Annotated in this window: 55 protein-coding genes and 3 pseudogenes (1 of these 58 cut by a window edge); 28 read left to right on the top strand and 30 right to left on the bottom strand. The window is 70.6% G+C overall.

The window, feature by feature from the left end:
• Together ACFC1R_RS21175 and ACFC1R_RS21170 are read right to left on the bottom strand one after the other, a co-directional pair.
• Positions 1–122, bottom strand: partial view of a zinc-binding dehydrogenase gene (locus ACFC1R_RS21175; protein ID WP_375940752.1) — the start only. The gene continues 862 nt to the left of window position 1, outside the view; 122 of the gene's 984 nt are visible here — the first part of the coding sequence; the start codon lies at positions 120–122; its stop codon lies beyond the left edge, outside the window.
• A gap of 24 nt (positions 123–146) precedes the next feature.
• Positions 147–1604, bottom strand: coding sequence for an MFS transporter (locus tag ACFC1R_RS21170; RefSeq protein ID WP_375940750.1), 1458 nt, complete (start codon positions 1602–1604; stop codon positions 147–149).
• A 144-nt stretch (positions 1605–1748) separates the two neighbouring features.
• Between ACFC1R_RS21170 and ACFC1R_RS21165 the strand changes: the two genes are divergently transcribed.
• From ACFC1R_RS21165 to ACFC1R_RS21150, 4 genes are all read left to right on the top strand, one after another.
• Positions 1749–4610, top strand: a complete 2862-nt coding sequence (locus ACFC1R_RS21165) for an AAA family ATPase (RefSeq protein ID WP_375940748.1) — start codon at positions 1749–1751, stop codon at positions 4608–4610.
• Between the two features lie 840 nt (positions 4611–5450).
• Positions 5451–5840, top strand: a complete 390-nt coding sequence (locus ACFC1R_RS21160) for a fucose-binding lectin II (RefSeq protein WP_375940746.1) — start codon at positions 5451–5453, stop codon at positions 5838–5840.
• 460 nt (positions 5841–6300) lie between these two features.
• Positions 6301–6792, top strand: coding sequence for a hypothetical protein (locus tag ACFC1R_RS21155; protein ID WP_375940744.1), 492 nt, complete (start codon positions 6301–6303; stop codon positions 6790–6792).
• A 51-nt stretch (positions 6793–6843) separates the two neighbouring features.
• On the top strand, positions 6844–7176 hold the full coding sequence (locus ACFC1R_RS21150; protein WP_375940742.1) for a hypothetical protein: 333 nt from the start codon (positions 6844–6846) through the stop codon (positions 7174–7176).
• Between the two features lie 190 nt (positions 7177–7366).
• Here the strand turns inward: ACFC1R_RS21150 and ACFC1R_RS21145 are convergent, their stop codons facing one another.
• Both ACFC1R_RS21145 and ACFC1R_RS21140 read right to left on the bottom strand, forming a co-directional pair.
• On the bottom strand, positions 7367–7579 hold the full coding sequence (locus tag ACFC1R_RS21145) for a DUF4287 domain-containing protein (RefSeq protein ID WP_375940740.1): 213 nt from the start codon (positions 7577–7579) through the stop codon (positions 7367–7369).
• A 69-nt stretch (positions 7580–7648) separates the two neighbouring features.
• Positions 7649–8320 carry a DUF998 domain-containing protein gene (locus tag ACFC1R_RS21140; protein WP_375940738.1) on the bottom strand — a complete coding sequence of 224 codons (672 nt, stop codon included), beginning with the start codon at positions 8318–8320 and terminating at the stop codon, positions 7649–7651.
• A 121-nt stretch (positions 8321–8441) separates the two neighbouring features.
• Here ACFC1R_RS21140 and ACFC1R_RS21135 point away from each other — a divergent pair, with 121 nt between their 5' ends.
• Positions 8442–9065 carry a TetR/AcrR family transcriptional regulator gene (locus ACFC1R_RS21135; protein WP_375940736.1) on the top strand — a complete coding sequence of 208 codons (624 nt, stop codon included), beginning with the start codon at positions 8442–8444 and terminating at the stop codon, positions 9063–9065.
• Between the two features lie 295 nt (positions 9066–9360).
• Here the strand turns inward: ACFC1R_RS21135 and ACFC1R_RS21130 are convergent, their stop codons facing one another.
• The 3 genes from ACFC1R_RS21130 to ACFC1R_RS21120 form a co-directional block, all read right to left on the bottom strand.
• Entirely contained in the window at positions 9361–9930 is a 570-nt protein-coding gene (locus ACFC1R_RS21130) for a Uma2 family endonuclease (RefSeq protein WP_375940734.1), read from the bottom strand.
• A 599-nt stretch (positions 9931–10529) separates the two neighbouring features.
• A complete protein-coding gene (locus tag ACFC1R_RS21125) occupies positions 10530–13193 on the bottom strand; it encodes an Ig-like domain repeat protein (protein WP_375940732.1) in 2664 nt (887 codons plus the stop codon).
• Positions 13194–13855: 662 nt separating this feature from the next.
• A complete protein-coding gene (locus ACFC1R_RS21120) occupies positions 13856–14422 on the bottom strand; it encodes a TIGR03086 family metal-binding protein (protein ID WP_375940730.1) in 567 nt (188 codons plus the stop codon).
• Between the two features lie 684 nt (positions 14423–15106).
• On the opposite strand from ACFC1R_RS21120, the gene ACFC1R_RS21115 reads away from it, so the two are divergent.
• Both ACFC1R_RS21115 and ACFC1R_RS21110 read left to right on the top strand, forming a co-directional pair.
• Positions 15107–16393, top strand: a complete 1287-nt coding sequence (locus ACFC1R_RS21115; RefSeq protein WP_375940826.1) for a glycosyltransferase — start codon at positions 15107–15109, stop codon at positions 16391–16393.
• Positions 16394–16457: 64 nt separating this feature from the next.
• Positions 16458–16952 (top strand): hypothetical protein, encoded by a 495-nt coding sequence (locus ACFC1R_RS21110; RefSeq protein WP_375940728.1) that lies wholly within the window; start codon positions 16458–16460, stop codon positions 16950–16952.
• A gap of 184 nt (positions 16953–17136) precedes the next feature.
• Here ACFC1R_RS21110 and ACFC1R_RS21105 read toward each other — a convergent pair whose 3' ends face one another.
• Entirely contained in the window at positions 17137–17601 is a 465-nt protein-coding gene (locus ACFC1R_RS21105; protein ID WP_375940726.1) for a hypothetical protein, read from the bottom strand.
• A 521-nt stretch (positions 17602–18122) separates the two neighbouring features.
• Here ACFC1R_RS21105 and ACFC1R_RS21100 point away from each other — a divergent pair.
• On the top strand, positions 18123–21479 hold the full coding sequence (locus ACFC1R_RS21100; RefSeq protein WP_375940724.1) for a hypothetical protein: 3357 nt from the start codon (positions 18123–18125) through the stop codon (positions 21477–21479).
• A gap of 68 nt (positions 21480–21547) precedes the next feature.
• On the opposite strand, the gene ACFC1R_RS21095 is transcribed toward ACFC1R_RS21100, so the two are convergent.
• Complete coding sequence (locus ACFC1R_RS21095; RefSeq protein WP_375940722.1) at positions 21548–21679, bottom strand: hypothetical protein; 132 nt, start codon at positions 21677–21679, stop codon at positions 21548–21550.
• 24 nt (positions 21680–21703) lie between these two features.
• Positions 21704–21853 carry a hypothetical protein gene (locus ACFC1R_RS21090; protein ID WP_375940720.1) on the bottom strand — a complete coding sequence of 50 codons (150 nt, stop codon included), beginning with the start codon at positions 21851–21853 and terminating at the stop codon, positions 21704–21706.
• Between the two features lie 420 nt (positions 21854–22273).
• On the opposite strand from ACFC1R_RS21090, the gene ACFC1R_RS21085 reads away from it, so the two are divergent.
• Positions 22274–22519 (top strand): hypothetical protein, encoded by a 246-nt coding sequence (locus ACFC1R_RS21085; protein ID WP_375940718.1) that lies wholly within the window; start codon positions 22274–22276, stop codon positions 22517–22519.
• A gap of 163 nt (positions 22520–22682) precedes the next feature.
• Here the strand turns inward: ACFC1R_RS21085 and ACFC1R_RS21080 are convergent, their stop codons facing one another.
• Entirely contained in the window at positions 22683–23672 is a 990-nt protein-coding gene (locus ACFC1R_RS21080) for an alpha/beta fold hydrolase (protein WP_375940716.1), read from the bottom strand.
• A gap of 141 nt (positions 23673–23813) precedes the next feature.
• Between ACFC1R_RS21080 and ACFC1R_RS21075 the strand changes: the two genes are divergently transcribed.
• Positions 23814–24464 carry a helix-turn-helix domain-containing protein gene (locus ACFC1R_RS21075; RefSeq protein ID WP_375940714.1) on the top strand — a complete coding sequence of 217 codons (651 nt, stop codon included), beginning with the start codon at positions 23814–23816 and terminating at the stop codon, positions 24462–24464.
• A gap of 314 nt (positions 24465–24778) precedes the next feature.
• On the opposite strand, the gene ACFC1R_RS21070 is transcribed toward ACFC1R_RS21075, so the two are convergent.
• From ACFC1R_RS21070 to ACFC1R_RS21055, 4 genes and pseudogenes are all read right to left on the bottom strand, one after another.
• Positions 24779–24982 carry a hypothetical protein gene (locus ACFC1R_RS21070; RefSeq protein WP_375940712.1) on the bottom strand — a complete coding sequence of 68 codons (204 nt, stop codon included), beginning with the start codon at positions 24980–24982 and terminating at the stop codon, positions 24779–24781.
• Between the two features lie 275 nt (positions 24983–25257).
• Entirely contained in the window at positions 25258–26520 is a 1263-nt protein-coding gene (locus ACFC1R_RS21065; protein ID WP_375940710.1) for a hypothetical protein, read from the bottom strand.
• 492 nt (positions 26521–27012) lie between these two features.
• Positions 27013–27339 (bottom strand): annotated as a pseudogene (locus ACFC1R_RS21060) (transposase); the annotation flags it as partial.
• Between the two features lie 137 nt (positions 27340–27476).
• Entirely contained in the window at positions 27477–28796 is a 1320-nt protein-coding gene (locus ACFC1R_RS21055; protein WP_375940708.1) for a serpin family protein, read from the bottom strand.
• Between the two features lie 235 nt (positions 28797–29031).
• Here ACFC1R_RS21055 and ACFC1R_RS21050 point away from each other — a divergent pair.
• Together ACFC1R_RS21050 and ACFC1R_RS21045 are read left to right on the top strand one after the other, a co-directional pair.
• Positions 29032–29556, top strand: a pseudogene (locus tag ACFC1R_RS21050) (site-specific integrase); the annotation flags it as partial.
• A gap of 119 nt (positions 29557–29675) precedes the next feature.
• Positions 29676–30581, top strand: a complete 906-nt coding sequence (locus ACFC1R_RS21045; RefSeq protein ID WP_375940706.1) for an alpha/beta fold hydrolase — start codon at positions 29676–29678, stop codon at positions 30579–30581.
• A 57-nt stretch (positions 30582–30638) separates the two neighbouring features.
• On the opposite strand, the gene ACFC1R_RS21040 is transcribed toward ACFC1R_RS21045, so the two are convergent.
• Complete coding sequence (locus tag ACFC1R_RS21040) at positions 30639–30938, bottom strand: hypothetical protein (protein ID WP_375940704.1); 300 nt, start codon at positions 30936–30938, stop codon at positions 30639–30641.
• A 256-nt stretch (positions 30939–31194) separates the two neighbouring features.
• On the bottom strand, positions 31195–31479 hold the full coding sequence (locus tag ACFC1R_RS21035) for a hypothetical protein (RefSeq protein ID WP_375940702.1): 285 nt from the start codon (positions 31477–31479) through the stop codon (positions 31195–31197).
• 562 nt (positions 31480–32041) lie between these two features.
• On the opposite strand from ACFC1R_RS21035, the gene ACFC1R_RS21030 reads away from it, so the two are divergent.
• Positions 32042–32683, top strand: a complete 642-nt coding sequence (locus ACFC1R_RS21030) for a hypothetical protein (RefSeq protein WP_375940700.1) — start codon at positions 32042–32044, stop codon at positions 32681–32683.
• Positions 32684–33092: 409 nt separating this feature from the next.
• Here the strand turns inward: ACFC1R_RS21030 and ACFC1R_RS21025 are convergent, their stop codons facing one another.
• Both ACFC1R_RS21025 and ACFC1R_RS21020 read right to left on the bottom strand, forming a co-directional pair.
• Positions 33093–33953, bottom strand: a complete 861-nt coding sequence (locus tag ACFC1R_RS21025; protein ID WP_375940698.1) for an oxidoreductase — start codon at positions 33951–33953, stop codon at positions 33093–33095.
• Entirely contained in the window at positions 33940–34797 is an 858-nt protein-coding gene (locus ACFC1R_RS21020) for a helix-turn-helix domain-containing protein (protein ID WP_375940696.1), read from the bottom strand. The genes ACFC1R_RS21025 and ACFC1R_RS21020 overlap by 14 nt, the downstream gene beginning before the upstream one ends.
• Before the next feature lie 238 nt (positions 34798–35035).
• On the opposite strand from ACFC1R_RS21020, the gene ACFC1R_RS21015 reads away from it, so the two are divergent.
• Entirely contained in the window at positions 35036–35179 is a 144-nt protein-coding gene (locus tag ACFC1R_RS21015) for a hypothetical protein (protein ID WP_375940694.1), read from the top strand.
• Here ACFC1R_RS21015 and ACFC1R_RS21010 read toward each other — a convergent pair.
• Together ACFC1R_RS21010 and ACFC1R_RS21005 are read right to left on the bottom strand one after the other, a co-directional pair.
• A complete protein-coding gene (locus ACFC1R_RS21010) occupies positions 35176–35826 on the bottom strand; it encodes a DUF1707 domain-containing protein (RefSeq protein ID WP_375940692.1) in 651 nt (216 codons plus the stop codon). The genes ACFC1R_RS21015 and ACFC1R_RS21010 overlap by 4 nt on opposite strands.
• 115 nt (positions 35827–35941) lie before the next feature.
• On the bottom strand, positions 35942–36769 hold the full coding sequence (locus tag ACFC1R_RS21005; RefSeq protein WP_375940690.1) for an alpha/beta fold hydrolase: 828 nt from the start codon (positions 36767–36769) through the stop codon (positions 35942–35944).
• A 93-nt stretch (positions 36770–36862) separates the two neighbouring features.
• Here ACFC1R_RS21005 and ACFC1R_RS21000 point away from each other — a divergent pair, with 93 nt between their 5' ends.
• Together ACFC1R_RS21000 and ACFC1R_RS20995 are read left to right on the top strand one after the other, a co-directional pair.
• Complete coding sequence (locus ACFC1R_RS21000; RefSeq protein WP_375940688.1) at positions 36863–37414, top strand: helix-turn-helix domain-containing protein; 552 nt, start codon at positions 36863–36865, stop codon at positions 37412–37414.
• Between the two features lie 337 nt (positions 37415–37751).
• The gene (locus tag ACFC1R_RS20995) at positions 37752–38822 is read left to right on the top strand and encodes a polyprenyl synthetase family protein (RefSeq protein ID WP_375940686.1); all 1071 of its coding nucleotides are present in this window, start codon (positions 37752–37754) and stop codon (positions 38820–38822) included.
• A gap of 342 nt (positions 38823–39164) precedes the next feature.
• On the opposite strand, the gene ACFC1R_RS20990 is transcribed toward ACFC1R_RS20995, so the two are convergent.
• A complete protein-coding gene (locus ACFC1R_RS20990; protein WP_375940684.1) occupies positions 39165–39506 on the bottom strand; it encodes a VOC family protein in 342 nt (113 codons plus the stop codon).
• A gap of 492 nt (positions 39507–39998) precedes the next feature.
• Here ACFC1R_RS20990 and ACFC1R_RS20985 point away from each other — a divergent pair, with 492 nt between their 5' ends.
• The 4 genes and pseudogenes from ACFC1R_RS20985 (at position 39999) to ACFC1R_RS20970 (ending at position 42194) form a co-directional block, all read left to right on the top strand.
• A complete protein-coding gene (locus ACFC1R_RS20985; protein WP_375940682.1) occupies positions 39999–40313 on the top strand; it encodes a hypothetical protein in 315 nt (104 codons plus the stop codon).
• A 52-nt stretch (positions 40314–40365) separates the two neighbouring features.
• Positions 40366–40461 (top strand): annotated as a pseudogene (locus tag ACFC1R_RS20980) (MerR family transcriptional regulator); the annotation flags it as partial.
• Positions 40462–40625: 164 nt separating this feature from the next.
• Entirely contained in the window at positions 40626–41474 is an 849-nt protein-coding gene (locus tag ACFC1R_RS20975; RefSeq protein WP_375940680.1) for a GNAT family N-acetyltransferase, read from the top strand.
• A 267-nt stretch (positions 41475–41741) separates the two neighbouring features.
• Positions 41742–42194: a hypothetical protein gene (locus ACFC1R_RS20970; protein ID WP_375940678.1), complete on the top strand. Its 453-nt coding sequence runs from the start codon at positions 41742–41744 to the stop codon at positions 42192–42194.
• Positions 42195–42370: 176 nt separating this feature from the next.
• Here ACFC1R_RS20970 and ACFC1R_RS20965 read toward each other — a convergent pair whose 3' ends face one another.
• On the bottom strand, positions 42371–43186 hold the full coding sequence (locus ACFC1R_RS20965) for an SCP2 sterol-binding domain-containing protein (protein WP_375940676.1): 816 nt from the start codon (positions 43184–43186) through the stop codon (positions 42371–42373).
• A gap of 376 nt (positions 43187–43562) precedes the next feature.
• Entirely contained in the window at positions 43563–43955 is a 393-nt protein-coding gene (locus tag ACFC1R_RS20960; RefSeq protein WP_375940674.1) for a peptidoglycan-binding protein, read from the bottom strand.
• Positions 43956–44135: 180 nt separating this feature from the next.
• On the opposite strand from ACFC1R_RS20960, the gene ACFC1R_RS20955 reads away from it, so the two are divergent.
• Positions 44136–44360, top strand: a complete 225-nt coding sequence (locus ACFC1R_RS20955) for a hypothetical protein (protein ID WP_375940672.1) — start codon at positions 44136–44138, stop codon at positions 44358–44360.
• 75 nt (positions 44361–44435) lie between these two features.
• On the opposite strand, the gene ACFC1R_RS20950 is transcribed toward ACFC1R_RS20955, so the two are convergent.
• Entirely contained in the window at positions 44436–44636 is a 201-nt protein-coding gene (locus ACFC1R_RS20950) for a hypothetical protein (RefSeq protein WP_375940670.1), read from the bottom strand.
• A gap of 226 nt (positions 44637–44862) precedes the next feature.
• Here ACFC1R_RS20950 and ACFC1R_RS20945 point away from each other — a divergent pair, with 226 nt between their 5' ends.
• Positions 44863–45504, top strand: a complete 642-nt coding sequence (locus tag ACFC1R_RS20945) for a restriction endonuclease (protein WP_375940668.1) — start codon at positions 44863–44865, stop codon at positions 45502–45504.
• 494 nt (positions 45505–45998) lie between these two features.
• On the opposite strand, the gene ACFC1R_RS20940 is transcribed toward ACFC1R_RS20945, so the two are convergent.
• The 3 genes from ACFC1R_RS20940 to ACFC1R_RS20930 all read right to left on the bottom strand — a co-directional run bounded on the left by ACFC1R_RS20940 (position 45999) and on the right by ACFC1R_RS20930 (position 48753).
• Positions 45999–46415, bottom strand: coding sequence for a spore-associated protein A (locus tag ACFC1R_RS20940; protein WP_375940666.1), 417 nt, complete (start codon positions 46413–46415; stop codon positions 45999–46001).
• Between the two features lie 237 nt (positions 46416–46652).
• Positions 46653–47717, bottom strand: a complete 1065-nt coding sequence (locus tag ACFC1R_RS20935; protein ID WP_375940824.1) for a sensor histidine kinase — start codon at positions 47715–47717, stop codon at positions 46653–46655.
• A 358-nt stretch (positions 47718–48075) separates the two neighbouring features.
• Positions 48076–48753: a response regulator transcription factor gene (locus ACFC1R_RS20930; RefSeq protein ID WP_375940664.1), complete on the bottom strand. Its 678-nt coding sequence runs from the start codon at positions 48751–48753 to the stop codon at positions 48076–48078.
• Positions 48754–48877: 124 nt separating this feature from the next.
• On the opposite strand from ACFC1R_RS20930, the gene ACFC1R_RS20925 reads away from it, so the two are divergent.
• On the top strand, positions 48878–50305 hold the full coding sequence (locus ACFC1R_RS20925; RefSeq protein ID WP_375940662.1) for a DUF2079 domain-containing protein: 1428 nt from the start codon (positions 48878–48880) through the stop codon (positions 50303–50305).
• Between the two features lie 271 nt (positions 50306–50576).
• Here the strand turns inward: ACFC1R_RS20925 and ACFC1R_RS20920 are convergent, their stop codons facing one another.
• Positions 50577–50969, bottom strand: coding sequence for a nuclear transport factor 2 family protein (locus ACFC1R_RS20920; RefSeq protein WP_375940660.1), 393 nt, complete (start codon positions 50967–50969; stop codon positions 50577–50579).
• Positions 50970–51085: 116 nt separating this feature from the next.
• On the opposite strand from ACFC1R_RS20920, the gene ACFC1R_RS20915 reads away from it, so the two are divergent.
• From ACFC1R_RS20915 to ACFC1R_RS20895, 5 genes are all read left to right on the top strand, one after another.
• Complete coding sequence (locus tag ACFC1R_RS20915) at positions 51086–51541, top strand: MarR family winged helix-turn-helix transcriptional regulator (RefSeq protein ID WP_375940658.1); 456 nt, start codon at positions 51086–51088, stop codon at positions 51539–51541.
• Positions 51542–51959: 418 nt separating this feature from the next.
• Positions 51960–52610, top strand: coding sequence for an NAD(P)-dependent oxidoreductase (locus tag ACFC1R_RS20910; RefSeq protein ID WP_375940656.1), 651 nt, complete (start codon positions 51960–51962; stop codon positions 52608–52610).
• A gap of 171 nt (positions 52611–52781) precedes the next feature.
• Entirely contained in the window at positions 52782–53285 is a 504-nt protein-coding gene (locus ACFC1R_RS20905) for an HIT family protein (RefSeq protein ID WP_375940654.1), read from the top strand.
• Between the two features lie 244 nt (positions 53286–53529).
• Entirely contained in the window at positions 53530–53736 is a 207-nt protein-coding gene (locus tag ACFC1R_RS20900; protein WP_375940652.1) for a DUF6087 family protein, read from the top strand.
• Between the two features lie 233 nt (positions 53737–53969).
• Positions 53970–54539, top strand: coding sequence for a hypothetical protein (locus ACFC1R_RS20895; protein ID WP_375940650.1), 570 nt, complete (start codon positions 53970–53972; stop codon positions 54537–54539).
• Here ACFC1R_RS20895 and ACFC1R_RS20890 read toward each other — a convergent pair.
• A complete protein-coding gene (locus ACFC1R_RS20890) occupies positions 54476–54811 on the bottom strand; it encodes a zinc ribbon domain-containing protein (RefSeq protein WP_375940822.1) in 336 nt (111 codons plus the stop codon). The two genes, ACFC1R_RS20895 and ACFC1R_RS20890, sit on opposite strands and share 64 nt — an antisense overlap.
• Between the last annotated feature and the right edge of the window lie 15 nt (positions 54812–54826).

Raw genomic sequence — 54826 nt, 5'->3', positions numbered from 1 at the left:
TGGTTGAGGACGAAGGCCCGTACTGCGAGCACGAACTCGTCCGGTGCGGGGTCGGGTTCGGGGAGGCCGTCGGTGAGCCGCAGGCCGGCTGCGGCGGCCGGGTCGGTGAGGTAACCACGCATGGAGGTGCTCCGTAATAGCGGATGTCAGGCGGAGACGGGAGTCTTCTGGACGGGGGTCTTCTGGACGACGGAGGCAGGGCCGGCGGTCGGCCAAGGGAGCAGCGTGACGAGGGCGGTCGCGGCGGCGAGCAGCAGGACACCGATCCAGGCCGTCAGTTCGGCGGCGGAGGCGAAGTCGGCCCGGCCGGGGCGTGCACCGAGTGCGGTGAAGAACACCGCGCCGAGAGCGGCGACGCCGGCCGCGGTCGAGAACTGCTGAGTGGTCGTGAGGATGCCGGATGCGGCGCCCGCCTGCGTCGGACGGATTCCGCCGAAAACCGCACCCATCAGCGAGGGCATCGTCAGCCCGCTGCCCAGGCCGAACAGCGCCAACGGGATGATCAGCAGCGGGGTGTCGATCCTGGCTCCTGCCGCCCGGAGTTCGAGGGCGAAAGTCAGCATGGCGAGGGTGCTGATCGCGTTGCCCGCGAGGAGAACCCTGACCCCGTACCGGGCGACCAGCCGTCGGCCGAGCAGCGAGGCGGCCATCGTGGCCGCGCCCATCGGCAGGAACGCCAACCCGGCGTGCAGCGCGTCCAGTCCGAGGCCGGACTGCAGCAGCAGGGTCATCACCAGCATCAGGCTGCCGAAGGAGACCATGACCACCACGTTGATCAGCAGGCCGATCGAGAAGGACCGGGTACGGAACAGCGTGAGATCGAGCAGCGGTCCGGCGCCGCGCCGGGCCAGTCGGCGTTCCCAACGCAGAGTGGCGGCCACCACCGGAACGGAGGCGGCCAGCGAGATCCAGCTCCACAGCGGCCAGCCCTGCTCCCGCCCGATCACCAGCGGCACCAGCGCCAGCGCGACGGAGGCGGAGACGCCGAGCGCGCCGACCGGATCCAGCTCGGGGCGGGCGACGGGCGTGCGCTGCGGCAGCAGCCGGGCCGCCAGGGCGACGGCGGCGATGCCCACCGGCACGTTGACCAGGAAGATCACCCGCCAGCCGAGCCCGAGCAGGTCCGCCTGGAGCAACAGCCCGCCGAGCACCTGCCCCGCGATACCACCGACGCCGAGGGTCAGGCCGAACCACGACAGCGCACGCGGCCGCTCCTCGGCCGGGAACGACCCGGTGATCAGCGCCAGCACCTGGGGAGCCATCGCGGCCGCCGCCAGGCCCTGCAGCAGCCGCGTGCCGACCAGCTGGGCCGGGGACTGTGCCAGCCCGCACAGCAGCGAGGCCAGGGTGAAACCGGCCATGCCCAGCAGGAACATCCGGCGGTGGCCGAAGAGGTCGCCGAGCTTGCCGCCGGTGACCATGCCGCTGGCGTACGTGAACCCGTAGCCGCCGACGACCAGTTCCAGCGCCGCCTGACCGGCGTGCAGGTCGAGCGCGAGCGACGGCGCCGCGACGTTCACGACCATGTAGTCGAACGAGGCCATGAAGGTGGCCAGCAGAATCACCGGAAGCGTCCGCCACCGGCGTGGATCGAAGGTGCTCATCCTCAAGCCCTCTCGGCTCTGTGTTCAGGCGGTGCCGATCACCGCCCGAAGAGAGTCGCGCGGAAGGCCCTTCGGCCACATGGGGCGGATTGCCTAGGTGCCTCTTCAGATCAGATACGGATCGCCTGAGTAGGATTCAGGCCGATGATCAGCCAACCTGCCCAGCCGCCCCTCCTCGCCCGGGCGGCGGAGCTCTCCGCCCTGACCGACGCCTACGGGCACGCCGTCGCCGCCGGGCCGGTCACGGTCCTCATCGGCGGCGAGGCCGGCATCGGCAAGTCCCGGCTGGTCAGCGAGTTCACCGCAGGACTGCCGGCCCGCACGCTGCTCGGCGGCTGCCTCGCGCTCGGCGCGGACGCCTTGCCGTACGCGCCCTTCGTCGCCCTGCTGCGCAACCTGGTGAGGGAGTTCGGCGTGGAGTGGGCGGCCGGACTGCTGCCCGGCGGCGGGCGGCGCGGGCTGGCGCACTGGCTGCCGGAGCTGGGCGAGCCAACAGCGGTGCCGGACTCCTACGGTCGGGCGCGGCTGTTCGAGGAGGTGCTGACCCTGATCGAGGCGGCGGCAGGGGAGCAGCCCCTGGCGATCGCAGTGGAGGACCTGCACTGGGCCGACGCCTCCAGCCGTGAGCTGCTGCTCTTCCTGGTCCGCAACCTGAGCCGCCCCGGTGTGCTGCTCCTGGGCACCTACCGGTCCACCGATCTTGACGAAGGCCATCCACTGCGGTCGCTGCTGACCTCACTGAGCCGACTCGACCGGGTCCGCCGGGTGGACCCGAAGCCGCTGCAGAGGTCGGATGTAGCCGAATGGCTGACGGCTCGTCGGCGCGATCCGGCGCGAGCCGACGAGATCCACCGACGCAGCCAGGGGAACCCGCTGTTCGTCGAGGCGCTGGCGGAATCCGAAGGCCCGGCCACCCCCACCCCGCTGCGGGACCTGCTCCTCTCCGGATTGCGCGAACTTCCGGACCAGGGACGCCGGATGGTCCGCGCCGCGTCGGCCGCAGACGGCGCCGTCGGGCACCCGCTGCTCGCCACGGTCACCGGACTGGACGAACTGCTGCTGGAGGACCTGCTGCGCCCGGCTGTCGAACGACGGCTGTTGGTACCGGTCGGCGACGGGTACACCTTCCGTCACGCGCTCATCCGCGCTGCCGTGTACGAGGACCTGCTGCCCGGCGAGCGAGCCCGTCTGCACGCGAGGTACGCGCGGGCGCTCGCCGCCGACCCGGCTCTGGCCCCGGCCGGGCAGGTGAGTGCGGCGCTGGCGGCCCATTGGCACGCCGCCGGCGACCACCCGCAGGCCCTCGAAGCCGCCTGGCGTGCCGCCGCCGTCGCCCGCGACGGGCACGCCTACGCCGAGCAGTTCAGACTGCTCGAGCGCGTACTGGAACTGTGGGCGCCTGATGCAGCGCCAGGAATCGGCGTGGGCCGGGATGCCGTCCTGAGGGCGGCGGCGCGAGCCGCCCTCGACGCGGGCGAGGCGGAGCGCGGCATCGTCCTCGCGACGGCGGCGCTCGCCGAGACCCGTGAACCCGAGCGGGCGGCGTTGCTGCTGGAGGTCCGCAGCCTGCTCGAGCACCGCAGTGGCCGTGACGGACTGGACGACCTCCGGGAGGCCGTACGCCTTGTCCCTGCTGCGGCAACCGCCGTGCACGGGCGGTTGCTCGCGACCCTCGCCAGCCGCCTGTGTGTGCTCTCCCGCGACCGGGAGGCCCTCGACCATGCCGAAGTCGCCCTCCAACTGGGTCGCGCCGCCGATGATCCCGGGGTACAGGCACTGGCGCTGGCCACCCTCGCCGCACTCGCCTCGCGCGCCGGTGATCCTGCGTCCGCCCGGGCCCACTGCGAAGAGGCGACCCGGCTGGCCACCGAGGCCGGTGACGACGACACGGTCGTGCTCGCCGCCGTCGTGGACTCGCTGGCGCTGAAGGCGGCCGGCGCATACGCCGAGGCCACGACGGTGGCACGAAACGGGCTCGACAGCGCCCGCCGGGTCGGCCTGGCCGGCAGCCGGGGTGCTGTCCTTGCCGCAGTTCTCGCCGACTCGCTGTTCTGCCTCGGCCGCTGGCGCGAAGCGCGCGAGACCGTCCAGGACGCGCTCGCCCAGGACCCGCCAGCGCTCTATCAGGCCGTACTTCTGACCAACCTCGGAGCCCTCTCCCTCGCCGAGGGCGACACCGCTGCTGCCGCCAAGGCCGCCGCCGACGCAGACCGGCTCATCGCCCCGGACTACACCGGCCTGGAGTTCCTGCTCCCACTGCGCGACCTGCAGTGCCAGACCGCCCTCGCCAACGGCGACCACGAGGAAGCCGGCCGCCTGCTCGGGCGGCTGCTCGCCGACCCCGAACTCGGCCACCAGCCGACGCTTGCCTGGCCGCTGATCCACACCGGCCTGCGGATCGCCGAGGTACAGCGTGCCCGTGGTGCAGGAGACAAGCAACTGCGGTCAGTGGCAGAAGAGTTGCTGACGCGGCTGGGCGAGATCGGTGACCGGCTCGGCACAACCGGGCCGGTGCAGGAGGCCCAGAGAGCCTCCTTTCGGGCCTGCATCGGAGGCGACCGGGCCGACCACGGGACGGCCCTTGCCGCCTGGCGCGCTCTGGGGCACCCCTACCCGCTCGCCGAGGCCCTGCTGAAGGCCGCCGAAGCTGAACTGAGGTCCGGCGCCCGGCCGGTCGCCGAGGCATACCTCCGCGAGGCAGGCGCCACTGCTTCCGTGCTCGGCGCGACCCCGCTGCGCCGCGAGGCCGAACTCCTCGCCGCCCGAGGCCGCGTCTCACTCGACACCCCGGAGCTCGACCGCCCCGACGGGCTCGGCCTTACACCCCGCGAGACGGAGGTGCTGCGGCTGGTGGCGGAAGGACACAGCAACCGGCGTATTGCCGAGGACCTGTTCATCTCCGCCAAGACGGCCGGTGTGCACGTCTCCAACATCCTGGCGAAGCTGGCAGTCACCTCCCGCACGGAGGCCGCCGCCCTGGCCCACCGACTCCGCCTGTTCGAGTGAGCCGGTAGCGCGTCAACGGCAGCGAGCCGACCGGACCTGTTCGATCCGATCCGCGAGCACGGCAACAAGCCGCGCTGCGCGCCGAGGCGATCCGCCAACGACTCGCGCTGCTCGCGGGCGAGGGGGCTGGCCCATCGACGGTCGTCCTCAACACGGGCCATGTCCAGCAGGGGGGAGGCAGTGAGGCCGGCCTGGACGTACAGCAAGGTGGCGGCCGCGGCCGCGTTCTGCTGCTGCGGGGCGGCGCCGACGGGCGGGCAGGCCCGGTGTCACGTTCACCCTCGCACCATGCCGCCCGGCACTCACCCCGCAGATCCCTTTCGGCATGTCGCATATGCCTCACGTGCCTACACGGCGATCAAGGGCGCGACCTGCAGGAGAACCACCGCGACCCCGGATGACCGTGGATCCGCTCGGACAGGACCGGCCGGACGGCTCCTGGCCGGCACCGGGCAGCACCGGCAACCTCAAGTGGGACAACCGCGCGCAAGTGCCCGTGAGGGACGACATCAGCCGGGACACCGACATGGCTCCAGCTCACTCGTTCTTGCGGCAGCGGCCCGGGTCACCGCCTCGACCACCGGCAAGATCAAACGGGACGGGACACCCGTAGGGGCGAGGCAAGCGGACTCGCGGCGACCGGCGAAGGGTTCACCATTTCGGGGCCGTGTGGCGGGGAAACCCGGTGTGCCGGTGTCGTGATCAGTAGCGTGCGGGGCGTCAGTATCCGAACGGTACGCCCACGCCGGTGCGCGGGGCTGCCCACGATCACGCAGCCAACCGGACGGAAACCGGAGCGACGACCACCTCCGGGCTTCCCGTCGCAGCCAAGGAGTCCCAGTGTCCGACGCCTACGTCCTCCTCAACGGCAACACGGCCGAGATCAACCTTCCTGCCGGCACGCAGGTCATCGTCAAGGCGAAGAGCAACTCGCGCTTCACCCAGAAGCTGGCGGTCACCAGCAAGGACGGCGGCGCGGACTACCTGTTCACCGGAAACGGAGAACACAACGCCGTCATCGGGCAGGCGACCATCACCGGTGTGAGCCAGCTCCAGGCCACCTTCGAGTACGGCGACGACGGGGGCGCCTTCCGCCCGAGCAGGCTCAACAGCGGTGGCCCGTACGAGATCGGTTCCTACAACCTGATGGTGATCGTCGCCGAGAACGGAGACGACAGCGACTACAACGACGCCATCCTCGAATTCAGCTGGTACACCCCGAAGCAGTAGGCAGGCGACCGACGCATCCAGCCTCCCCCAAGGAGTGGGCCGGCAGCGGCCGGTGCGGCTGCTGCCGGCCCGTCCTGCCTGCCGTCCGTCGGCGTGATCGCTGCCTTCCTGTGGGCAGTGCTCGGCAGCCTGGCGGGCAGAGGCGCGATCGCGGGCGCCCGGGCCCGTTCAGCGGCGCCGGCGCGGCGCCTGCGGTGCAGGCGAGTTCGGCGGCCGGGCGCACCGCGGCGTCGGGGCGGTCGGCGAAGCCGTGCTCCGGGCGCGGGCGGTGCTCGGGGCGCGGGGTCGGGTCGAGGGGCCGCAGGACCGTCGGCCACCGCCGTGGCACCGGAGGAGTGTCCAGGGTGTCCGCGATGAAAAAATGTGGCCCCGGGGTGTGACGCGAGAGGCGGTTCGCGGCGTGTAAGGAAGTGAGGCGTTCCGCTGTGGACGCCCGACTCGCCTTGTAGGAGTTTTCCTGATGTTCCGTCATATCGGCTCTGCCGCCGTCGGCGTGGCCAGTGCAACCCTCATCCTGACCGCGTTCGGCGCTACCGCCGCGTCGGCGGCCCCGCAGGCCGCCCGCGCGGGCGGCGCGGTCTCGGCGGCCCCGTCGGCGGCCGACTGCGGGGGCAACCCGAACCATCTGCGGATCCTGCAGGCCATCGACGCGAGCCCCTCCGGCAGGTCACTGACCGCCCAGGAGACCAAGTACTCCTGCGGTGACGACGACGGCCAGTTCACCCCGGTGGGGAAGCCCAAGAAGTTCACCTTCGCACCCGGTGCCAAGGCCACCCTGCTCAACGGCATCCACCAGCGGCAGGTCAGCCTGGCCGACCTCCTCGGACGCGTCCACACCTGCAAGAGCAGCAGCGGTGCCGTCCACTACCCGGCCTCCTGCAACCGCCAGTACGGGATCACCGTTGACAAGACCGGCGCGATCACCGCCATCGCCCAGCGCTACCACCCCTGATCCACTCGTCCCTCCGGGCGCCGGCCGGCCCCCGGAGGGACGAGCACGCGCGTGAAGGGCGCCGGCCCGTCGGCATGGCACCGGGGGAGTGGCCGCCCGGCGGCCGACGCCGGGCAGCACAGAACCCACCGCCGCATCGACTGCGAGGACGGCCCGGCAGGACCCGGCCGCGAGAACGTCCGCATCACCTCGATCGGCGCTGGCGGCATCACCGAGATCCGGCACAGCCCCCAGCGGCCCACCTGCACGACCGGACGGATCCTGTCGGAGGCCGGCGCGGAGGGGCTCAAGGAACAGGACGCCTGGGCCAAGGACGCCTTCCCCGCCGCCCACCAGCGACTCCAGTGGACACCGCAGCCGCCGTCCCGGCCGACAACCCGGTGAACCGGCCCCAGAGCGGTTCGGTCAGCCATGCCGGCAGCACAGGCACAGGTCTCCTCGGTGATCACAGAGCGTCGCAGCTCCATGGTCACGGGACCTGTGCCTGCGCCGGTTTCGTTCACGAGGAACCGACAGCACCCGGGCCGGGTACGGGTGCTGCGGGCACATCGGCCGCGCAGCAGCCTTGTCCGGGTCAGTTCTCGCTGTGTTCGGCGAGGGTGTGGGCGACAAGGGCGTTGGCGTGCCCGTGGCCGAGTCCGTGCTCGGATTTGAGCCAGGCGACGAGCTCCATGTGCTTGGTCAGGGGCGAGGTGCGGATCAGGTCCTTCCACTGCTCGATCGGGCGGCCGTACTTCTTCTCGATCGACGGGAAGTAGCTGGCGGGGCCTTTCACCGGTGCGGTCATGACGCGGCATCCTGTCTGTCCGAGTGTGATGGTCTTGGGTGTTGGTGTACGGGGCGGGAGGCGGAGCCGCTACCGCGGCGCGGTCGAGGCGAGGCCGGCCAGCCGGGCGATGACCGCGGTGAGCGCGAGCAGGCCGAGGCCCGCTCCGGCGGTGAAGGCCGCCACGGTGGTGGCGGAGCCGGCGAAACCGGCGATGACTCCCACCGGCACGATGCGGCAGGCCAGGGCCCATCCGCGCCGGCCGTGCGAGGCGAAGTGCCGGGCCAGCACGAAGAACGCGGCGCACAGCGCGAGGTAGCCCGCCGTGCCGCTGAGCATGTGGACCGTTCCGTGCGCGCTCATCGTGGCCGGACCGTCCGGCGTACCGGCTGGGAAGCCCGCGCCGGGGTCCGCGGTGAACACCCCGGCGAGCAGGAAGGATGCGCCGAAGACGCCGATCAGCCGCGGTGCCCAGGTGCCACCGGTGGTGTGGCCGATCGCCCGTCGGGTTCCCGCCGCGCCGGCTGTGACCAGCACGCCCGTGAGCAGGAAGCTGGCGACCTGGATCCAGCCCAGGGAGCCGAGACTGAGCTGGCTGATGGCGTTTCGGGTGAAGTCGAAGCCGCCTCGGCTGAGGCCCTCGATCACCCCCACCCCCAGGAACAGCGGACCCGCCACGGCGCCGCTGATCAGCAGGGCGCGGGTGGCGAGCGGAGTCGAGGCAGGGCGGCCCGTGAACGGAGCGCCGATCGCCTGAGTCATGAAGATTCCCCCTGTACCGAGGCCGAGCTCGGAACTTGACGACCCAGTAGTTCAGAACTGGACGGTACAGTACTCAATGTAGAACTGGACTGTCCAGTACTGTCAGGGCTCTGGAGGAGACATGGAAGCCAACGAACCCGGCGGCCGCTCGGCCCGCAAACATCAGGCGATCATGGAGGCCGCGACAACGGCGTTCATGGCCAAGGGCTACGCCGGCACGAGCATGGACGACATCGCCAAGCTGGCCGCCGTGTCCAAGCAGACGGTGTACAAGCACTTCGCCGACAAGGAGAAGCTGTTCGCCGAGATCGTCCTGGCCACCACCGACCGGATCGAGGCCATGATCGACCTGGTGGCCGACATCCCCACCGAGGCCGACTCGCTGGAGGAGAACCTGCTCCGGCTGGCCCGCCAGTTCCTGACCACCCTCACCCGGCCCGAGGTGCTCCAGCTGCGGCGCCTCATCATCGCCAACGCCGACACCTTCCCCGATCTGGGCGCCGCCTGGTACGAGCAGGGCTTCGAGCGGGTACTGGCCACCCTGGCCGACACCTTCCGCCGCCTGGCCGACCAGGGCCTGCTGCGAATCGACGACGCGCTCCTGGCCGCGAATCACTTCTCCGGCCTGCTGTTGTGGATCCCCGTGAACAAAGCCATGTTCCACGGCAGCTCACAGCACACCCAGCCCGAACTCGACCACCACGCCGACGCCGGCGTCCGGGCCTTCCTCGCCGCCTATCGCTGACCCCGGCCACCGAACCGGACCGCCCCCGGCGATCCGTTCGCTGTCGACGAGCACGCCGCCGCAGTCGAATGTGACGAGCCCAATCGGAGCGATCATCAGGACAGGGCAGGACAGGACAGGACAGGACAGGCAGGGGCTCGGGCAGGGGCGGCTGCAGGAACCGGTGGTGGTGCTGCGGGCAGCGGGAAAGCCAGGGCCTTCACCGCACCGGCTGCGGCGGTGTGCTCCGGCGCAGCCGGTGCGAGGACGCGCAGGGCTGCGGTCGGCGGGCAGTGCGCGCAGCGCCGTGGGTGCGTCAGGCCGGGTAGCGGATCAGGGAGTTGGTGGTCAGGCTGAACGCGAACGGCTCCGGGATCGGTACGGTGTCGCCGAACTTGCCGTTCCACTGCCGGTGGTAGCGGCCCTGTGCAGGCTCGGAGTAGAGCGTGATCACGCCTTCGCGGGGGTCGATCAGCAGGTAGAGCGGGATGTGCATCAGCGGGTAGTCGCGGACCTTGCCGACCAGGTCGTTCTCCGGGTTCGACGGGGAGACGATCTCGACCGCGATTGCGGCCAGCTCGGCCGGTACGTCGTTTCCGCCGAGCTCGACCACCCTGACCGGGATGTAGGTCAGATCCGGATTGCGGAGCTTTCCGACGTTCGGCGACGCGAGGTCGGTGTTCTCGCTCGGCATCAGGTCGGCCGGCCGGTGGGCGTCGAACTGCTCCCGGACGATCAGCAGGTTGCGCTGATGGATCACCGACGGCCCGGCCATCATGATGATCTCGTCGCCGGACACCTCGATCTTCCAGCCCGACGGCGGGGTCAGGCTCTGCGCGTACTCCAGCAGTTGGGCATGACGTCCGGGAACCTGAGATTCGGCCATACCTCCATTCTTTCATCGCTGGAGACGACCGCCTGGACGACCCGACCGCCGCCCGGCTGCCACCGAGGTGCATGTCCGTGACGGCCTTCTCACCGGACTCACTCTGGTGGGCGGACACCGGATACGGGCGCCGGTACCGCCCGCCCGCCCGCCCGAGCGGCCATCCGCCGCCCCCGGTCCATCCTGTGCGGTGAAGACCCTGGCCAACCGGGGTTGCTTGAACAGCACTTCGGAGGAGGGAGTGGCCATCGGGAACGCCCGGTGTGCTCACGGTCCGCCCGCGCCTGCGACCCCTTCAGGTCAACCGGACGAATGAGGCCGGCCAACCCGGCGAAATGCCGGGCTGACCAGCCGAACTGCCTTGCCGAGCGTCATCGGGCCCGCTGCGAGTTCGCAGAGGGCCCGATGCGTCCGTGCTGGTCAGACTGGGTTTGGAGAGTGGGGTGGATCAGCGAGATGTGTCGAGTACGGGGAGGTAACCGCTCGGGGCCACTCGCCTGGGCTCCCAAGCTCGTGCCGGTTGAAGGAGCGAGGGACGACGGGTGCCCCGGGCTCTTCCGAGGCGCCCCGTCCCAGGTCGTGATCGCTTCAGGTCGTGGTCACAGGTTCGAGCACTGGCCCAGTCGGGCGCCGGCCACGGTGTTGGGGTTCCCGTCGTTGGTCGGCGCCGGGACGTTGCCGGAGCAGCTCAGGGATCCGCCGATGGTGTTGCCCTCGATCTCGGCCCGGGAGTCCTCGGGGAAGGGGCCGGTGCCGGTCGTTCCCTGCACCTGCACGGAGCCTCCGACGTGGTTGGCGATGACTTCCGCACCACTGTGGTTGTTGGACAGCGCCACCAGGCCGGTGATCCCGTTGCCGGCACAGCCGTCGTCACCCGGGTCCCCGATCACCACGAATCCGCCGGCTCTGGCGACGTTCACCGATCCGGTGACCGTGCTGCCGCAGACGCCGAGCAGGGTGCCGTCCGAGGACAGGATGCTGCCCCGGATGGTGGAGTTGCTGATGAACAGGGCGCCACCGGCTGCGCCGTGGACGGTGCCGCCGACCGTGGCGTTGACGATGCAGGTGCTGCCGTTGCCCGCGAACACCGCGTCCGGGACCGAACCGGTGATGGTCCTGGTGCAGGTCACCGTCTGGGTGGTGGATTCGAGACCGCCCGCCAGGAAGCGGGTGTCGCCGCTGTACTGGGCGGTGATGGTGTGTGTTCCGGGCAGCAGGTTCGAGGCGCTGACCTGCGTCCGGCTGCAGTTGGTCCCGCCGCCCGGCGACAGTGTGCCGGTGCCCAGGAGCGTGCCGCCGTCGCGGAAGGTCACCGTTCCGCCCGGTGGCAGGGCGGGGTTGGTGCTCGGGGGCGCCGCGCACACCGTGTCGGTGAAGGTGACGGGCTGGCCGAACGCCGATGGGCCGGAGGAGGCCAGTGTGGTGGTGACCGGCGCCTGGTTGACCGTCTGGACGAGGGTCGTGGCGGTGCTGTCCGCGAAGTCGCCGTTGCCGTGGTAGGTGGCGTCCACGTTGTGCGGCCCCGGGGTCAGGGTGGTGATGCTGCTCGATGTCGCCTGCCCGGTCGTGTTCACCGGGACCGGGCCGCCGAGCGGGGTGCCGTCCACCGTGAAGCTCACCGTGCCGCCGTCGGGTACAGGCGTGACCGTGGCGGTGAAGCTCACCGGCTGGCCGTACACGGACGGGTTGGCGGAGGGAGCCAGTGTGGTCTGGGTGGTCTGCGGGACGGTCTTGAAGAACATCGCGTCCATCGGCGGGGCGGCGGCGTTCACCCCGCCGGTATTGCCGGGGAAGGCGCCGTAGAAGACGTTGCCGACCGCCTTGAGCTGCTGGAAGTCGCCGAGGACACGCTGCGTGGAGCAGTTGGGGTCCCCCGCACAGCCGGTGGCGGGCTTTTGCGACGAGGCGAACGACTGCAGGAGGGTGTCGGTGAACGTCATGCCGTGGTCGGTACTCCGGGCGATGTGCGCGGAGAACGTGGGGTAGCCGCTGCCGTTGGTGCCGTCGGAGGTCATGTAGAGGACACCGACCGTCCCGTCGCCCAGCACCGCGACCGAGGGGAGCGCCGCGTTGGTCGAGGCGGAGACGGTGTGCTCCGCGCCGACGGTAAGACCGTCCGCGCCGTCGTCGGTGAGGCGGCGGATCCTGATCTGGTTGTTGCCGGAGACGTCCGCGCCGTAGGCCACGTACACATCGCCGTTGGACGGGTCGACGGCGGCGTGGTCGATACCGCCGATCAGCGCGTTGACGCCGCCGAACTTGTACGTTCTGCCCTGGTGGGTGTCGGCCGTGGCCACGTCGATGCCGTTCGGGTTGCCGGGCACCGGAAGCCCCCAGGTCTTCCCGCCGTCCTTCGACCGGTTGAGCCGGTAGGTGATGTTCTGCGGGTCGCCGGTGTCGGAGCCGGTCTGGAAGAGCGAGTAGACCCAGCCGTTCCGCCGGTCGGTGGCCAGGCGGATGCCGCCGCTGGTCGCCTTGTTCGTGTCGACCGTGCCCGGCGAGTTGTCCCTCGTGAAGCCGACCGGGCTGACCCCGTCCGCGACCGCGACCTGCGCTGTCGGGGTTGTGGGGGCGAGGTCCTCGTACGCGACGTAGACCTTGTCCTTGGTCGGGGCGTCCGGGTCGCTGTTCACCAGTAGCCAGGGCTGGTCGGCAAGGGTGCGCGTGCCGCTGGTGAGCTGGGCGCTACCGCTCTGGACGTTCCAGGTCCATGACGCCGGGTTGGCGGGATCACTGGTCGAGCCGGTCACCACCTGCTGCTGGGCACAGTTGTTGGGGCACGTCAGAAAGGTGCCGTAGAGAGTGCCGTCACGGCCGTAGTCGACGGTCTGGTCGGCCGGAGCCGTGCCCGTGGTGATACCGGGCGGCGGCGTGATGGTCGTCTTCTCGGACCAGGTCACGCCCCCGTCCGTCGAGTAGAGCAGGTCGGCGTTGGGACTGGCGGGGTTGGCGTTCCAGAACTGCTGGTGGAAGCGGGTGATGACGATCTGGTCGGGGTTGGCCGGGTTGATCGCGATAGAGGGTTCCCCGAAGCCGCCGGTGCTGTTGGCAAGCGCACTCGCGTCGACCGGCGGCGGCACGGTGCCGAGGAACGGCCGCGGCCGTCCCTCAGCGGGGATCCGGGAGCCGGGCCGGGCGTTCTTCCCCGCGTGGCTCGCCGAAGCCCTCGGAGCGCCGCTGGCCGACGCCCGTGAAGGCACGAAGGCCAGTGGTGCGGTGGTCAGACCGAGCGAGATGGCGGCAGCAAGTGCTCGTCTCGCCATAGTCGGCGCCTGCCGAAGCGCAGGCGCGTCTCTTCCGGGTAGCACGGGCGGGTCCCCTCGTCGGATACACGGGCTGGCCGCCAGCGTGTCGACGAGTGCAGGCCGGCAGGTGCCAGCCACACCGCCCAACTACACCTTCATCTCTGAGAACCACCCAGGTGGCTCATGGCCGGGCGCTTTCGACTGGCATGGCCGCACAACCTCGGCTGCGGCGGACCACCACCCGTCACAGACGGCCCGTCAGCGCGCCATCAGGCGGCCGACATCACCGAGCCCGTGGCACCGGCACACACCTTCAGCCCGTTGACCGACCCGGCAGATGCCATCTCGACCACCCGATGAGCCGCCGCCGAAAGACTCAACTCAGACCGCGCAACCGCCGCAAACACACCCACCAGCCGCCCCCTCCAACGGCTGCTGCCCTCCCTTCAGCCCAATGCATGCCGCGGCCGGAGCGAGGGGAACCGTGGCCGCGACCCCCGCTGCCTTGCCCGCACCGGCTGACCTGGGGCGGGGGAACCGATCCTGACGGGCGTGGGAACGATCGCACCCGGCCAAGCCCGCAGCCCCTGGTCAGAGGATTCCGTCGGTCGGCCCTCCACGGGGAGCCACCCGCCCGGTGGCGCGGGTGGCTCCGGAACCGACAGGCTGCCCGGAACGGGTCAGAGGGTGCGGCCGAAGTACGCGGCGATCCGGTCCAGGGCCGGGGCGTCGTCGGGCGCCGGCCTGGAGGGGCCGAACATGCCGGTCCGGGCGCGGACCCCGTCGGGGTGGTTCCCGTACCAGCGCTGCTGGACGGCCCGGACGGCCTCGGCGTCACCCGAGCGGTCCTGGCCCGTGGCGGTGGCCAGGTCCCAGCCGTGCAGCACGGCTTCGAGCAGCTGGAGGTCCGCCAGCCGCGGCCCGGTGCCGCCGCCGGGCAGCGGCATCCGCCGCCCCAGCGCGCCATCGGCACTCCAGGCGGCCAGCACCTCCATCGCACCGCGGGCGTAGACGTCGCCGGGCTGCTCGTCACCGATCCGGTCCCGGGCGAAGAGGGAGAAGTCCGGACCGCCGCCCTGGGCCAGGCCGACGTAGTACGGGTTGCCGGCGACAAGGTGGTTGCACAGGGCTCGCACGTCGAAGTCGTCGCACGGGGTGGGCTGCCCGTACTGGGCGCGGGTGACGTTGCTCAGCAGCCCCGTGGTGTGGGCGAGGGCCTTCTCCAGCAGTTCGACGCCGTTGGACACGATGATCGCGCCTTTCCTGTTGCGGACGGGAGACCGGCTGCGGGGAGGCCCCGCAGCCGAATGCAGACCCGCCCCCGTTCGAAACCGGGGAGCGGCGTCGGCAACTCCACAGTCACACCCGTATAGGACAAAAAGCGTCCTGCGCGGACGGATGGCTGCCGGCGAACCTCAGAGCGGTTCGCCGGCAGGACGGGGCCGCCTGCCCCGCCTCCGGCGCACCCCGCGCCCGCCCGGACGGCCACCCCGTCCCACACGAACCACAACGGCACCAGGCAGGACACTTCCGTCGGCGCCGGACGACACCACCCGGACACGGCGCTGACTTCGGCGTGACGGGCCGTTGCTGCGCGCCCGTGGGCGCAGTCCTTCCACGACGATCGAGGCCCTCTGCGCGGGTGTCCTCAGCAGCGGGTCGCGTATTGCCCGACCGGCTGCCCGTACCCGTGGGCCTGGGGGAGATCCCCGCCGTACGCCGCCGCTTCGCGGTGGGCCGTCCACCGCGCGCCGCCGCTTCGCCGGGGCCGTCCCCGGGCACGACAAAGGCGGGGAGATCAACTCCCCGCCGTACTCAAGGTATAGCGTGCCGGGGGCCTTGCGGCAAGACCCGGGTGCTGCCGCACAATCGCCGGACGAGGCCGGGGTCCGGACCGGAGTCCACGGAAAGAGGAGATCCACGAAGTGCGTGTGGTGTTGTCGACCTACGGGTCGCGCGGGGACGTCGAACCTCTGGTGGCGCTCGCGGTGCGGTTGCGGGAACTCGGCGCGGAGGTACGGGTGTGCGCGCCGCCGGACGAGGACTTCGCGCAGCGGTTGGCCGGTGTCGGCGTGCCGCTGGTGCCGGTCGGCCCGTCGGCGCGCGCCCTGACGCTCGCGGCGCCGCCGCCGTCGTCCCTGCCCGAGCGCGCGGCCGGGTTGATCGCCGGACAGTTCGACGTGCTCCCTGCGGCGGTCGAGGGATGCGATGTGCTGGTGGCGACCGGCATGGTGCCGGCCGCGGCCGGCGCGCTGTCGGTGGCCGAGAAACTGGGCGTCCGCTCCGTGTACGTGACCTTCCAGCAGCTCACCCTGCCGTCTCCGCGGCGCGCGCCGCTGGCGTATCCGGGCCGGCCGTTCCCGGCGGAGGTGACCGACAACCGGGTGTTGTGGGACCTGGACGCCGAGAGCAACAACGTGCTGTTCGGCGAAGCGCTCAACACGAACCGGGCGTCGATCGGCCTGCCGCCGGTGGACGACGTCCGCGACTACGTCATCGGCGACCGGCCGTGGCTGGCCACGGACCCGGTCCTCGACCCGTGGCAGGAGACGCCGGACCTCGACGTCGTCCAGACCGGCTCGTGGATCCTGCCGGACGAACGCCCGCTCCCGGCCGAGTTGACGGCGTTCCTGGACGCCGGCGAACCGCCGGTGTACGTGGGCTTCGGCAGCATGCCCATGCACGCGTCGACGGACGTCGCCCGGACGGCCCTCGAGGCGGTCCGCGCGCACGGCCGCCGCGCGGTCCTCGCCCGCGGCTGGGCCGACCTGTCCCCGGCCGACGACCAGGACGACTGCTTCGTCGTCGGCGAGGTCAACCACCAGGCACTGTTCGGCCGCGTGGCCGCCGTCGTGCACCACGGGGGCCAGGGCACCACGACGACGGCCACCCGGGCCGGCGCGCCCCAGGTGGTCGTCCCCCAGGCGGCGGACCAGCCGTACTGGGCCGGCCGGGTCGCCGACCTGGGCATCGGCGCGGCACACGACGGGCCGGCCCCGACCGTCGAGTCCCTGTCCGCCGCGCTGGAGAAAGCCCTGGCCCCCCGGACCCGCACCCAGGCCGCCGCCGCGGCCCGCGGCATCGGCGCCGACGGGACGGCGACGGCAGCGAAGCTGCTGCTCGACACGGTGCGCTCGACCGTCCTGCCGACGGCGACCGGGCGCTACGGGACGCAGAAGTCGTCCCAGCGAGCGGCGGCCGACGGTGACTGCTCCTGACCCCCGTGCTGTGGGTGGTGCCTGATCTACTGTCTGCCGGCGGACCGGAGGCTGGAGGAGAGCAATGGGTGTCCTGACCGACTACTTCCGCGCGGTGGATGCGGCATCGGTTGTGCGGGCGCTTGAGCAGACGGACGGAGGGTCCCCGCTCGGCGCAGCGCCCCCTGTCTTCGACGGGGTCGAGGCCAAGCGCGTGGATCCGGCCGTTGTCCTGGCGATGCTGGTCGCTGCCATCCGTCAGGTCCGGTGGCGAGTGGACCTGGTCGAGGAGAGGACCGTGTGGCCGGTCTCCCCGCCGCCCGGCCCGGACGGCCCCGAGGATGAGGACAACCCTTGGGTGACGGGACCGTGGGTATCCGAACTCCATTCCCTGGTACGGGACACGCTGGCGACAGTGCGCGACTTTGAGGTGCCGGCCGCCGTCGCCAGGTGGGTGCAAACGGAGGAACTGCACGGAGCGGACGCCGAAGACATGCAGCCGGTGGCCGAGGAAATCATCCGGCTCGCCAGGCGGGCTCGCGAAGCCGGCGAGCAGCTCTACTGCTGGATGTGCCTGTGAGGCGGCCCGACTGCCGGTCCGACGGGCAGCCGGCGAACCAGGTCACCTGAGACCGCAGGCGAATCGGGCCTGACCGCCTGGGACGGGCACTCGGAACGGCGCAGCCGGGAACGTTCTTCTCAAGTTCTGCAATTCCGGCAGGATTCCTCGCGGCGATGCATGTGGTGTTTCAATCGCGCCGTAGTCAGGCTGCTGGTGAGAACCGGAAAACGTACTCCTCGAGACCATGGGGAACTTCCAGTGAGGCCTGATACCTGCTTTCGGTGTCAGGAATGTGACGCCGGAATACCTGAAGGGTGAAGGGCGCTTCCTCCGCCTGTAGGTCGAGGCGAATCTCTTCTGGTCCGGCGATCGTCCACACTTCGACGATGCCGGACCTGCTGAGGTAGGGGAGCTGGGCGAGCAGCGACCAGCCGGGGATCCCTCCAGCGGGGGTGTCGGACAACTCCAGGGTCACGGTCGCGTCGTGGCTGCGAAAGGCGCTGAGCACATGGACCTGTCCCTGTGCGACCTGGACGTTGGGGGAGTCATCGGTGAACTCCAGCTCCATCCACTCGGTCTCGGCTTCGAGGAACGGGTCTTCTTCTGCGAGCCCGAACCCGGACCGCTCGACAGAGACCTTGCCCAGGACCTTCCTGTTGTCACCCACACCGGCATCGTCCCAGGGCCCCAAGCGGCTGTGGGCGGATTGAGCCAGGCCGTCTCCATGCAGGCGGCCTCGGTCCTCATGGCGAGGCCACCGCGAGCCTTCACCAGCCCCTCTCTGTATGCGCTGCGGGCCGGTGTCGACCGGTTCGGGTGGCTGTTACGGCGCGTGCCTGCGCCGACATCCTCTGCGGTCTGGGGGTAGCGGTACCTGATCGCCAACCACCGTGCGTGACACGGTGACTGGCACTCCGTGTTCTTGGATCGCCACGAATGGTGACTCCTGTCGCGGAAGTGCAGCGTGATTGACGCCGGTGGCGGCTGGGGGAGACGCTGAAAGTGGACATGGTTTGAAGACTGCGTCGAACCGGAGCGGCGGGCCGAGGGAAGTGCGGCATGCGCTCGCTGGAAGATGCGGGATCGTGGATTTCGGGTATCGCCCGGACCGGGCCACCGCCGGCGGTCAGGCGTGGGCTCCGCGCGGGAAGGCGCTGCGTACCGACGCGTCATAGGCTCGCATTACTGTTGTTCCTGGTCGCGGCGCTGGCGGTGGCGCTGGCCGTGACCGGCTGGATCACGGCGGTGGCGGACTGGTTGACGCTGCCGAGAGCGGTGGCACTCGTCGTGGCGTTGGTGCTGGCCGTGATCGCGCTCAGATCGTGGAGCCAGGTGCGGATCCTGCCGTTCAGGGACCTGCTCGACAGCGCCGATCCGGCTCGGACCGCCCCTGTGGTGGCCGGCTTCGCCGAAGTGCTGCGCCGGGAGGTCCGGCGAATCGCCGACCTTCTGACGCAGGAGCCGTTTCGCGAGCCCGCCGCCGTTCTCAACCCTGCGAGCGGTCGCGGTCAGACCGCCCGGCAGTGCTGGTCGCGGGAGCCGTTCATCACGGGCCTGGCCGCGTCCGGAGTCCAGGGCGCCGGTCTCAAGGCGACCGAACTGGGGACCGTGACCCTGGGGCCGATGAAGCTCCAGATCGGCGGAGTGCTGGCACTGCTGAGCGGCCTGCGCTGGAGAACCCTCCAGGGATCGCTGGTCCAGGAGGGCAAAACCATCACGGTCACCGCAGTCCAGAGCGGCCAGCAGGGCGGGACCTGGATCGAGCAGATCGAGGTCGGCCCGGACACGGGACGGTCCGTGGCCCTCCTCGCCCGGCGACTGGCTCACCAGATCCAGCCCTACCAGCGTGGATGGTCCGGGCCGGGCGGCGACTGGCACGGTTTCCAACTCCTGGTGGACGGGCTCGACCGGTACCGCGAATTCCTGCACGAGGGCACCCTGGCGCATCTGGAGGAGGCCGAGCTGTTGTTCCGCAAGGCAGTTGCCCACAGCCCGAACTATGCAGCCGCCTACCACAATCTGGCGACGGTCAAGAGCGAGCTCGACCGCGTCCGCAGCTCCCTCGGCCTCCCCGTCTCCCCGGACGTCTCCGAGGCGGCGGAGACACTCTGGAGGCGGGCCGTCGAGTTGGACCCGGGCCTGGCGCCGGCCTGGTTCCAGCTCGCCAGGGCGGCCTTGGACAGGGCTGAGGAGACCGAGGACCGGGACGGCAGACGCGTCCTGCTGGAGCAGGCCGTCGAATCGGCTCGGGCGGCGCTGCCCCGGCAACGGCGCCGGCGCGGCGCCCGGCCGGAGCGCATCCTGGCCCACTACTGGCTCGGCCAGGCACTGCTGGACCGATGGAGCGACCCCGGTGCTGCCGAGGACTCGAAGCGGGCGAGCGGCCTGGCGGAGTCGCTCAGGTACCTTCGCTGTGCGGAACAGGACCTGCGCGACCTGCGCGCACGCCTGCGGGCCCAAAGAAGCAGCGAACCGGAGATCCAGCAGCTGAACGAGCGGATCGCGAGGATCCTGGCCGAGCAGGCAACGTGCCGGCTCGAACTGTCGCAGGCCGGTACCAGCCGTTCGAAGCGGCACCAGCGGTGTGCGCACCGGGGCTTTCGCGCTGCGATCACGCTGGCTTCAAACCCTGCCGACCTCCTCGCCCGGTACGCGTGCATGAAGCGGGCCCTCGGCAAGAACACAGATGGGTCCGAGGAGTTCCTCCGGGCCGCGCAGTGGAACCCGCACAACAGGCGGATGATGCTGGGACTCGGTCCCATCACCGACAAGAACCGCAGGAACTGGCTGAAGACGGTCCTCACGGTGGCAGTGCACCAGAAGCCGGGCGATCTGGACAGGTGGCTGGCATCCACGACGTCCCCACCCGTTCCGAAAGCCGCCACGGCAGGCACCGAAGCAGGACCTGACGGACAGCCTCCGGCCGTCGACCGTGACAAGTTCCGGCGATGCCGTCACGCGTGGCCCGGCCCGGCGGAGTCGGAGCAATCCGGCGCTGCTCTGCTCGACACCCTGTGCAAGCAAATCGGCTCTGCACCGAGGTTCAAGCGAGCGGTCAAGCGAGTGGCCACCTCGCGGTCGCAGAGTGTGACGGCCCGCGAAAGCGCCGACGCCGATCGGCCTTCGGACCGACAGCGGAGGTGTCTGCAGGACGCGGCGAGAAATCTCTCGACCGCGGTCGACATCGAGATCCCGGAATTGCCGACGCCGCCCTTGTGGCGGGTCGAACTGGGCGAGATACAGCTGGCACTGGGGGACTCGCACGGCAATGCCGGCCACGGGGACGAGGCGAGAAACGCTTACCGCAAGGCGGAGAACACCTTCACTGCGGTCCTGCGAGAACAGCCGGTCCGTATGAACACCCGCTACCCGGGACAGCCGGCGCGCGATCCGGTGCCCTCGGTGGTGCTGGTCGGCGACCCCCCGCAGCTGCCCGCTCGTGCTCGCGCGCTCGCGGGACGGGCGCGAGCCCGGGCGAACCAAGGTCGGTACGCCGACGCGCTGACCGACTGCAACGACGCACTCCGACTGGCGCCCCTGTTCGTGTATCCCCGGTTCATAAAAGCCGAACTCCACCTCAGACGCGCCCAGTTCAGTGCAGCCGAGGAGAGCCTGCAGCGGATCTTCGACCTGGAACCGGCCGGCCAGGACCTGGACCGGGCTCACCGCGAGCTCGCGGCCGTCTTCAGGACGAGGGCGACGACCACGACCGGTGAGGAGCGCAAGGAGCTGCTGGAGCGTGCCTACGAGCAACTCATCATCGTGGCGAAGGCGCCCAGACCGTCCACGAAGCTCGATGTCCAGGTCAATGACGACCTCGTCGACGTCCTGGAGCTCCTCGGCCGATCGGACGAGGCGGTCACGGTCCTGCGTGCCGTTGTCTCCACGCCCGGCTGCCCCCGCGAGGCAGGACGCCGTGCCCGCCTCGCCGGGCTGCTGGCGTTCTCCGGCCGGTACGCCGAGGCGGAGGCCGAGCTGTGCGAGGCATGGAGCGCCGGCGAGACGGAGTTGAAGCAGGCCCGCGGGACCGACGAAGAGGCACAGCTCGAGGCCGACCTGGCCGGCTTCAGGAGACGTCTCGCACTGTTCTACGCGGAACAGCGAGTGAGACTGGGCGACGCGGACCAACTGGCCGAGGGCGCGCTGGACGTCGCGATGAGACTCGGGCTGGGCGGCGGAGCACTCGCGGAGTTCAAGGACACGCGCGGCTGGGTGCAGTTCCTGAGAACGGGAAAGCCGGCCGACCCGATCGGATACTTCAAGGAGGCCCTTGCCGAGTCCTGCGGGGACGCCGAGAAGTGGGCTCACCTCGCCATCACCCTGGAAGCGGAGGCCGCGTCCGCCGGCGGCCGTCGCCGCTGGCAGAGCCTCGCTCAGGCGCGCGACAGCTGGCAGCAGATCCGTGACCACCACCCGTCCTCCGGCTGGATCACCTGTGCTGTCGAGCGCCTGGGGCGGCTGCCCGATCGACCGCACCCTCCGATGGCGCTCGCCGCGAGCAACGGCAGCCCGCGGGGCATCCGGGAATCCCGCCCACCGTCATGAGCAATTCGCGTGGGCGTGAATACCGTGCTGATGCGGAACTACTCGCCGGTCGCGGTGCCGTCGTGCCGTCAGAGAGAGGCGGGCGGGGGCGGAATGCGGGCCAGGAGTTCGTGGGCGGCCCGGGTCAGGTATGCGGTGATCTCGTCCGGGGACGCCTGCGGTCCGGCGTGGCCGAAGAACGCCACCACGGCGTCGACCATGGGTGCCAACTCCTCGCAATCCCCTTAAGCCCCGGCCACGTTCTCGATGATGAGTCCGGCGCCCGCGACGGGGTCGAGCCATCCGCCGGCGATCTCGGCGGCCCACCAGTGGGCGATCTCCCGCAGCTCCCGCACCGCCTCGGCCGCCGTCTTGGGGGCTTCGCTCGTCGTCATGGCGGCATACTGCCGCGTGCCGCCGAACGCACGCCAGCGGATACCACGCAGCCGGGCCCGCCGGCCGCTGAGGATGTCACGCATCTGGCCGGGGGCCCTCTGCCGGCGACGGCTCAACACCGCGAGCCAGCGGCTGTGTTACGAGTTCTGCGAGAGTGTCGCAAGTCGTCCTGGCGTGCCTTCCGGGAGTGCATTGCTGCCCGTGCTCTGGCAGCACCGCTGGCGGCAACCGCGGCGCCACCGCCGACCGCGGGCACATGGGTTCCAAGGCCCGCGCAGTGTCGGCAGATACCCGGCTCCGGCACCGGATCGTGGCACTTGGCGCACTCGGCGTACCGGGGCTTGGAGGGCTGCTGCGTGGCCTGGCCGGGCGGCATCTTGCGCTCCAGTCGGCTGCGGAGTACTCCGGCGGGGGAGTGCATGGTCGGGCGGTGCGAAGGGCCGGTCCGTCAGCGCGACCCCGTTCGCGCCGAGCGCCTGCTCTTCGCCCACACCCTGGCCCGCGCCGATGCCGCCCACCGGGCCCCGCTGGACTTCGCCCTGCTGGCCGGCTGGCAGCGCGAGGTCCTCGGCGGGGCCCAGGCGCCGTTCCGTGCGGCAGATGCCTATGCGAAGGCCGAAGGCCGGCCGCGAGCGCTACGGCCTGACCTCACGGACCCAGGCTGACTTCGCTACCTGCCGGAGCACCGCATCTTCGACGAGGCCTTCGCCACCGGCGACTCGCTCAAGTTGATGAAGCTCTTCGGAGTCACGGGGGAGAGCGCGGTGCGCTACGTCGCCGCCGCCTACCCGGAGCGCACCGCAAAGCCGCCCACGTAGCCCGCCCGGTTCAGCCCCGGAGGGTGGCGAGCCAGTCGGTCAGCAGGCGGTTGACCTCCTCGGGGCGCTCCTGCTGGATCCAGTGCCCGCAGCCGTCCAGGAGGTGGGAAGCGGACAGGGCCGGGAGGGTGGCGGGGTACGCGACGACGGCGTCGGCCATCCAGGTGGTGGAGGCGTCCAGGGCGCCGCCGATGAACAGGGACGGCTGCGTGATCGGGGCACCCCGGTGCGGGGCGAGGTCCTCCCAGTCGCGGTCCATGTTGCGGTAGCGGTTGAGGGCGCCGGTCACGCCGGTGCGCTCGAACTCCCCGGCGTAGACGTCGAGGTCGTCCTCGGACAGCCAGGCCGGCAGCGCGCCGGCGGGGAAGCGGTCGCGCAGCCGGCCGCCGTCGCGGGCGACGAAGTGCGGGTCGGGCTCGCCCTGGGCGGGCTGGGTGTCGGCGGACAGGGCCGCGTAGAAGCCCGCGAGCCAGCCCCGGACGTCGGGCTCGATCTCCGCCTCGGCGCGGCCGGGCTCCTGGAAGTAGGAGACGTAGAACTCCTGCTCGGGGCCGCCGATCCGGCCGAAGATGTCGGTGGGGCGGGGGCCGCCGGGCGGCGCGTACGGGACGCTCAGCAGGCCGACGGCGCTGAAGACCTCGGGGCGGAGGAGGGCGGAGGCGGCGGCGATGTTGGAGCCCCAGTCGTGGCCGACGACCACCGCACTCTCCTCGCCGAGGGCGCGCACGACGGCGACGTTGTCCTCCACCAGGTCGAGCATCCGGTAGGCGTCGGTCGCGGCAGGCTTGGAGGAGCGGCCGTAGCCGCGCACGTCGATCGCCACCGCCCGGTAGCCGGCCGCGGCGAGGGCCGGGAGCTGGCGGCGCCAGGAGTACCAGGACTCGGGGAAGCCGTGCACGAGCAGCACCAGCGGGCCGGTGCCCTGCTCGACCAGGTGCAGGCGCCCGGCCGGGGCCTCGACGGTGCGGTGGCGGAGTTCGGCGGACGGCTCGGGCTGCATGGGCTTCTCCTCGGTTCGCGGGCGGACGCGGGTACCCGTCGATCATGCGGCGCGGCACCTGCCCGACGCGATCAGCCTTGCCATTCTGGCAAACTCGCAGGACAAGGCGGTGGAGCGGAACGGCTGGAAGGAACAGGGACGGTGGCAGGCGACGACGTGGCCCAGACACTGGCAGCGATGGGCCCCAGGCTGCGGGCCGCGCGCGATCAGCGCGGCGCCACGCTCACCGCTGTCAGCTGCGCGACCGGCATCTCGCCGAGCACGCTGTCGCGAATCGAGACCGGCCGGCGCAAGCCCACCCTGGAGGTGGTGCTGCAGCTGGCGAAGGAGTACGGCGTCTCCCTGGACGAGCTGGCCGGCACCGCACCCGCCCCCGCGGCCGGACCCCGCACCTCGAGGCCGCGGAGCTTCGGCGACGACAAGGCAGTGCTGCCGCTGACCCGGTACGTCGGCGGCCTGCACGCCCACAAGCACGTCCTGCCCGCCGTCGAGAAACCGCCCGCACGGCCCCGGCAGGTCTCCCACGACGGCTACGAATGGCTGTGCGTCCTGTACGGGCGGCTGTGGCTCGCGCTCGGCGACCAGGACCTCGTCCTGACCGCCGGGGACGTCGCCGAGTTCGACACCCGCACCCCGCACGGAGTCGCCAACGCCGGCCCCGGCGGACCGGTCGAGTACCTGATCATGTTCGGGCCCCAGGGCGAGCGCCTGCGACCACGCACCCCTCCAACCGCTGGTCGCGGGGCACACCAGCCAGATCGCGGCCGGACCGGTCATCAGACACATCCGTAAGAACCCGAACTCGTGCCAACAAGACAGCAAGATCACGAGCTGCGTACAGGTTCGTGGCCAAGGCCTGCCCGGATTCCTGGAACTCGCGCGCTTCCCGACGCACGGATTCGAAGGCGTCACTGGTGCTGGGACTGGACGGCGTGCTGGTCGCCGGCGTCGCCTCGCTCGGCGAGGCGCCCGGCTACGCGCTCACCCTGGTCGCCATCGGGACAAGCGCGATGGTTCGCCTCTGCGATCCTCTCGGTCCTGGTCGTCATGCCCCGGCTTCGACTCCATCAGGAGGAATCGCCAAATCCTGTGGACTGGCGGTCCCGTCAGACGGACGTGAAGGCGTCTCGGTTGCGCTCGACGGTGCTGATGAGATCTTCCAATGAGCACTCGATTCGGGCGTTGGTGATCGGCTTGAAGTCCGTGATCTCCGGGGCTGTGAGCGTGTAGTTCGACGGCTCGAATCGCCAGGCCTCGACGAGGCTCCAGCCAGCCTGGACGGTGGCTCGATCGCCGTCGGCCGAGGACACGTGAAGCCATCCTGTGCACTGATCGGAAAAGTCGTAGGGAAGGAAGGCCATGCCTCCGCCCTCGCTGAGTCCGCGCAGCTGAGTGTCCCGTCCGCGTGCAGTTGATCCGGTTCAGCTGAAGTTGGCCTTGTTCTCACGTTTGTCCGGGTGTAGTTGTCCTCGTTCGGGTCACTGTCCGGGTGTAGTTGTCCGCCTCGATGGCCCCTACCTTCCGGAGTAGTGACCGAGGTCGGGGGTGGTGGCGACTCTCCAGGGAGTCCAGGCACTCCCGGAGATCACTTACGTGACAGCCACTCACTGCTCGAACCGGGCAGGTAGTGCGCGAGGTAGGCAAGGAGCTCGGGGTCGAGCTCACCGGCCCGCTCCTTCTCCTGGATCGCGAAGGAAAGTCTCGCCTCGGCCAGGAATCGGTAGGCGAAGATCTCGACGCTCGGCGCAGTCCAGAAGATCTCGTGGCGCGGTGGGACGATCTCGCCGTCGGGCCCGTAGCGGAGCCCGGGTTCTTCGGTGAAATCCCGGTCGGAGCAGACGATGCCGGACTGCCCGCCGTGGTGCAGGTAGAGGTACCACATGATGCAGCTCTGCTGATCGCGGAAGAAGAGCACCATGCGGTCGGCCGGATCGACGGGGCTGGGCACCGGGCCGGCCACGTCGGTCCAGGAGCCGCCGCCCTCGCGGTCGAGGCAGCGGTGCAGGTTGGCTCGGGTGATCAACGCCACGAAGTCCGCGGGGAGTGAGAGACCGTCTCTCGCCAGATCGGCCGCGATCGGATCCGTCACGGCCGTGCGGTAATCGAGCGGATCACCGATGTCGCCGAACCAGGCGAAGTCACCGACGAAGGACTCCTCGTCCAACGGCGGAATCGTCTCCAGGGGGTATGCCGGGCACCATGCGAAGGTGCGCCCTCGCTTGTCGTACGGCCGGTAGGGGCCGATCCCGTGCCCGACCCAGAACGCCGGAAGGCGCACCGCCGCAGGGCCATCGCCGATCTGACGGAACCCGTCCTCGGGGTGCGCCTCCGCAGGGTGATCCGCCAGAACGCGCGTCTTCGGCCTCGTCGGCGTCTGTGGTAGCCGGATGTCCGGTCGGCCGAGTTCGTCCGCTGGCTGGACATAACCGGCCTCGTCCTCGGGACGGGGCCGGGGCGCGGCCGGAACACTCACGCGGAAGCCGTCACGCCGTTCCTCGGGCCATCGCGCGTCGATGGCGAGGGCAGCGGCCGTACAGTCAGGGCATTCATCGCGGTAGCCGCCGCCCCACATGCCGAACTGGGAGCCGGTCATGTCCGGCTTCTCGATCCCGCAGAGCGTCCTGTGGAGGTAGCCATAGGCATGCCGGTGGGCGTCCGGCAGCATGTCCGTCCACGCCGCCTCCCACCGCATGTCCCAGGGGGTGTGTTCGGAGCGATAGATTTCATGGTCCGGAGTCCCGATCCGGGTCACCGCATAGCACCAGGTGCAGCTCCAGAGCTCGCGGCACCACCGCGACGGCGGAATGTTCCAGTTCGTCATCTCGTGATCACAGACGTCGCAGCGCATGGCGGAATCCTGCCAGTTGCTCCGGCTGTGACCGATGCCAACCCTCTTGCCGGCCCGGGAGGCGGATTAGCAACCTGGCTGTGGCTCGCCTGGTTCACGGGCGCCATTGCGCGACAGGATCACGAGCCTGGCGGCCAACTTCGGCCGGACACTGAGCATCCTTCGACCCCTGAGGACCAGATTCATTCGGACACCCACGCCTGACCGTCCGGATGAAGTTGTCCCGCACCTGGTCAACGCGTTGCTACCTGACAACTTCACTCGGACAGGACACTGAGCCCCCCATTGGTCGAGGAGGCGCGTCAGGCTTGCGGCGAGATCGTCGCCCGCCTCGGAAGACTCGTCGATGCCGAGGTAGTAGGAGTCGCAGCGGTGCCGGTGTGCGCCCAACCGGAGAAGGAGATCTCCATGGCTGTCCCGATCAGTGGTGCGCTCGAGGTGGAGAGGGACGGGCGTCATGGTCGTGGACTCCTGTAGGTTCGGGCGGACCGGCTACGCCGCAATGTGACGTTCGACCAGGAGGCCGCGTTCGAAGCATGCTCCAGCGCGGACGAGGGCTACCGGGTGGGGTGCGTTGACCGCGCGGCAGCGGGCCTGGGCCGGCTCGATGAGCTTGAACATCACGGCCGCGCCGGCAGCCTGGCTGCCGGGCCTCTTGGTCACCCTCGTGCGCAGGTGCATGGTGGCGAAGGTCGACTCTATGGGGTTCGTTGCCCGTAGGTGGAGCCGGTGCTCGGCCGGGAAGTCGTAGAAGGCCAGCAGGGCCTCGCTGTTGGCGGTGACCTTTTTGACGGCCTTGGGGGACTTGGCGCGGTAGGCGGCGGAGGACGCCGTGATCGACGTCGGTGCCTGCCGCGACAACGGCGGGAGCCTTCGTCAGCGCTCGTCCGGACTGCGGAACGGTCGTTGCAACACGTGGTCAATACGTCTGGGCCGCGAGGGGTTTAGGAGCCCAGTCACCTCGTCTGCGGGTCGGTGACCTGACCGAGGAAGAGCGGCCTGCCGGAGGTGGTGTCCCGGATCAGGAACAGGAACGGCCGGTCGATGTGGAGCTGGACGGCCTTCGTCGGTGCCGCGGCGGCGCCCGGCACCATGACGACGCCGCTGCCGGCCGCGGCCACCGTGCCGTCCTCGTCGACCTGGATGGTGGCCTTCTGCACCACCGCGCCGACCTTGAGCCGCTCGGGCGCCTCGGGCCCGAGGAGGCCGGTGAAGTCGGCACTGTTGTCGAAGGCCGCGTTGATGCCGAGCGCGCGCAGGGTGGGAGAGAGGTCGTTGGACGTGTCGAAGTGGAACTTCGGCAGGGTGAGATCGATCTTCCGCTCGCCCAGTCCGCCGAGGATCTGGTCGAGCCGGGCCTGGTCCAGCGCCTTGCTGAAGGCAGCGAAGCCGCCCTGTGCGGGGACGATCAGGTCCATCGCCAACCCGGAGTCCGTGTAGGGGAGTTCGACGGCCTGCCAGGGTTCGCCGAGGATGCCGCCGGAGCCCTCGGTGTAGCGGAAGGTGCTGTTCTGGCGCATCGTGCTGACTGCGGGGGTGGAGCCGTCGAGGCGGTGGAACGGCTGGTCAGAGGTGTGCTCGTGCTTGAACGGGGAGACCCATTTGGCCTTGAGGTAGAGCGCGTCGGTGAGCGCCAGCCGGGTGTCCTTGGTGATCTGCTTTTCGTTGAAGAGGTCCTTGATCCGGCCATCGGTGGCCTTCTCCACGGCCTCGTTGATTTTCTGGCGGGAGCCGTCCGGGTCCTTCTTGAAGTCGGTGGTGTGTACGCCGGTGTCGAAGGCGGCGGCCAGGGTGGCGAGGTAGGCCTGGGCGAACGGGAAGCCCTGCTGGGCCCAGAGATCGTCGGCCTGGCGCAGGGTGAGCCCGCCGGTGGGCGGGATGCGGCGGTCCAGCGCGCCGGTGGCCAGCACGTACTGCTGCGGGGTGAGGTCGGTGTGCAGGGCCTTGGCGAGTTCGTCGGCAGTGGCACCGCGGGCGCCGGACAGCACCATGGAGAGTGCGGTGGCCAGGCCGGACGGGGAGAGGACGAGGTTGCGGATCGCGCCGTCAGGCGTAGCGGCGAGGGTGTGCAGCAGGTCCAGGCCGAAGGCGTTGGTGGCAGCGGAGGTTGCGGTGACCTGAGCGGGGTTGACCGGAGCAGGGGTGGCGGGCGCGGAGGCCCGGACCACCACAGGGGCGGCGCCACTGCTACCGCAGCCGGTGAGCAACGGAGCGGCGAGCGTGGCGCTGAGGAGCAGGGCCGCGCTGCGGCGGTTTCCGGAACTGCGGTTCATCATGGCCCTTCGACGAGGCGGGGATGGAGCCGGTTCCCTGCTCTCCGGGGCCGGTTACCACCACGGCCGCCTGCCTGCCAGTACTCCAGTGTGACTTCGCGATCTTGCGTCGGCCCAACCCGACACTGGCTACACCTGGAGGTTGGGCCCGGAGTTGGAGTCCGCGATCGTGTGATCAAGCGGTCTGCGGGACTTGCTCCAGTTGTGCCCAGTACGCCTGCTCGTACCCGTCGGGCGGGAGGTCCTGGGCGTCAACATCGAGGATCTGGACCTGGCCGGCCGGCGCTGCCGGGTGAAGGCGAAGGACGCTCAGCCCAAGGCCCGCTGTCGGGGCCAGGCGCGCGAGGACTTCGTGCTGGAGACGGTGTACTGGGATGCCGGCACCGCCCGGCTGCTACCTCGCCTCCTCAGGGGCTGCACCCGCGGACCGGTGTTCGTCACCCACCGCCGCCCCGGCCCCGGGAAGGTTGTCGGCCCGCGCGACGTCTGCCCGGATACCGGGCTCGCCCGCCTCTCGTACGGACAGGCCCGCGCGCTGTTGGACGAGCTCACCGCGCTCGGCGGGCCGGGCACTGGCTGGGACCTGCACGAGTGGCGGCACTCCTCCCTGACCCACCTCGGTGAGGCCGGCGCGAGCCTGCTGATGCTGATGGCGAAGTCCCGGCACAAGAAGGCGGAGAACGTCCACCGCTACTTCAAACCCTCCCCGGAAGCGATCGCCGAGGTCACCAGCCTGCTCGCCCCGGGCGACAGCAAGAGGTAGGAGCCATTCCAGTTCATCCGGAACCCTACGACCTATTCAGTATTCTACCAGAATAGCAATGGAAAGTCATATCCATTGAGATATGGAAAATTGGCACCTCGTTCGCTATGTTGGCGCCCATGACTACGAGTGCTGAATTAATTGTTGACTCTGGCGAATTGCGACTGTGGACCGAACGGGTCGGCAACTCGAACGACCCGGCGGTCCTGCTGGTGATGGGGACCGCCGCACCAGGCATCGGATGGCCGGATGTGCTGGTGGATGTACTGGCCGCCAGCGGTCGCCAGGTCATCCGCTACGACCACCGGGACACCGGCCGGTCCACCTGCGTGGACTTCGCCACCCACCCCTACACGCTGGCGGACATGGCCGCCGATGCGACGGCCGTGCTCGACGGCCACGGAGTAACCGCCGCGCACATCGTCGGGGCGTCCCTGGGTGGCGCGATCGGCCAATGGCTGGCCGTGCACCGCCCTGAACGCGTACTGACTCTGGCCGCGATGATGACCGGCCCGATGGGCCACAGCGCGGGCCCGGCCTGGGCACGCGCCATGGCCGGCCAGGCACCCGACCCCAGCGACCTACCGCCACCCACAGCACGCTTCCTGACGCACCTCACACAACGCGCCGCTCTCCCGCAGGGGACTCGCGACGAGTACGTCACAGCGAACCTGGAGACGTGGCGAGTGCTCAACGGCGACGTCCTTCCCTTCGACAAGCCTGCCGCTCGCCGCTTCGTGGAAGTCTCCTTCGACCGGACCAGTAACCACAGCGCGGCCCTCAACCACGATCTGGCTGGACGGCACATGACCGAAGACCGCCTCGCACCGCTGTCCTCGATCAAGGCCCCGACACTGGTCGTGCACGGCACGGAAGATCCCCTGCGCCCGCTACCGCACGGCCGTGCCCTCGCCGAGGAAATCCCTCACTCCCGATTCCAGCCGATTCCCGGCATGGGGCACACACTGTTCTCTCCCGGACTTCCCCAGCAGATCGGCGAAATCATTCGAGAGCACACCGCGTAGAGAGCGGAACATCGAGCGGATGCCCGCCAACAGGTTCCAAATGCCGCCTGACAGTGCTCAGGTGCCGTCCACACCAGCACGGGGCCGCAGCGTCAGCGTCCGCCGGTTCTTTTCCGGAGCGACCGGCAGCTCCTGCCCATCCACCGCGACCCCCTCGCCCGAACCATCGAACTGCAAGCCGATGCCGCAGCCGCCGGCCGCTCCCGCGCTGCAGACGTGAACGCACGGCTGGCTACGGCGGTCGAGCACCTCATCGCGCGCATCACCGACCAGGAGCACGACGGAGTGTCCCCGGTGTCCGACGACCTCGCCGGCGGCCGGGGCGAGACGGAGAGAGACGAAGATGCGGGCTGACAACTCGTCACACCTGGCCGAGGCCGCGCAACAGCGCCGGCTGGACTGCATCGCGCGTGTCCAGGCTGTCCTGGAGGCCCTGGAACGCGATGGCGGAGCGGTCACCGTCGCTGGCGTCGCCGCCCGGGCCAGGGTCTCCCGGACCTTTCTCTACGACGCGGCCCAGGCGACGCTGCTGGCCAGGCTGCGAGACCTCGCGAACAAGCAGCCCGCCACTGGGCGACCGGCCTTGCCCGATCACCAGCGGATCAGCACCAAGTCACACGAATCGGTGGTTCGAGCGCTTCGGGAAGCCAGCCGAAAACTGCACGAGCGCGTCGGACAGCACACCACCACCCGGCTGCAGGGCGGCCAGCAGCTCCTCCGGGCCCGGCGCGCTCACCCAGGAACCAGCCGCCACGGCGATGTCGGTGGCCAGGTGATCAGCCGTCAGCCAATCGGCCACCGCAGCCCGCATCGAGGCATCCGCGCACAGCGCAGCCCAGTCGGCATCCAGACGGTCGAAGATTCCGCCGGCGTTCCTGGCGGGACAGTGCGGTTCCACGGCACAGCTCCTTATCGGATCTCGTGCCGTGAACTCTCCTCACAAGGGCTTGCCCGACGGCTTGCCCAGGACCCGAAAGGACCAGGTCACAGGCTTGCCCATCTCAGATTCGGCTGGGCAAGCCTCGGCCCCCCGGGCAAGCCCCCGGCTGACAAGCCCAATCCCAGCCCGGCTGCCCGCTGTCAGATTGCTGGAAGCAGTACGGCGCAGAGCGCTCCCGGGGCGGACTCAACCCGCCGGGCCGTACGCGAAGGCGGGCTGCCCCACTTCCTCGGTGGGGCAGCCCGCCTTCGCGCACGGCACCCGGGCAGCGCGGGCAAGCCTCGGCCCAGGCCCACAACTCGGGCTCTTCGACCATGGCCCGGGCCTGGTCGGGGGGGGCGACGTAGCGTACCTGCACGTCGCGGACCTCGCCATCCGGCTTCACCCGGGCCCAGCCGGGCTCAGGCGAGGCGAGCCTGCGGGCCCGGTTGCCCGTGCAACCTGTTCGCCGGAGCGGGAGTACTTGTGGGTGGGAGAGGCACCGCTCCCACGTTCATCCCTTACGCGAACGAGGAGAACCATGTCCCTGCCCAGCGGCAAGCCCGTCAGGACCGTTGCGGCGATTGCAGCGGTGACAGCCCTGGCCGGCCTCGCCTTGAACACTTCCGCTTCCGCCTCGACCACGCCCGCCCCCACGATGACCCTTGCCGCACCGACCGTCGGCTCGCCCGCTCCGGTGACGGCCGCGCCCACCGTCCCGGCGTCTCAGGGGGGCGTGTCGCGGGTCGTCGGTGAGGGGGTGCTGGGCGGGTCCGCCTGGTCCGTGTCGCTGACGTACTACTCGCACACCCCGGAGGACTTCGCCCCGGGCCACAACCCGGCCGCTCTGGTCTGCCTCAGCACCACCGTCGACGGTAGGAGCGCGAGCCCGTACGGGGACTGCGCCGGTGTCACCGGGCCCGGTGACAAGACCACAGCGCTCGGCATGTACGGGACCCGGACCCTCCCCAACGGCGCCACCCTCTTCACCGCCCAGCCCACCAAGCAGGTCGTCAGCGCCACCATGACCTACGCCGACGGCCGGACCACCACCGTCGACAAGGTCACCATCCCCGGCACCGCCTTCAGTGCCTACGTCATCCCCGTCCCCGCCGACCGCCACATGGCCGGCCTCGACGAGTACGACGCCCAGCACCGCGCCGTCGCCCACCAGAACTTCTGACAACGCCGCCCACCCGGGATCGGCCGACGTGCCTCGCGGGGCCTCCCCGGACTGTTCGTCAGTTCTACTCGCACACCGCCGAGCAGAAGAGAAGCGCACAGCAGTCGGGGAGATCGTTGTCCTGTCGCGTTGAGCGTGTCTGTGGATCTCGTGCTGAGCTGCGGGGCTGCCAGGTCGGGTGAGAACCCTCGGCGCGGGATTCTCAGTGCATCTGGCTTCTGCGGAATCCGGGGGTGGGCTGCGAACCGAGTCGTCGCAGGACCGTCAGGAGGAACCTGGCCCGCGCCGGGAGCAACGTTGAGGATCTGCGAAAGCGAACGGCCAGGGTTGCTCTCTCCCCCCAGATCGTTGTGAGTTCAACGGTGTGGCAGGGCGGAGAGCCGGCACCTGGGATCGGTGGTGCACGCCGTCAGCTTGCGGCCTGCTTCGAGGGGAAGTCGGTGCTGAGAGTGACCTCCCGCCAGCCGTCGAAGGTGCTCTTGAGGGAGTCGAGCTTGGCGGTGGCGACGTCGTACGCGGCCTTGCCCAGCAGCAGGCGCAGCGGCGGCTGTTCGGCCGTGATGGCGTCGATGATGGCTTGGGCGGCGCGTGCCGGGTCCCCGGGCTGGTGACCGTAGGTGGCCAGGGTGCTGGCACGCCGTGTGCCCGCGGTGGGGGCGTAGTCGTCGATGGTGGTGGCGGACTGGCGCATGGAGGGCCCGGGCCAGTTGGTGCGGAATGCGGCGGGTTCGACGATCGTCACCTTGATGCCCAGGGGGGCGACTTCGGCGGCGAGTGACTCGGAAAGGCCTTCCACGGCGAACTTGGTGGCGTGGTAGTAGCCGGTGGCGCCGAAGCCGAGCAGGCCGCCGAGTGAGGAGATGTTCACGATGTGGCCGGCGCGGCGGGCGCGCATGCCCGGCAGGACGGCTTTGGTGGTGTTGGCCAAGCCGAAGACGTTGGTGTCGAACAGGGCGCGGATCTCGTCGTCCTCGCCCTCTTCGACGGCGGAGAGGTAGCCGTACCCGGCGTTGTTGACCAGGACGTCGATCCTTCCGAAGGCGGTCTGTGCCCGGATGACCGCCGTCGCGATCTGCCGGGAGTCGGTGACGTCCAGCGGCAGTGCGAGGGCGCGTTCGTCGTGCCCGCGGATCACGTCGGCGAGCTTTCGCGGGTCTCGGGCGGTGACCACTGCCCGCCATCCGCGCTCCAGCACGGCGGTGGCCAGTGCCCGGCCCAGGCCGGAGGAACAGCCGGTGATGAACCAGACGGGCAGGTCAGGGGAGGTCATGCGGGGTGTGCCCTTCGGTTGGAGTGTCGTGGGAATCGGTGAGGGTGAAGCTGCCGAGCAGAGCCAGTGACTGCTCGGCAGCGGTGCCGGGTTCGGCCCGGTAGACGACGAGGTGCTGACCGGGGGCGCTGTTGACGGAGAAGGTCTCGAAGCCCAGGGTGAGGTCTCCGACCAGCCGATGGTGGAAGCGTTTCGTCGAGGCCGTCTTGGCCCGTACCTCGTGGCGCGCCCACATGCGTGCGAAGTCGTCGCTGCGCACGGACAGTTCGCCCACCAGCTCCTGCAGCCGCTGATCGTCCGGAGTGGGATTGGCGGCTCGCAGCGCGGCCACGCACCCCTGCGCGATGACGGCCCAGTCGCGGTAGAAGTCCCGGGCGGTCGGGTTGAGGAACATCGCTGTGATCAGACTGGAATCGCTGCCGAGCCACGAGAAGAGGGCCTCGCCGAGGGAGTTGACGGCCAGCAGATCGAGGTACCGGCCGTAGACCAGGGCCGGTGTGTCCGCCCACATGTCCAGCAGGGCCACCAGGTGCGGGCCCGCGTACTCCCGGCCGGGCCCGGAGCGCCCGGGTTGCGGCGGATCGACCAGCGCGCGCAGGTAGGCGGCTTCCTCGTCCTTCAGGAGCAGGGCGGCCGCCAGGGCCCGCAGGACCTGGGGCGAGGGATTGCGTTCGCGTCCCTGTTCCAACCGCACGTAGTAGTCGGTGCTCACCCCGGCCAGGACCGCGATCTCCTCGCGTCGCAGACCGGGAGTACGGCGCGCCCCCGCAGGCATCCCGTGGTCCTCGGGACGCACCAGCGCGCGCCGGGCCCGCAGGAACTCACTCAGCCGGTTCGTGTGCATGCCCAACACCGTAGGGGCAAGCACCACAGAGAAGGTGGCCCTGCCACACCCACCCGGTCGGCCCGATCAACAGCTGCCGCAGGCCAAGCCAGGTACACGGCATCGAGGCCCATCGGTACCTCCGGTCCTCACGTACACGCCGAGAGTGACCGTGCCATGGGAACGAGGTCGACGAACTGGGATCACGGGCGGCTTCGGAGGGGCCCGGGGTGCCCCGACCGGGCCGGCGCTCGTCGTGATGGACGCCTGTTACGCACCGCTGCTGCTGTGGGGGCCACTGCTCGTGGTCGTCGCGATCTCCTACTACCGGCGGCGCCTGAACCGAGCAGGCGCGGTCGACCTCGTTGCGGCCAGCCCGGACCCCTTGGAGTCGTCCATCTAGCTTTCGATGCTTCTCCGCTCGCGCTTTCGGAGGCGGCGTTCCTCGGCTGGGGGGAGCTGGTGGACGACATGGACGTTGCCGCAGGCGGCGACGCCGGTGATGTTGATCCGGTGGGCGGCCGAGTGGTCGGCGCCCTCGCGGTCCTGCTTGAACCCGCCCAGGATGCCGGTGCCCTCGACACCCACCTCGACGTCTTCGGGGACGACGACGTAGACGGTGCCGAGCCATGCGTTGACGTGAATGGTCGTTTCCGGGCCGGTGAACCGGGCCTCACGGAGATCGATCACCCCGCGGCTGATGACCGCGGTGCTGCGATGACTGTCTCCCACCAGCCAGCGTCCGTTACGGACGAAATTGCTGAGGACGCCGACGGCTTTGGTCGACGTCGGTGCGCCGCTCGACCGGGGGACTGGCTGCAGGTCCTTGACGATGGAGGTCAGTTCGTCCTTGGACTTGGCGCTGTAGACCAGTTCCAGACGCTCTTCCAGTTCGCCGGTGGAGACCCGGCCGTCGGCTGTGGCGGCTTGCAGTACGTCTGCGGCTCGCTCGCGGTCGGCATCGGATGCGCGCAGTGCCGAGCCGCTGGGAATGCCTCCGGGCGCGCCGGGGTCACCGGGCGTCGCCTCAGTGGGCTGTGAAGCGTCCATAGTCCGAGTTCACCTCGCTGTATCTGTGCAATGGAACGGGGTCACGGATGGGAGGCGGTCGGGCCCGCTGGCTCGCAGGCGCCGCCCGGCGCTCCGTGTGGGCGCCTCGGTGCCGTCAGGCCGACCGGGCTCCGGACCGGTCGAGGAGGCCTGTGATTCTCTCCGCGACGATCCCCGGCTGCTCGGCCTGGATGAAGTGAGCCGAGTCGACGTTCTCGAACCGCCCGTCCGGCAGCGTTTCGGCCCAACGCCGCTGGTGCTCGGCGATGACGGCGTGCTGCCGTTCCCGGCCCTTGACGGGGCGGGATGCTGAGAGCAGGACCGTCGGGCACGTCGGGAGGCCGGGCGGTTCGGCGCGGAACCGGGGGATGGCCGCGGCGACGGCTCTGAACTCCTTCCTCGTCTGCGCGATGCCGGCCGGGACGAAGTCCTCGGCGAGCATGGTCGCGTAGGTGTCCGCCGGGAAGATGCGGCCGATGTTTCCGCTGACCATGCGGGCCAGCCTGCGGGAGCGGACGAGCGCCTGCGTCACGCCCATGGCGCGGTCGACCTTCCTGGCGGTCTGGTCGAACGTGTCGTAGACGGGCGCGCTCTCCGGTGTCGGATCGAGCAGCAACAGCCCTCGCAGCCGCGGCCCCAGACTCTCCACGGCGCCGCGCGCGACCAGCCCTCCCATGCTGTGCGCAACGAGCACGAACCGGCCGGGGACGACTGCCGCAACCAAGGCGACCAGGTCCGCGACCATGTCGTCGATGCCCGGTTGTACCGCCGTCCGGCCACTGCGGCCGAAGCCGGCACGGTCGTAGGCCACCAGTCGCGCCCGATCCGCCAACAGCGGCAGCACCGGGTCCCAGCAGGTGCGCCCCAGACCCTGGCCTGCTTCGAAGAGCACCCAGCCCGGCCCGTTGCCGGACTCCTCCACGTAGACGGACCGATCGTTCACCCGCACTGCCCGCCCCGATGCCTGACGCATGTTCCCCTCCGCAGGCTATGTTTCCAACATTGATAACAGTATCGCTTATGAAATAGTAGAGACATGGACACCACCGAAGTGCTGCTCCATCCGGTGCGTCTGCGCGTGGTGCACGCGCTTTCCGGCGGCCGGGTGCTGACCACCTCCCAGCTGTGCGAGCGCATGCCCGAGGTCCCGAAGGTGACCATGTACCGGCACGTTGCCCTGCTGGCCGAGGCGGGCTTCCTGGAGGTGGCCGACGAGCAACGGGTGCGCGGCGCCGTCGAGCGGCACTACCGGCTGCGCCAGGACCGCCCCGTCGTCGACGCCGACGCGGCCGCCGCGATGTCGCCGGACGATCACCGCCGGGGCTTTGCCGCCGCCATGGCTGTGCTGATCTCAGAGTTCAACGCCTACCTCGACCGCGACGGCGCCGACCCGGTCGCGGACGCGGTCTCCTACCGCCAGGGCACGCTCTGGCTCAGTCCGGACGAACTCGCCCAGATGACCCACCAGTTGCTCACGGTGCTGGGCCCCTGGCTGGCCAACCAGCCGGCGCCGGGCCGCGCACCCTACCTGCTCAGTCCCATCCGCTTCCCCGTCGGTCCGACGTTCTCCGACGAAACGCCCAGTTGAGGAAGCGGCTTTGCCTCCGAGCGGAGGCTGGGCTCGGCGGCGTACTGCGCGCGGGTGCCGCCGGCGGCCGTGGCCCAGTCGGTGGCGGTTCTGATGGCGACGCCGAGGACGTCGCCGAGGACGGCAGGGGGCATCTGGGCGGCGGGGTCCAGCAGGGCGCTGTTGCGTCCGCGACGGCGGGGGAGGCCGTAGGCGGCGAGGCGTGTGCGAAGCGGGGGCTTCGATCGCCTGGGCTGGTCTGGGCTGGGCTGGGCCGAGCCGGCGCCCGGGGCACCGGGTAGCGCTGCCGCGCGTCTACAACGGTGTCCCCCAACCCTTTGAACAGGAAGGACTCGTGATGACCGGACAGGTTCTCGCCCGTGTCGCCGGATACGAGCGCAGGTTCAGCAGGCTCTTCGAGGAGTACTTCGACACGTTGGGCGCCAGGTTGGATGCGCCGTCGTTCAGCCGTTTCACTCCGGAGTGTCTGAGGCTGCTGCGGGAGCTGTCCTTGCGAGGGGGAAAGCGGATGCGGGTCGCCCTGCTGCACGAGGCGGCCAACCTGGTGACCGGTGAGCCGGTCGAGGGACTGGACGCCGCAGCGCTGAGCATCGAGCTGCTGCAGACCCACGGCCTGGTGCACGACGACCTCATCGACGACAGTCCCACCCGTCGCGGAGGCCCGTCCACCTACTACGCCTACCGCGGGCGGTTCCCCGACCGGCCGCAGGCGGCCCTCGGTCTGACCGTACTCGCAGGCGACCTCGCCCTCGCCCTGTCCCTTCAGGTGCTGCTGGAGGCGAAGGTGCCCGTGGCGGTGCGGCAGGCCATGGTCGAGGTGCAGACCCGGGCGGCAACCGACACGTTCGTGGGCCAGATCATCGACCTGGAACGCGACTTCACCACCACGCCGGACGAGGACGTCCTGCACTGCGTGGCCGACTACAAGTCCGCCCGCTACTCCATCCTCGCGCCCCTGCAACTCGGCCTCCTGTCCGCAGGGGAGCAGCCGGCGCTCTACGAGAAGGAACTGCGCGACTACGCACGGCTGGTGGGGATCTGCGGGCAGATGCGCGATGACTACCTGGACCTGTTCGGGGACGCGGCCGTCATGGGCAAGCCGACCGGCACCGACATCCGCGACGGGAAGCACAGCTACACCGTCAGCGCCCTGCTGGCAGCCGTCGACGACACCGAACGCGCGCTGGTCCAGGCTGCACTCGGTGACCCGTCCTGCGCGCCGGAAACCATCGTGGCCCTCCGGGAGATCGGCGAACGCCGCGGTGTGCCGGACAGGATGCAGGCGGACATGCGCCGCTACGCGCAGCAGGCGTCCGCGGTGGCTGCCGGCTGGCGGTCACGGTGGCGGGAGGAGGCGGTCGCCTTCTTCGAGTACCTTCCGCTGTGGAGCGTCGACCGCACTGGGTGACCAGCTCGTCCACGCCCGCCCAGGAGGTGCCGCCCCGGGTGACGGGGGCGAGTGCGCCAGGCCCATCAGGGCCTGGCGCCGGCGTTCGAGCGGGCCGATGGCGCCGGAAGGGCGGTGTCGATGCGGAAGCACGCGCTCTGGCGCCGCCACGTCACCCTCGTCAGTGCCGCCCACCTGGTCCTCACCGAACAGCGCACCCACCCGAAAGCCCTTGCCAGGGCCTGACCCCCTACCAGGCCCCGGCACCCCTCCAGTACCTCATCACCACCTGGACCGGCGCCTGCCCCACCTGCCGACAACCCATCCCATGGCAGACCTGCGACACCACCTGGCAGAGCACTACTAGTGGACGCAGAACTCGTTGCCGGCCGGGTCCTGCAGCACCGTCCAGGTGAGACCCGGCACGCTGTGCTCGCCGACGACGCTCGCGCCCAGAGCGACCAGCCGCGCCACCTCCTGCGCCAGGCCCGTACCCGGCGAGGCGGCGAAGTCGACGTGCACACGGTTCTTGCCCTGCCGCTCCTCGGCCACCCGCTGGAAGCCCAGCGCCAGCGGCTGCGCCCGGACGATGACGAAGTCGCCGTGGTCCTGGGCGATCTCGCCGCCCAACGCGGTGGCCCACCACTGGGCCAGCTCCTGCGGTTCCGCACAGTCCACCGTGATCATTGCTGCTGCCAGAGTCATGATCGCCACCCTAACCATGATCACTGACAGCCATCAGCGCCGGCCGTCCGCCGGGCAGCCGGACGGCGCGTCGATGCAGGCAGCGCCACGGGTACGGCCGGCCCGGCGACGCACGCCCCGCTTCTGCGGGAGTGGACGGTCCGGGTGACCCGTGCGGAGGGCAGCAGGCAGCCGCGGACGGTTCGACGGTCTCGTCGTCGGTACCGAGGTGGGTGAGACAGGCGGCCTGGCCCGGCGCTCGGATGGTCAGCAGGCCGGCAGCGCCGGTCAACGGTGGAGCGGCATCCGCTTCCAGCCGCGGGAGTCGGGCCGGGAGCGGCTCAGGCCGGGCCGTCCCCGCACCTGCGGGGCCGACCGGGGGAGTGCAACTGGATCGGCACGGCACCGATCCGGACGGAGTCGCGAAACCCCATCGATGAGCCCGACGCATTGTGTCGAGGGCCCGTGAGCTGTGACGATGACCTCTGCATCCAGGAGATGGGGTTGCCCGTGATGAGTCAGCACACCCAGGAATGGGTCCTGACGTGGCTGTACTGCGGACTACTGGCGGCCGGAGCATCCATGGTGGTCCTCGCGATCCGGCGGCCCCGTCTGCGATCCGCCCGACTGCGCATGGCAGGTGCGGGCATGGCCCTCGGTGGTTCCGGCTTCGTGCTGGACAACCTTCCGCGGCTGCTGGGGTGGCCGCACGGTGTCGTGATGACGCTCGACACGGTGGCCTTCCTGCCGATCGTCGCGACACTGGTCATCGGGTTGCGGGGCGTCATGCGTCTCGGCGCCGTCCGTTCGAAAGGCAGTCAGGGCTGATGCCGCCTTCTCGCTCGAACACTCCGGGTTCGCCGCGCACTGCGACGACCCGGAGAACCAGCAGTGGCGCGCCGCGTACCAGGCGATCGCGCCGGGCCCGTTTGTCCACCAGCGGGACGCCATCGAGGCCCACGCCACGACGCGGCTGAGCCGAAACGAGCCGAGGGGCGCTTCGACATTGCCGCAGGGCGTCCTCGGGCTGCTCCTGCGTGGGCCCCGTTCACATCGACGCACCCGTGAGCGGCGGAGGAGGACATCCCTCCCGCGCGAATTCGGGTGCGGCCGACCGCGGCCCGACGGGACGATGGGGGCATGACCTGGACCCTCACGACCTCGCCGGCCGACTTCCGAGCCGCGGCGTACGACTTCCTCACCGCCGAAGCGGTGCAGAACACCGTACTGCTCACGGTGCTGGACCGGCTCTCCGCCGATCTGCACGCCTTCGGCTCCGAGCCGCCGCGGTTCGGCTGGTGGCGGCCCGAGCCGCAGGCGCCGGTGCGCGGTGCGTTCTTGCAGACCCCGCCGTTCGGCCCGCGGCTCAGCCTGATGCCCGGGCAGGCCTGCAAGGATCTGGCATGGGCCCTCCACAAGGCCGGTGTACCGCTGCGCTCCGCGGCCGGCGAGAAGATGACGGTCTCCATCTTCGCCCGCGCCTGGGAGGGGCTCACCGGCGCCACCGCGGAACCCGGGATGCACGAGGTGCTCTACCGGATGACCGAGCCCGTCGACCCCGACCCGGCCCCGGCCGGCGGCGTGCGGCCGGCCGGCGAGGCGGACCACGAGCTGCTGGTCGCCTGGTCGGCCGCGTTCGCCGCCGAGGCGGGCGCACTGATCGGCGAGGACCTCGACGCGGCGGTCCGCCAGCGGATTGCCACCGGCTCGTTCCACTGCTGGGTCGACGAGGGCCGTCCGGTCTGCTTCGCCGGGGCCAGCCCGGTGGTCGCCGGCATGTCCCGGATCGGGCCGGTCTACACCCCGCCGGAGCTGCGCGGCCGCGGCTACGCCAGTGGCCTGGTCGCGGCGGTCTCGGCGCACGCCGCCGCTCAGGGCGCCGAGGACGTGCTGCTGTTCGCCGACGTGGCGAACCGCACCAGCAACTCCATCTATCAGAAGCTCGGTTACCGCGAGGTCCAGGAGGCGTTGAGCGTGGACTTCGACTAGGAACGTGGGTCGGCAACGGGCAACCTGGCTGGGCGATCGGATCTTTGAGCCGCTCCCCGCGCCCACCTCGCCAACCACGCCGAAACCGTCCAGGAGTGCCGCGAGCACGCCACCACCGTCACCGGGCTCCACCGCGCCGCCCACGCGGCGGTGACCGGGTGCCTGACTGTCCGTGGGCCGTCGTCGGGGTCCGGTGGACGGCCGGCCGATGCTCCCGCCGTGGATGGTGGCCAGTCATGCGGGGCCGGTTGCCGGTAGCCTGCCTGCGTGGCTGAGACCCGGGACGAACAGCAGCCGGCAGCGGACGGTTTCGAGCGCGTCCACGTCGAGCTGGCGTGGTACGACGGCCCCCGGGAGGGGATCGCTGACGTCGACGGGGTCCCGCACTACTTTCTCAGCCACGATTTCGACCCCGCCGATGCCGCTGACGAGTACTTGGTGTGGCCTGTCGACGAGACCGCTGTCGCGCTGGAGCGGGAGCAATGGGAGATCTTCGCGCGCTGGAACTCGCGGTACGAAGCAGGGACCGCCGCACTGGACACCCACCCCGGACAGGGCGGAATCGACGGCCGGTACGACGAACTGACGGCACGGCTCGCACCGCACCGCCAGGCACCGGCCGATGCGCGGCGACTGGTCGCCGAACTGCGGTCCGTCGACGGGCCCCGCTACCGGATCGACGGGGTCGGCTACCGGGTCAGGTGGAGTCCGCGCAGCTGAAGCCGCCGCCGATCACAAGGGCCGCGTGGACGATCGATGGTCGAGCGGCGGCCCCGGGCGTCAGCGGGCGGCCGCGTGGAGGAGACCGGAATCCGTAGCCCGCCGGAAACCCGGACAGGCACCCGGCCGGCCACCGCTCACAGGGCGTCGGCCGGACGGTGTGCCGTGGCGGGTCTTCAGGGTGCCTTGAAGTAGCGGGGGAAGGCGGGCGCCAGCCACGGTTTGCGGCCCCAGGCGAGGATCTTGCCCCGGGCCAGCGCCTGTCCCGGGGTGCGGCGGCCGAGGGCCAGGAGGAAGAAGGTGACTGCCTCGGCCAGGATCACGCAGTCGGCTCCCGGTGCGGGTGGGCGGCTGACCGTCACCGTGCCGTCGGCGAGTGTGACGGTGTACCGCTCGCCGACGCCGCGCAGGCCGATGGTGTAGCGGACGTGGCGGCCGGCGGCCATGTGCCGGTCCACCACCCGGGGCATCGCGGTGAGCAGGAAGGGCAGCGACAGTTCGACCCGCTCGCGGTTGACCATGTGCGGGCGGCGCAGCGCGCGGGCCAAGTCGTAGCCGTGGCCCAGCTGATGGGTGAGCAGGTAGGAGGCGAGGGTGGCCCGGTCCAGCGGCCCCATCGGGGTCAGCAGGCAACCGGCGGCTTCCTGCGCCCCGCCGACCGGGCCGGTGACGGCGGCGGCGAAAGCTCGGGCGTACCCGACGATCGCATCCGCGAGCACCACCGGGTCGCGCTCCGGGTAGGCGGCCAAGGCCTCGGTGTTGGCGGCGGCCAGGCCATGGGGGCTGCCGTCGCCGTACGGGCGCTCCAGACCGGCGGCTATCTCGGCCATCAGCCGGTTGGCCAGCGCGAGGTGCGCGGCCGCCTCGCCCACCGACCAGGCGGCCCCGGGGATCCGTACCGTCGGTTCGGGGCGCGAGCGCAGCACCTGGGCGATCTCCTCGGCGGTGGCGATGTTCTCCTCGATCACCCTGCTGCTCACGGTTGCGGTCACGCTCACGAAGCCTGCGGCACGACCGGGCGGCCTGTCCAGACCCCTGATGCGATCTCGGCAGGTGGCGTCGGCCGCCGGTGTGCCGCCGCCGGTCGGTGGGCCGTGCGGAGGCCGGGAGTTGGTGAGCCGCGTACCGTTCAGGCCCTGGACCTGAAGGAGCTGGGGGCCGGCGCCGTACCCCGTCGGCTCGAAGCCCCCGCAAAGTAGGCCGATCCCTGCAAGACCAATCCCACCGGGGCTTCCTGTACCTCAGCTGCTCATACGAGGCCGGGCCGACTCAGGCCACCGTCAGCGTGGAGCGGTCCGGCACCGAGTGGCGCCGGACCGCTCTTGCACCTCCCGGGGAGCCGGGCGCGCCCGCTCCGGCGTGCCGGGGTCAGCCCGGCAGCTGACCGCTGCAGTTGGCCAGCCAGCTGCCGAGTTCCACCTGGGACGGGTCGTTGGCACGGTGCGCGGCGTAGTAGGCCTGGCTGACCGCGTTCTTGATGGAGCCACCGGTGATCGGGCCGACGGTGCCGTCCGCGCTCATGCCGTGCTCGTGCTGGTAGTTCACGACGGCGTTGTGGGTTTGGGTGCCGAACTGGCCATCGGTCTGCAGGCCGGCGGCGTCCACGTCGTCGAGGGCGCGCTGGAGGCAGACGACGGCCGGGCCGGAGCTGCCCGTCCCGAGGCTGCTGCCTGCGGCGTGGGCGGAACCGGCGGTCAGGGCCAGGGCGGCGGTCGCGCCAAGGGCCAGGGCGGTGCGGCGTGTCCAGGTGTGCATGCGCATGGTTGGTGTCCCTCCTTGAGTTTGCACAGGTGTCGGCCCTGCGGCGGATCCCCAGTGTCCGCCGTGTGGCCGTCTTGGCTTCACGTCTATGACGATGCGTCAGCACGCGGTCTGGGGGAAGGGATTCGGTTCTGGACGAATCCCTTGCCGTCGACCGGTGGGTGGGCCGAGGATCAGGAGGTGCTGAGGATCTGCTTCACCGACCGGGACCTGGCGCTCACCCGGATCGCACCGGCCGCCGACATGTCCTTCGAACTGTCGTTGGGCCCCCGCCTGCCGGCGACCCGTCGGCCGGAGAGCAGGCCCGGGCAGTCGAGGGCGGCCACGAACACCTGCTCCGCTTCGCCCGCCTGCCGGTCCAGGGCTGGAAGGCCCGTGCGGCTGGAGCCGACCGGCAGCCTGTAGTGCCGGGTGCGCGGCCTGCCCGCGAGTACGTCGAGCGGAACGTGCGCTGACCGTCGGCGGCCGCCGGATGCCGGGTCAGTGTGTGGCGCCGGCCGCCGTTCCGGCGAGCTGGAGGATCGCCTGGCCCATGGGCGTGGCGGCGATCAGGACGCCGAAGGTGACCGCGCTGAGTACGGTCATCGTCTCGTCGACGCGGGAGCGGGCCTCGGTCCGCCGGCGGAGGCGGACGATGATGATGATCGCGAGGAACACGGTCGCGCTGACGGTGTACTGCATGTCCCACCTCTGGTCACAGCTCGAAAACTCTCGGCGAGCATGCCAGAGAGTCGCGGCGGTGGAGGCCGAGTCCGAGAACTCGGTCAGGGCGGGCGGGCCGTTCGGCCACCGACCATCGTGATCCGGTCAACTCGCAGCGGCGGGCGGTGAATTCCGCTCGGATCACCGGCGCCGGGCAGCGGGCGCTTCTACGATCACGGGCACACCGTGGTTCGAGGGGGGCACCGTGGCGCGCAAGCCGGCACGACGACGTCGGACCGCCGCTCGCCGGGCCGGGCAGATGCGCGACAACGCCGTACTGCTCCTCGGGAGCGCCATCGGCGTGCTTGCCCTGGTGGTGGTCGTGTTGACCTGGCTGGCCCACCACCTGCTCGTCGTTCTGGGTCTCCTGGCGGTGGCCCTGATCGCGGTGGTGACCGTCGTCCGCCGCCGGGTGGCCGCCGACCGGCGCGCGTTCGAAGCGCGCGCGGCGCAGCTGCGGCATATCGGACCGTTCCTGGCCATGTCTCCGAAGGCGTTCGAGCAGGCGCTGGCGGACCTGTGCCGCAGGGACGGGTGTACGAAGGTGACGGTGGTCGGCGGGGCCGGCGACCTGGCGGCGGACGTGCTGGCCACCGCTCCCACCGGGCAGCGGATCCTGATCCAGGCCAAGCGGTACGGGCCGCGGACCTTCGTCGGCTCCCAGGACGTGCAGAAGGTCAACGGCACCTACCGTGACGTGCACCGCTGCGATCTGGCGGTGGTGGTGACGACCAGTTCGTTCACCAAGGCCGCTGCGGCGTTCTGCACGAAGGTCGGCATCCGCGCCGTCGACCGGCGGGCACTCGCCCTGTGGGCGGAGGGAACGGGCGAGCCGCCCTGGAGCTGACGCCGTCCAGCTGCCGGCCCAGCTGTCGACGAAGGTCACCCGCGAGCTTTCGGGCTGAAGCGGGGCTGCCCGGGCCGGCGCGCCGCTCCGGCGGGCGGGGAGCGGGCGCGGCGCAGTCCGGGAGGAGGACTTCCATCCGTTGTGGCTGCCCCTGCCCACCGCGAAGGTGGTGACCCTGCGACGGCTCGGCCACGGCTTGCCCCGGACTCGTGCGTTGCACACGGAGGAGTTCGGGGTCAAGGGTGTTGGCCAGGCCGGCCGGGCGGGGGCACCGCAGCACACCGCAGGGGCCAGGACATGGCTGGCACAGGCGGTCGATGCCGGGGCCCGCCGCGAAATCCCCGATGCCCTTGGCCATGCACCACTTCCCGTGTCGCACCGGTGGAAGCGGAGCCGGCGGCGCCCCTGCCGCCCCCGGGACCGGCCCGGGGGCGTCGCACGGGACCGGCGCCGTCCGTCTGCCGTGGTCCCCGCCGGCCCGCGCGGTCGGCGGATCAGCCGCAGTGGGTGTTGTAGAAGTCCTGCCCGACACCGTTGATCTGGCCGCCCCAGTCGATGCAGGAACCCGGCGCGTAGACGTACTTCGGGCCGGCGTAGGTGCTGTAGGAGCCGGCGTCGGTGGTGGTGGTGCTCCAGTCGGTGCCGGAGCGCTTGACCCCGGCCGTCATCCAGAGTTTCGCCCCGGGGCTGTTGCGGACCGTCACCACACAGTTGTTGCCGTTGGAGCTGTTGTAGGTCAGGTACATGGTTCCGTAGCTGCCGAGGTCGTAGTGGTCGATCACCGCGTACCCCGAACCGCACACCCCGTTGTACGACGCCGCACTGGCGGTCGTCGGTGCGATCAGCAGGCCGGCGCTCGCGGCGGCCAGCACCGCGGTGCCGGTCACCAGGCGTTTGACGAACGTCGTCATGGTTCCGCTCCTTCGTGGAGAGCTGACGGAAGCCGAGGGGACGCTGCGTCCTGTGCCGCCTGGCAGACGCCCCCCGCCGTCCGCCCTGCCCCGGAAGAACACCACCGTGTCCGTTCGCTGTACAGACCCGGCACCGCCCGGGCCGCGGACTGGCCGATTCCCCAGCGCCAATTGGCCAGACCGCGCCCCGCAGTGGCGTGCCGCACCCGATTGCGACGGTGGCGAGCAGTCCGCCGATCACTCCTCGGGCGTCCCCGGCAACAGTGGGACCTCGGCGATGAAGCAGGCGCCGGTGGAGGTCGTGCCGTCGAGGCGGAGGGTGCCGCCGTGGTGGTGGACGATCTCACGGGCGATGGCCAGGCCGAGTCCGGTGCCACCGGCGTCGCGGGTGCGGGAGGAATCAAGGCGGGCGAATCGTTCGAAGATCCGCTCTCGATGTTCGGGCGGTACGCCCGTCCCGTCGTCGCGGACCTTCAGTACGACGGTGGTCACGAGGGAGGTGACTGTCACGGTGACGTTGCTGTGGGCGTGGCGTACGGCGTTGTCGAGGAGGTTGCGCAGCAGTCGTTCCAGCTGCCGCGCATCGCCGCGGACGGCGATGCCGTCCCCCGTGCGGCAGTCGACCCGTATGGAGGCGGGAGCATGCCGGCGGGCTTGCGCGGCCGCGTCGCGGGCCAGGGTGCTCAACTCGACGCGGTGGGCGGGGAGTGGTGTGTGGTTGTCGAGGCCGGCGAGGAGCAGCAGGTCTTCGGTGAGTTGCTGGAGGCGTTCGGCGTCATCGAGGGTGTCGCGGATGACGCTGGGCCAGTTGGTGTGGTCGGGGTAGTGCAGGGCTACTTCGAGGTCTGCCCGCAGTGCGGCCAGGGGGGTGCGCAGTTCGTGCGAGGCGTCCGCGGTGAAACGTCGTTGCTGTTCGACGGCTTGTTCCAGCCGTTCCAGGGTGTCGTTGGTGGTGGCGGCCAGGCGGGCTATCTCGTCGCGGCTGGGCGGGACGGGGACGCGCAGGCTCAAGTCGCGGGCGGTGATGGCGCGAAGGCGCTGTTGGATGGCCTCCACCGGGCGCAGGGCCCGGGAGGTGGTGGCCCAGACGATCAGGGCGACCAGCAGGACCGCTGCGGGGATGCCGCTGTACAGCACGGGGTCGATGTCTGCGACGGCCTGTTCGGATCCCCAGGGGGTGACCAGGACGTGGAGGGTCAGGTTCACGGTGGAGGCGGTGCCGCCGTCGAGCGGTGCGGGCGCTTGGAACGAGGCGGTGAGCAGGGTGAAGTCGTGGCCGGCCAGGCGTCTGCTGCCGGACATGGCGCTGTCGGCGACGAGGCCCAGGTGGACGGACTTCCGGGAAAGGGGCGCGGTGTCCGGTTCGGCAGGGCGCAGCGGATCGGGCACGAAGGGGATCAGTTCCGGTGCGCCTTCGACGAAGTTCCCTGCAGGGTCGACGAGCACCCATGTCTCACTGCCCTGGCCCGGGAAGTAGGTGAGGGTGTCACCGAGGGCGTAGCGGGACTCGATCGCATTCACGGTGGCTTTCGCCTGGCTGAGGGCATCGGCCGTCTTCGAGGCGTACAGCTCGTGGCGTAGCCACCACGCGCCGGCGCTGAAGGCCAGGGCGGCGGTGAGGGCTGCGGCCAGGGCGGCGCGGAGCCGGATCGGCAGGCGGCTAGCGGTCATCGTCGGCCAGTCGGTATCCGGCGCCGCGCACGGTCTGGATGGTGGACCGGCCGAACGGAGTGTCGATCTTGCGGCGCAGTGCGCTGATGTGGACGTCGATGACGTTGCTGCCGCCCTGTTGGTGGGTGTCCCAGACCTGTTCCAGCAGTTCGGTGCGGCTCACCACGTCGCCTGCTCTCAGCCCGAGATGGGCGAGGATGGAAAACTCCCTGGTCGTCAGCTCGATGTCGCTCGTGCCTCGCCTGCAGCGGCGGGTGGCCGGGTCGAGGTGAAGGTCGCCGACCCGGACGGCGGTCTGCCGGACCGGGCCTCCGCGGCGGATCAGTGCCCGCAGCCGGGCCAGGAGGACGACGTAGGAGAACGGCTTGGCCAGGAAGTCGTCCGCGCCCGTGTCCAGCGCCTCGGCCTCGTCGTACTCCCCGCTCTTGGCGGTGAGCATCAGGATCGGGGTGCGGTTGTCCTCCCGGCGCAGTTGGTCGCAGACCCGGTAGCCGTCCAGGCCGGGGAGCATGATGTCCAGGACGATCGCCTGGTAGGGCTGTTGCCGGGCCATCCACAGGCCGTCCCGGCCGTCGTGGCACAGGTCCACCGCGTAGCCCTCGGCCTCCAGGCCGCGGCGCAGCACGGCGGAGATCCGCCTGTCGTCCTCGACCACTAGTACGCGCATGCGGGTAATCCTGCCTTCTGCCCTGGTTCAGAGGATGAAGATCGCTTCATGTGGATTCATCATTGCTTAATCCTCCTCGGCCGATGGTGGGCACTCCCTTCGTCACCGCCCGGCTGGAGTGCCCGTGTTGCTCGAACTGTCCCGTCCGCGTCCGCGCCAGGAGCGGGATCCGGCGCCGTCGAACGCCCCGGTCGGCGGTCGGCACTGGCGAGGGGCCCCGTACCTGCTGGCCGCGCTCTTCTTCGCGGCCTACGGCGCGCTCTCCGTCACCAAGCACCTCCAGCTGCGGTCCACCGGTTACGACCTGGGCATATTCGAGCAGGCCGTGCGCGCCTACGCCGAACTGCGCGCTCCCGTCTCGGAACTCAAGGGTGCGGGCTACAACCTGCTGGGTGATCACTTTCACCCGGTCCTGGCCACCCTCGCCCCCTTCTACCGGCTCTTTCCGTCCCCGCTGACCCTTCTCATCGCCCAGGCCGCCCTCCTCGCAGTGTCGGTCGTGCCGGTCACCCGGTCGGCGATCCGCACCACCACGCCCCTGTTCGGCACCGGGATCGGCATCGCCTACGGGCTGTCCTGGGGACTCCAGAAGGCCGTCGCGTTCGACTTCCACGAGATCGCCTTCGCGGTCCCGCTGCTGGCCTTCTGCCTGGAACGCCTGGCGCGACGGCAGTGGCGTGCCGCCACGGCGTACGCGCTCCCGCTGATCCTGGTCAAGGAGGACCTGCCGCTCACCGTCGCCGCGATCGGCCTGTACATCCTGCTGAACGGCCGCCGCCGGCTGGGTGCGGGGGTGCTGTCCTTCGGAATCCTGTCGGGGCTGGTGATCGTGCTGGTCCTCGTGCCGGCCCTCAACCCCCACGGCCAGTACGACTACCTCAGCGCGGCCTCCCCGGACACGGACAGCCCGCTTGCGCGGCTGCTGCTTCCGCAGGTGAAACTCGGCACACTGATCGCCCTGTCCGTCCCGACCGTGTTCCTGGCTCTGCGCTCACCGCTGGTCCTGCTCGTACTCCCGACGCTCGCCTGGCGGTTCTGGTCGACCAACCCGGCGTACTGGGGGCAGGACTACCACTACAGCGCGGTCCTGATGCCGATCGTGTTCCTGGCCTTCGTGGACGCGCTGGGCAGGCTGCGCGAGCACGGACTGATCCAGCCGCGCTTCATCGGGAACGCTGTCGCGGTCAGCGTGGCAGTGAGCGTTCTGATGACTCCGGGGCTGCCGTTGAGCGACCTGGCCGGACCCGCCTGGAAGCCCAGCCCGTGGGCCGGCCCGGCCCGGGAGGTGATGGCCGCCGTACCCGACGGCGCGCAGATCGGTGTGGTCAACTTCCTTGCACCACAGCTCACCGGTCGCGCCCGTGTCTACCGGTTCCCGATGGTCCTGGACAGCGGGACCAGGCCCGAATGGCTTCTGGTCAGCGACCCCGCGCGCGGCGGAATGCCCGTCTTCGCCTGGGAGCTTCCCCGCTTGCCCCAGCTGCCCTCACTGGGCTACCGCCTGGTCAAGGAGTGCAGCGGCATCCAGCTCTACCGGCTCGCCGACGGCTGATCCACCTGCTTCGCGATGGCGCGGGAGCCGATCGGACGGGCGGATCGGGTCTGTAGAAGAACGGCTCCGTTCCGTAGCCGGTGGTGATGTCACGTATCCATCTGCCGCGATGGGGCGTGTCCGACGTCAACTCCCTTGTGAGCAAGGTGTTCTCCGGGATGTGGTGACGACGGATCAGTCATCACCTCACGAACCGCACCCTGAGGTGCGGGTCATGTCGGGTGAGCGAACCGGGAGGCCGGCGGGGTGGCAGCGCAGTTGGGCGTGGGGTTCAGCGGGCGCTGCCGAGGTTGCGGTCGCTGTCGGTGCCTTCGAGCATGAGGGTGGTCTCCTCGATGCGGCTGAAGCGGCCGTCGGGGGCGAACTCGGCGAAGAGGTAGACCTCCATGCGGACGGTGGAGCCGTCGGTCTTGGTGATCTCCATCGTGTGGCGGTCGGCGTACCGGTCGCCCGAGGAGAGTTCGTCGTGGACCTCGACCGAGCCGCCGGCGACAACCGTGCGCAGGTGGGCGATGTGGGCGAGGAACTCGGTGCGGTCAGCCCAGCTTCCGTCGGTGCGCTGGCGGTAGTCGGGGGAGAAGTGCCGGTCGGCGGCCTCGTCCAGGTCGAGACCCGGGGTGAGGAGCAGGTCGGTGAGGGCGGCGCGTGCGTCGGTGTGGTTCATGAGGGTTCCTCCGGCGTGGTGGTGACGGCCCGTACGGTGTGTGCGGGTGATGCGTGCTTGGTGCACGCTTATGACTGTAGCGGAAAAGCGTGCGCGACGCACGCTAATCTTGGGGGGTGACGAACACGACCGGGAACGACATCGCCCACGCGCTGGGACTGCTCCTGCAGCGGAGCACCCGCGCCCGCCTCTACGCCCACCTCACCGACGGACTGGGGGAGGCGGTCGACGACCTCACCTACCCCGTCCTCAGCGGCCTGGCCCGGACCGGTCCGCGCAGCGCCGCCGACCTGGGCCGCGAGATCGGACTGGACCGCTCCACCGTCACCCGCCGCGCCGACCGCCTGGAGCAGGCCGCCCTGCTCCGGCGCGAGCCCGACCCGGCCGACGGCCGCGCCACCCTGCTCGCCCTCACCGACGACGGCCACCGCACGGTGGCGGCCACCAGGCAGCGCCTCGCGACCGCCATCGACAACTCACTCGCCACCTGGCCGCCGGCCGACGCCCAGGCCTTCGCCCGCCTCCTGCGCCGCTTCGTCGACCAGGGACCCTTCACCGCCGGCCACGACTGACCGTCACCGGCCCGCCGGGCGGCCCGGTCCGGCCCGTCCCCGCTACCGCGACTGCGGGCGATGGTCCGGCCGAGGGCGACCGGACGCTGTGGGACGCGGCCCTCGCAGTCCTTGCAGTCCTCGCGGTCGTCGGCTCCCGCCCGACGTCCGGTCCACGGCTCCCCCAGCCGCCCGCCCCGCCGGCTGAGCGGGTGCCAGATCGGCGCGGACGGCCCGCGTTGGACCAAGTCCTCGGTGCGGGCGGCGCCGGCCGGGCGTGCCGCTCGCCGTTTCAGTGCCGACGTTCCGCTGCTCGGGCTCGCCGGGCGACAGAGGATGTTTTTGGCGGAGGTGAGGGAATTCGGCTGGTTGCTGCTGGATGCGGCTTTTTCCCGATACGCTCCTGATGGCTGATCAGCATCACTCAAAGGAGAGCGCTTTGGCTAAGATCGCGATCTTCGGAGCCGGCGGAACCATCGGCAGCCGGATCCTGGACGAGGCCCTTCGCCGCGGCCACCAGGTCACCGCTGTCGTTCGCGACCCCGCCAAGTTCACCAGGAGCGACCCGAACCTGACCACTGTCACCGGCGATGCCCTCGACCCGCAGAGCGTCGCCGGGGCGGCCAAGGGGCAGGACGTCGTCGTCAGCGCGGTGGGCGGTGGCGACGGCCCGGGACACATCGCCACCATCAGGCCTGCCGCCGAAGCCCTGGTCGCCGGGGTGCGCACGCTCGGCGACGGCGCTCCGCGCCTGATCACGGTCGGCGGCGCCGGCTCACTGCGCAAGCCGGACGGCACGCAGGTCTGGGACACGGAGGGCCTGCCGGTGTTCCTGCTGCAGATCATGCACGCCCACGGCGACGCCCTGGACTTCTACCGCACCGTCACCGACGTGCGGTGGACCAACTGCAGTCCGGCCGCCACGATCGAACCGGGCGAGCGCACGGGCACCTACCGCACCGCTACGGAAGACCTGGTCGTCGCCGAGGACGGCAGCAGCCGCATCTCCGCGGAGGACTACGCCGTCGCCGTGCTCGACGAAGTCGAGCAGCCCCGGCACGTCGGTGAGCGTTTCGCCGTGGGCTACTGAGCCGGCCTGTCACCGGACCACGGACCGCCGCCCGGCCAGGGGCCGCCGGCCGCAGCCGCCGGCGAACGGGGGCACGGTCGCCGGGGGAACCACCGCGACCACCCCACCGGAGCACGGCCGCCACGACCCCACCCAGCCGCTCCACCCGCGCTGACGGATCAGGAGAAACGGATGGACCGCCGACCGATGGACCTGGCCACCTACAGCGAACACGCCCAGCACGGGCCCTGCTTCATCTGCCGCCTGGTGGCCGGCGATCCGCACTACGCGCACGAGGTCGTCCACGAGGACGAGCAGCACCTGGCCTTCCTCGACAGGTGGCCGGTGCTGCCCGGCAAGCTCCTGGTCGTGCCCAAGCGGCACCTGGAGCACGTCGTCACCGACCTCACCGAGAACGCCTACCTCGCCCTCATGTCCGTGGTGCGCCTGGTCGCCCTCGCCGCCGAAGACGTCCTCGGCGGCGAACGCACCTACCTGTTCTCCCTGGGCTCCCAGGCCGGCAACGCCCACCTCCACTGGCACATCGCCCGCCTGCCCCACGGAGTCCCGTACGAGCAGCAGCAGTTCGACGCGCTCGCCTTCAGCAACGGCGTCCTCACCTACACCGACACCGAACGCGCCGACCTCGCCGACCGGCTGCGCCGGGCCATCGCCGAGCGGGCGGCGGCCGGTTGAGGCCGCTGCCCCGTCGGGACCGCGCCGAACAGCCGGCGGGCGCCCGTCGTCCTTCCCTGACAAGGTCTCCGCGCTTACTGGACCGTGCAGCCGTCGGGTGAGACGATCCGACCGGCGGCCGCCGTGGTCTCCCCCGTACCCCGGCGGCCGCCCACCCGTGACGACGGTGCCCTGGCCGCCCTGACTGTCCTGACCGGGCCGGCCCGGCACCGAGCACGACCCGGGAGGGGGAGCGGAGCAGGCCGTGGACGACGAGCGGCTGCACCAGTGGGCCTCCCGCCGCGAGCAGCGCCTGCGCCCCGCCGGTGCCCGACGGGTCGTCACCCTCGCTGCGGCGCACGTCGATCCCACAGTCCCGCGCCTGCTCGGGGAAATTTCGGCATCGATCGACTGCTTTGTGATCACGGTTCGGCGACCTTCCGTTCGCCGAGCCTTCAATCAGCCCTCCTGATGTTCTGACAGCGATAGGTTGCGGAGGCAAACACTCTTGATCTTCACGGGGGATCCACCATTTCAACTCAGTCCGCCGAGCTGCCCGACGGCGCCGCGCCCGCAGAGCCCACCTCCGACGCCGCTGCCCCGGACCTGCCCGTCTACGGCGAGGGTCAACTCAGCTGCCGGCACTGCGGCTCCGTCCCGGCCGTAGACGCGACCTTCCGCGGGCACCAGGGCATCGTCGTGATCTTGAAGTACCTGAAGCGCCGGGGACCGTACTGCCGCAGCTGCGGCATCGCCGCGCACCGCGACATGACCTCCGACAGCCTCTGGCAGGGCTGGTGGGGCATACCCTCGATGATCGTCAACCCCGTCATCATGCTGATCAACATCCCGCAGCGGCTGAAGATCAACAAGCTGCCGGAGCCGCTGCCCGGCGCGCCCCGCCCGCCGATGAACCCCGGCAAGCCGGTGTACCTGCGGCCCACGATCTTCGGTGTGCTCATCCCGGTGATCCTGGCCTCGCTGATCGTCCTCGTGGAGAAGGGCGACCCCGAGTTCGCCAAGACCGGCGACTGCATCCACAACAACAACCCGATCGCCCTGCCCGGTGCCATCGACAGCAACCCCGACGTCGAAGTGGTCCCTTGCTCCGACCCGAGGGCCGAGGCCCGCGTCGTGGGCCGCAAGGACGACACCAACGACGGCGAGAACGTGTGCCGGAAGTCCTTCCCTGACGCCGACGGCTACTTCGTCTACAAGCGGGGCAGCGACAAGTACACCCTCTGCCTGCAGAGCGTCAACTTGACCCGGCCCTGATGGGACCGGGCTTGTGGGTAGGGCGCGGCTGGCTGCCGCGTGGCCTCCCACGTCTGAGCCACCTGGGTTGCGGTGGCTGGGACGCGTGACTCACGCCCCGCGGTCCACACGGTCTCGCCCTTGCGGGCGATGTTGTGGGACGCGTTGTCGTCCGCGTGCATGACGATCCTGCAGGCTCGGCACGCAAACGTTGCCTGGTCGACGCGGTTCTTCCGGTCGATGTGGTGGCACTGGGAGCATTCCTGGCTGGTGTATGCCGGGTCGACGTACACCAGCGGCACCCCGGC

The organism is Kitasatospora sp. NPDC056138 (assembly GCF_042264695.1).
Classification (GTDB): Bacteria; Actinomycetota; Actinomycetes; order Streptomycetales; family Streptomycetaceae; genus Kitasatospora.
Note: the sequence above shows the minus strand (reverse complement) of the source record. Positions and strands in the feature narration are given on the sequence as shown.

Bases quoted from the DNA above. Each gene is read 5' to 3' on its own strand.
- ACFC1R_RS21170 (WP_375940750.1), bottom strand. From the start codon at position 1,604: ATGAGCACCTTCGATCCACGCCGGTGGCGGACGCTTCCGGTGATTCTG.
- ACFC1R_RS21165 (WP_375940748.1), top strand. From the start codon at position 1,749: ATGATCAGCCAACCTGCCCAGCCGCCCCTCCTCGCCCGGGCGGCGGAG.
- ACFC1R_RS21155 (WP_375940744.1), top strand. From the start codon at position 6,301: ATGTTCCGTCATATCGGCTCTGCCGCCGTCGGCGTGGCCAGTGCAACC.
- ACFC1R_RS21145 (WP_375940740.1), bottom strand. From the start codon at position 7,579: ATGACCGCACCGGTGAAAGGCCCCGCCAGCTACTTCCCGTCGATCGAG.
- ACFC1R_RS21140 (WP_375940738.1), bottom strand. From the start codon at position 8,320: ATGACTCAGGCGATCGGCGCTCCGTTCACGGGCCGCCCTGCCTCGACT.
- ACFC1R_RS21135 (WP_375940736.1), top strand. From the start codon at position 8,442: ATGGAAGCCAACGAACCCGGCGGCCGCTCGGCCCGCAAACATCAGGCG.
- ACFC1R_RS21130 (WP_375940734.1), bottom strand. From the start codon at position 9,930: ATGGCCGAATCTCAGGTTCCCGGACGTCATGCCCAACTGCTGGAGTAC.
- ACFC1R_RS21125 (WP_375940732.1), bottom strand. From the start codon at position 13,193: ATGGCGAGACGAGCACTTGCTGCCGCCATCTCGCTCGGTCTGACCACC.
- ACFC1R_RS21110 (WP_375940728.1), top strand. From the start codon at position 16,458: ATGGGTGTCCTGACCGACTACTTCCGCGCGGTGGATGCGGCATCGGTT.
- ACFC1R_RS21095 (WP_375940722.1), bottom strand. From the start codon at position 21,679: ATGGTCGACGCCGTGGTGGCGTTCTTCGGCCACGCCGGACCGCAGGCG.
- ACFC1R_RS21090 (WP_375940720.1), bottom strand. From the start codon at position 21,853: ATGACGACGAGCGAAGCCCCCAAGACGGCGGCCGAGGCGGTGCGGGAG.
- ACFC1R_RS21085 (WP_375940718.1), top strand. From the start codon at position 22,274: ATGGTCGGGCGGTGCGAAGGGCCGGTCCGTCAGCGCGACCCCGTTCGC.
- ACFC1R_RS21080 (WP_375940716.1), bottom strand. From the start codon at position 23,672: ATGCAGCCCGAGCCGTCCGCCGAACTCCGCCACCGCACCGTCGAGGCC.
- ACFC1R_RS21065 (WP_375940710.1), bottom strand. From the start codon at position 26,520: ATGCGCTGCGACGTCTGTGATCACGAGATGACGAACTGGAACATTCCG.
- ACFC1R_RS21055 (WP_375940708.1), bottom strand. From the start codon at position 28,796: ATGATGAACCGCAGTTCCGGAAACCGCCGCAGCGCGGCCCTGCTCCTC.
- ACFC1R_RS21045 (WP_375940706.1), top strand. From the start codon at position 29,676: ATGACTACGAGTGCTGAATTAATTGTTGACTCTGGCGAATTGCGACTG.
- ACFC1R_RS21030 (WP_375940700.1), top strand. From the start codon at position 32,042: ATGTCCCTGCCCAGCGGCAAGCCCGTCAGGACCGTTGCGGCGATTGCA.
- ACFC1R_RS21025 (WP_375940698.1), bottom strand. From the start codon at position 33,953: ATGACCTCCCCTGACCTGCCCGTCTGGTTCATCACCGGCTGTTCCTCC.
- ACFC1R_RS21020 (WP_375940696.1), bottom strand. From the start codon at position 34,797: ATGCACACGAACCGGCTGAGTGAGTTCCTGCGGGCCCGGCGCGCGCTG.
- ACFC1R_RS21015 (WP_375940694.1), top strand. From the start codon at position 35,036: ATGGACGCCTGTTACGCACCGCTGCTGCTGTGGGGGCCACTGCTCGTG.
- ACFC1R_RS21010 (WP_375940692.1), bottom strand. From the start codon at position 35,826: ATGGACGCTTCACAGCCCACTGAGGCGACGCCCGGTGACCCCGGCGCG.
- ACFC1R_RS21000 (WP_375940688.1), top strand. From the start codon at position 36,863: ATGGACACCACCGAAGTGCTGCTCCATCCGGTGCGTCTGCGCGTGGTG.
- ACFC1R_RS20995 (WP_375940686.1), top strand. From the start codon at position 37,752: ATGACCGGACAGGTTCTCGCCCGTGTCGCCGGATACGAGCGCAGGTTC.
- ACFC1R_RS20990 (WP_375940684.1), bottom strand. From the start codon at position 39,506: ATGACTCTGGCAGCAGCAATGATCACGGTGGACTGTGCGGAACCGCAG.
- ACFC1R_RS20985 (WP_375940682.1), top strand. From the start codon at position 39,999: ATGAGTCAGCACACCCAGGAATGGGTCCTGACGTGGCTGTACTGCGGA.
- ACFC1R_RS20975 (WP_375940680.1), top strand. From the start codon at position 40,626: ATGACCTGGACCCTCACGACCTCGCCGGCCGACTTCCGAGCCGCGGCG.
- ACFC1R_RS20960 (WP_375940674.1), bottom strand. From the start codon at position 43,955: ATGCGCATGCACACCTGGACACGCCGCACCGCCCTGGCCCTTGGCGCG.
- ACFC1R_RS20950 (WP_375940670.1), bottom strand. From the start codon at position 44,636: ATGCAGTACACCGTCAGCGCGACCGTGTTCCTCGCGATCATCATCATC.
- ACFC1R_RS20940 (WP_375940666.1), bottom strand. From the start codon at position 46,415: ATGACGACGTTCGTCAAACGCCTGGTGACCGGCACCGCGGTGCTGGCC.
- ACFC1R_RS20935 (WP_375940824.1), bottom strand. From the start codon at position 47,717: ATGTCCGGCAGCAGACGCCTGGCCGGCCACGACTTCACCCTGCTCACC.
- ACFC1R_RS20930 (WP_375940664.1), bottom strand. From the start codon at position 48,753: ATGCGCGTACTAGTGGTCGAGGACGACAGGCGGATCTCCGCCGTGCTG.
- ACFC1R_RS20920 (WP_375940660.1), bottom strand. From the start codon at position 50,969: ATGAACCACACCGACGCACGCGCCGCCCTCACCGACCTGCTCCTCACC.
- ACFC1R_RS20905 (WP_375940654.1), top strand. From the start codon at position 52,782: ATGGACCGCCGACCGATGGACCTGGCCACCTACAGCGAACACGCCCAG.